Source organism: Thermoanaerobaculia bacterium, from assembly GCA_035260525.1.
GTDB lineage: Bacteria > Acidobacteriota > Thermoanaerobaculia > UBA5066 > DATFVB01 > DATFVB01.
This window is the reverse complement of record DATFVB010000073.1, coordinates 1-57,671: the sequence shown is the minus strand read 5'-3', so window position 1 is coordinate 57,671 and position 57,671 is coordinate 1. Positions and strand designations below refer to the sequence as shown.

The following is a 57,671-nucleotide window of genomic DNA, read 5'->3' as shown; positions in this document are numbered from 1 at the left end:
CTTCGACGCGCTCGTCGTCCTCGAACAGGATCGCGCCTGGGCGTTCCCGCTCGCGGCGATCGCGCGCGTCGCGCGGGAGAGCGCCGGCGACGCCGCGATCCCGCTCTCGCGCGTTGTCGCCGGGACGGAACCCGCCGCCGGACCCGGTCGCGTGACCGTCTTCCTGTCCGATCGCAGCGCGATCTCGGTCGCCCGCGTCCTCCGCCAGGAGATGCTCGTCGTCCGGCCGGTCGTGACCGGCGACGCGGCGCCGTTCCTGATCGGCGCGTCGCAGGGACGCGGCGATGACGCGATCCTGGTTCTCGACCCGAAACGGATCGTCCGGGCGGCCGGCGGGCCGCGCCCCGCGACGGCGGGCGGGGGCGCCGCGTGACCGCCGCCGCGGAGGCGATCCTGCGCTATTTCCGGCAACCGCCCCGGCGGACCCCGGACGACCTCGGCATCGTCTTCGGTTCGGAGGGGGCCGAGTACTTCGCGCCGGCCGCCGATCTCCTCGAGATCACCCCCGCGCTGCCGGTGTCGCCGCTCCCCGGCTCGCCGCACGGCGTGGCCTTCTGGCGCGGAAAGGCCTACGAGGTTCGAGGAAACGCCGCGGGCGCCGTCAATTTCATTCTCGTCGGCGGAGGCCCGGCGCCGTTCTTCGCCGTGTCCGAGACTCGACCCCGCGCCGTCTCCCGAACGGAAGCGCCGGGGCCCGCCGATTACCGGGAGGCGCATGGCCGACGATGAGCTGATCGCGGCCCTGCGCCGCGATTCCCGGGACGAGAGCTCGGACGTCCGGCAGAAAGTCGCGCGAATCCTCATGGAGCGGTCGGATCCGGACGCGATCGACCTGCTCGTCGAGCTCGCGGGGGACCCCGACTGGCGCGTCCGCAAGGCGGCGATCGAAGGGCTCGAGGCGAACCCGACGGAGGGCGTCGTCCAGGCCCTGATCCCGGCCCTTCACGATCAGGGCAACGCCGGAATGCGAAACGCGGCGGCGGAGGCGCTTCGCGCCTTCGGCATCCGCGCGCTGCCGTACCTCCTGTTCGAGCTCGGCCGGGTCGCGGACGCCGACGGGCGCATCGCGCTCGCGACGATCCTCGGCGACATCCCGGCCGAGGAAAGCGCGGCCGCGCTCGTCTCCCTCGTTTCGTCCGAGGACGTCAACGTGGCCTCGGCCGCCATCGTGGCGCTCGGAAAGATGAAGCGGCCCGAGGCGGTCCCGACGCTGATGCGCGTGCTCGCCGGCGACAATGCCTGGCTCCATTACCACGCGATCGAGACGCTCGGCCGCCTTCGCGCGGTCGAGGCGCTGCCGGCGATCGTCGCCTGCGACCAGAATCCCGCTCTGAAGAAGGCGGTGCTCGAGGCGGCGGGCGCGATCGGAGGGTTCGGGTCGATCGATCTGCTGGCGGGACGGCTCGCGAGCTCCTCGATCCCCGATTTCCCGCTCCTGCGCGCGCTCGTCGCCCTCGACGAGGCGCCCCGGCCGGCGATTCTCGCGCGCCGGGAGCGCGACTATCTCCGGCGGAAGTTCCGCGAGAACGCCCCTGCCGGCGCGGCGGCCGCCTTCGCGCTCGCCCTGAAGAAGACCGAGCGGCGCGACCGCAAGGCCGATCTCCTGCGGGCGCTCGGCTGGATTGCCGACCCGGAGTCGCTCCCGATCCTGGTCGCGGAGCTCTCGCGCGACTCGGCGGAGGCGGCCGAGCGCGCTCTCGAGGATTTCGGGGAGGCGGCGGGCCCCGCGCTCGTCGCGCTCCTCTCTCCCGCGGGAGACGAGCAGAAGGTCGAGCTCGCGATTCGCCTTCTCGGCCGGCATCCGTCGCGCGCGATGCTCTTTTCGGTGCTCGCCGTGCTCGAGCACGATTCTCCGCCCGTGAGGCGGGACGCGGTCGAGCTCCTCGGAAAGATCGGCGACTCGCGCGCGATCGACTACCTCGTCGCGCACCTCGGCGACGGGGACGCGGGCGTCGACGCGGCCGCGGCCGAGGCGCTCGCGTCGATGGCGAAGAACGACGCGGCCGCCCGCGAGCCGCTCCGGAAGCGCCTCGTCCGCGCGCTCGCGTCGCGCGACGGGCTCACCCGCGCGAATGCCCTGGCGCTGCTGGCCGGGCTCGGGGGAGAGGACTTTCGGGCGCAGCTCCTCTCGGCGAGCCGGGACGAGGACGCGGTCGTGCGGGGCCGCGCGGTCGCGATCGCGGGGAAGGAGAGCGACCCGTCGATGGCGGCCGTCTTCGAGCACGCGCTCGCCGACGAGAGCGCGCACGTGCGGCAGGTTGCCGTGCAGGCCCTCTGCGTGTCGGGGAGGGCCGCGTCGCACCGGGAGGCGATCTTCGCGTCGCTCGACGACGACGATCTCTGGGTAAGGGCCGCCGCCTGCCGCTGTCTCGCCTCGCTCGGCGGCGACGAAGCGTCGCGGCGGCTCCGGAATATCGCGGCGCGCGGCGAGCCGCCGGAAAGAATCGCGGCGCTCGAGGCCATCGGCGCGATCGGGGGACCCGCCGCGTGGGAGGCGATCGCGGCGTCGCTCGACGACGCCGATCCGGAGGTCCGGCAGGCCGCGCTCTCGGCGGCGGCCGATTCCCGCGAGTTCGAGGCGGAGAAGGCGATCGAGCGGCGCGTCTCGGACCCCGACTGGCGTCTCCGGGCCACCGCCCTCGAGGCGATGGGCCGGCGGGCGCGCTACGACCGCCGGCCGATCCTCCGACGGTCCCTCCTCGAGGACCCGGACGACCTCGTCGCGCGCTCCGCGCTCACGGCTCTCGAGGCGATCGCGGTGGAGTCGGACGTCGGCACCGTCGTCGAGGCGCTCTCGCGCGAGGCGATCGCCGAGGACCTGGCGGCGACGCTCCTGCGGTTCCGGCGGAGGTTTCCGGGCGCGGTCGAGCGCGCGTGGAGGGAGGCCGACCCGCGCCGCGCCGCCGTCCTGTCGGAGGTGCTCCGGGCCGACGCGGCGCCGTGACCGACAACGGCGGCGCGCCGTTTCCGAACGACCTGTTCCGGATCTTCGCCGACATGATCCGGGCCCGGAGCGGGATCGACTTCACCGAGTCGAACCGGTTCCTGCTCGAGTCGCGCGTCCGCCACCGCATCGAGGAGCTCCGGCTCGAAAGTCCCCGCGCGTACTTCTATCGGTTGCGCTACGGTCCCGGCGAGGAGCTCGAGTTCGACGCGCTGCTCGACCGGATCACGAATCCGGAGACCTACTTCTTCCGCGAAAACGAGCAGCTCGCCGCCTTCTCCGAAGACCTGCTCCCGGAATGGGATCGCGAGGCGGACCCCGGCCCGCTCCGGATCTGGAGCGCCGGGTGCGCGTCCGGAGAGGAGCCTTACACGATCGCGATGCTTCTCGAGGAGAAGGGATTCTTCGACCGACACTCGGTGGAAATCTTCGGGAGCGATCTGTCGTCGGCGAGTCTCGCGCGGGCGCGCGTCGCCGTCTTCCGCGAGAACGCGTTCCGCCAGACTTCCGACGAACGCCGGGCCCGCTTCTTCGAATCCGAGGGGGCCGGCCGGTTCCGGCTGAGGGAAGAGGTCCGCCGGCGCGTCGCGTTCGGACGCGTCAACCTCGTCGAGGCGTCGAGGCTCGCCGCGCTCCCGCGCTTTCACGTGATCTTCTGCCGAAACGTGCTGATCTACCTCGAGGACCGGGCCCAGCGCTCCGTCGTCGCGTCGCTGTACGACCGGCTGCTCCCCGGAGGACACCTCTTCCTCGGCCGCGTCGAGTCACTCGTCGCGTTCTCGACCGCCTTCCGGCTGCGCCAGCTGCCGCACGACCTGGCGTACCGGAAATGATCCGCGTCCTCGTCGTCGACGACAGCGCGTTTTCGCGCGTGACGATTTCCCGGATGGTCCAGAAGGACCCGGAGCTCAAGGTCGTGGCGACCGCGGTGAACGGGGAGGAGGCGATCCGGCTCGCGGTGGCGCACCGGCCGGACGTGATCACGCTCGACCTCGAGATGCCGGGGCTCGACGGGTTCTCGGTGCTGCGATGGCTCGCGGCGAACCTGCGGATCCCGGCGATCGTCGTGTCGTCGCGGCAGGGGCGCGACGACGTCTTCCGGGCGCTCGACCTCGGCGCCCTGGATTTCGTCCTGAAGCCGCAGGCGCACGCGTCGCTCGAGTACGAGCGGCTCGAGTCGACCCTCGTCGAGAAGGTCCGCGCCGCCGCGGCCGCGCGATACCCCGGAGAGTCCGCGGTCCCGGCCGTTGTGCCGCCGCCCGGCGCGGCGCCCCGGTCGGCCCGGCCCGGCGCGATCGTCGTCATCGGCGCGTCGACCGGAGGGCCGGCGGCGCTCTCCTCGCTCCTGCCCGCGCTGCCGGTGCTCGGCTGTCCGATCGTCGTCGCGCAGCACATGCCCGCGGGCTTCACCGGGCTCTTCGCCGAACGGCTCTCGCGGGTCGCGGGGTTTCCGGTCCTCGAGGCCCGCGACGGCCAGCTCCTGCAGCCGGGGCGCGCCTACGTGGCGCCGGGGGGCGCGCACCTCGACGTCGTCGGCGGGGCCCCCGCGTATCGCGCGCGGGTGGCGGAGCGCGCCGGCAACGACCTGTATTCGCCCTCCGTGGACCGGCTGTTCCGCAGCGCGGCGGCGGCGGCGGGTCCGCGGGCGATCGCGATCGTCCTCACCGGCATGGGAAGCGACGGACGCGACGGCGTCCTCGAGATTCGCCGCGTCGGGGGGAAGGCGATCGCCGAATCCGAAGAATCGGCGGTCGTGTTCGGGATGCCGCGCGAGGCGGCGCTGTCCGGCGCGGTCGACGAAGTCCGCCCTCTCGTCGAGATCCCGGAGGCGATCGTGCGGCTCCTGAACGCCGACGGCGGCCCGCCCTGACGCGCGGACGCGATCGGCGCGACGCATCGCCGCGCCCGCGACGCCTTGAATCGGCGCGTCTCCTCGCGTAGATTGGCTCGCTCATGTCCGACACGCGAGAGATCGAGGTCAAATGGCGCCGGCGTTGGGAGGACGAGCGAATCGCTTTCGTCGACACCGCCGATCCGTCGGTCTCGGGCGTCTACCTGCTCGTCATGCTTCCCTATCCGTCGGGCGACCGCCTCCACGTCGGGCACGCGCGGACCTACTTCCTGACGGACGCGCTGCACCGCTTCTGGCGACAGCGCGGACAGACGGTCTTCTGCCCCATGGGATGGGACGCCTTCGGCCTGCCCGCGGAGAACTACGCGATCCAGGTCGGCATTCCGCCGCGGCAGTCGACGCTCGCCAACATCGCCGCGATGAAGGAGCAGTTCCGGTCGTGGGGGGTTCTCTACGACTGGAGCAAGGAGATCGCGACGTGCGAACCGGAGTACTACCGCTGGAACCAGTGGTTCTTCCTCCGGATGTGGGAACGGGGTCTCGCCGTCCGCAAGAAGGCTCCCGTGAACTGGTGTCCTTCCTGCGAGACGGTGCTCGCCAACGAGCAGGCCGAAGGAGGGATCTGCGACCGCTGCAAGAGCCCCGTCGTCCAGCGCGAGCTCGAGCAGTGGTTCTTCAAGATCACCGACGAGGCCGAGTCGCTCCTCGCCGGGATCGACGCCCTCGAGGGGAAGTGGCCCGAGAAGGTCCTGACGATGCAGCGGAACTGGATCGGACGCAGCGTCGGCGCGGAGGTGAACTTTTTCGTCCCCGCGCTCGGGGAGACGCTCACCGTGTTCACGACGCGCCCCGACACGCTGTACGGCGCGACGTTCCTCGCGCTCGCCCCGGAGCATCCTCTCGTCTCGCGGCTCGCGGCGTCGAGCGGCGACCCGGGGCGCATCGAGGAGTTCGCCGCGAAAGTCCGCCGGGAGTCCCGGATCACCCGGGAAGCCGAGGGGGCGGAGAAGGAAGGCCTCCCGACGGGGTCGTTCGCGGTCAATCCCGTCAACGGCGAGAACCTTCCCATCTGGCTCGCGAACTTCGTCCTCCCCGACTACGGGACCGGCGCGATCATGGCGGTCCCGGCCCACGACCAGCGCGACTTCGAGTTCGCGCGCAAGTTCGGCCTTCCGATCCGCCCCGTCTATCGCACCGACGGGGGGGAGCTCGATCCCGCGGCGATGACGGCCGCGTCTCCCGACGCGGGCTTCCTCTACCGGTCGGGGGAGTGGGACGGCACCCCGAACGGCCCCGGGGCCGTCGGCAAGGCGATCGCGACCCTCGAGAGGAACGGGTGGGGACGCGGCCGGGTGACCTACCGGATCCGCGACTGGCTGATCTCCCGGCAGCGCTACTGGGGGACGCCGATCCCGATGATCCGCTGCGAGAAGGACGGCTGGGTGCCCGTGCCCGACGCAGATCTCCCCGTCGTCCTTCCGCCCGACGCCCCGTTCACGGGGAAGGGAGGCAACCCGCTGGAGAAGGTCGAGGCCTTCGTGCGGACGTCCTGCCCGCGATGCGGCGGTCCCGCCCGCCGCGAGACCGACACGATGGACACGTTCGTCGACTCGTCCTGGTACTACGCGCGGTATCTCGACCCGCACGACGCGCGCGCGCCGTTCGACCCCGCGATCGCGCGCCGCTGGACGCCGGTCACGCAGTACGTCGGCGGGATCGAGCACGCGATCCTTCACCTCCTCTACGCGCGCTTCTTCGCGCGGGTGATGAGAAAGCTCGGCCTCGTCGACGTGGACGAGCCCTTCGCGGCCCTCTTCAACCAGGGGATGATCACGCGAATCAGCCCGACGGGACGGATCGAGAAGATGTCGAAATCGCGCGGGAACGCGGTCTCCCTCGACCCGCTGATCGCCGCCCGGGGCGCGGACGTCGTCCGGACGTACGTGCTTTTCCTCGGGCCGGCGGAGTTCGAGGCGGAGTGGAGCGACCAGGGAATCGCGGGCGCGGAACGATTCCTCGCGCGGCTCCGGGCGACGGTCGACAAGCTGACGGAGCAGGCGGCGCCTCCCGCCGCCGGAGGGGAGGATCGGGCGGATTCTCCCGCGGTCCGCGCGCGGCACGCGGCCGTCCGGAAGGTGACGGAGGACTTCGAGGCCTTCTCGTTCCACACCGCCGTCGCCCACCTGATGGAATACGTGCGGGAAGTGGCGGATCTCGTCGCCGACGAGGCGGCGCCGGCCGCGGAGAAGTACGCGGCGGCGCGAACCCTCGTCGCCCTCGCGCATCCCGTGGCACCGCACTTGACCGAGGAGCTGAACGAGCGGCTCGGAGGCCGCCAGACCCTGCTCCGGAGCGGCTGGCCCGCGTTCGATCCCGCCCTCGCCCGGGAAGTCCTGGCCGAGTTCGCGGTGCAGGTCAACGGCCGCCTCCGCGGCCAGGTCACGCTGCCGCGCGGCGCCGCGGAGGCCGACGTCCTGAGAGCGGCGGAGGGGACGGAGTCGATCGCGAAGTGGATGGCGGGGAAGGAAAGGGTGAAGGTCATCTTCGTGCCCGACCGACTCGTCAACGTCGTCGTCCGGTGAGGACGAGCTTGGATCGTCCGTTGAGGCGCGCGGTCGCCGCGTTGATGCTGGCGCTCGCGGCCGGGACCGGCGGGTGCGGCTACGCGCTCGTCGGGCGAGGCAGCCTTCTTCCCGACACGATCAAACGGATCGCGTTTCCGACGTTCAAGAACTCGACGCCGCGGGTCGGCCTCGAGCAGAGGCTCTCGTCGGCCGTCGTCCGTGAGCTGGCCGCGCGCGGGCGCTTCTCGGTCTCGCCGAAAGAGGGGGACGGAGACGCCGAGCTCTCCGGCGAGATCGTCGGCTTCGCGCTCTATCCGGTCGCGGCGGACTCGCTCGGACGCGCGACCCGGTACCAGATCCAGATCACCGCGAAGGTCGCGTTCACCGAGATTCCGTCGGGAAAGGTCCTCTGGAAGAACGACGCCTACACGTTCCGCGAGAACTACGACGCGGCCGGCGGCGGTGTGGGCGCCTCGAACTACTCCGACCTCGAAAACGTCGCGATCGACGCCGAGGCGGACCGGTTCGCGCAGTCGCTCGTGACGAGCATGCTCGAGGGGTTCTGACAGGGAAAGTCGAAAGTCGAAAGTCCAAAAGTCGAAAACGGCGGTCTGAAAAGCCGAGGTCCGCGGCCCCCGCCGCTCGCCTCCTGACCTTTGACTTTCGACTTTGTGGCTTTCGACTAATCCTCCGGTAGATCCGCCAGCCAGGTCTCCGCGGAGACGTCGGCGGGCATGCGCCAGTCGCCGCGCGGCGAGAGCGCGACCGTGCCGACCTTCGGCCCGTCCGGCATCGCATTGCGCTTGTACTGGTTCGCGAAGAAACGGGTGAGGAAGGTGCGGAGCGTCTTGACGCGGACGTCCTCCGGGTAGACGCCGTCGAACGCGCGCGCGGCGAGGAAGAGGAGCTTCCGAGGGGGGTCGCCGCCGCGGAGGAAGTGATAGAGGAAGAAATCGTGCAGCTCGAACGGGCCGAGGATCTCCTCCGTTTTCTGGTGGATCGCGCCGTCCCGCATCGGCAGGAGCTCGGGGGAGACGGGCGTCCCGAGAATGTCCTCGAGTACGGCCGCGAGCGCGGGAGGGCCGCCGCGCGCGAACCAGGCCACGACCTGCCGCACGAGCGTCTTCGGGACGGAGGCGTTGACGTCGTACATCGAGATGTGGTCGCCGCCGTAGGTCGACCAGCCGAGCGCGATCTCCGAGAGGTCCGCCGTCCCGATGACGACGCCCCCTTCGGCGTTGGCGAGGTCCATCAGAATCTGCGTGCGCTCGCGCGACTGCGCGTTCTCGAAGGTCCGGTCGGGCGCGCCCGAGTGGGCGATGTCCTTCAAGTGCTGCGCGAGCGCCGCGTCGATCGAAATCTCGCGCAGCTCCGCGCCGAGGGACCCGGCGAGCTTCCGGGCGTTCTCCCGGGTGCGAGCCGAAGTTCCGGGGCCGGGCATCGAAACCGCGAGAAGCGCACGCGGCGCGACCTCCATCTTCATGAGCGTCCGCGCGCAGACGAGGCCGGCGAGCGCCGAGTCGAGGCCGCCCGAGAGGCCGATGACCGGCCGGAGCTTTGCCAGATGTCGCAGGCGGCGCTGGAGTCCCCCGGTCTGGATCTGGACGACTTCCTCGCAGCGGGCGTCGAGCGTCGCCGGGTCGGCCGGAACGAAGGGCGCCGGCTCGATGCGCCGGGTGAACTTCCGGGCGGCGGCCGCCTTCTCCGAGACCGTCACGGTCCGGAATCGCGCCGCGCTCGCCGCGGCGGCGTCGGCGAAGCTGCCGGTCCGGTCGCGGTCGGCGGTGAGCCGGTCGAGATCGACGTCCGCGACGGTCAGCGTCGGGCCCTCCTGGAAGCGCCGGTCCTCGGCGAGGATCGCGCCGTTCTCGGCGATCAGCGTGTGGCCGCCGAAGACGAGGTCCGACGACGACTCGCCCGGTCCGCACGAGACGTAGATCAGCCCCGCGAGGCACCGCGCCGACTGCGCCGCGACGAGGTGCGTGCGCCGGTAGTCGCTCTTTCCGATCGTCTCGTCGGAGGCCGAGAGGTTCATCAGGAGCTGCGCCCCCGCGAGGGCCTGGGCCGACGAGGGCGGGGTCGGCACCCAGAGGTCCTCGCAGATCTCGACCCCGAAGAGGAGCTCCCGTTCCCATCCTGCCCGGAAGAGGAGGTCCCGGCCGAAGGGAACCGGTTCCCGGCCGACGACGCAGTCGCCGCCGTCGGTGGCCGCGCCGGAGACGAACCAGCGCTTCTCGTAGAACTCCTTGTAGTTCGGGAGGAAGGTCTTCGGAACGATGCCGGCGAGCCTCCCCCCGGAAAAGACGAGCGCGGCATTGAAAAGCATCCCCCGGAACCGCCAGGGGGCACCGACGACGGCGACGACCGACCGCGGAAGCGCGCCAGCCAGATCCTGCGCGGCCTTCCGGACGTCCTCCTCCAGCCGTTTCTGGAGGAAGAGATCGCCGCACGTGTAGCCCGAGATCGCGAGCTCCGGGAAGACGACGACGCGTGCGCCGTCGTCGGCGGCCTTCTCCGCGAGCGCGGCGATCCGGTTCGCGTTGACGTCGGGGCGCGTCGGCGTGCACACGGGGACCGCGGCGGCCACCCGGACGAACCCGAAATCGGCGGGGTTCTCCATGCGCTTGGATTATTTCACCTTTACAATCGCTCGAAATGAGACGCGAATCGCACGTGGACGCCCGCGGGCGGGCTCGAATGGTCGATGTCGGTGAAAAGCCGGCCACGCGGCGGGCGGCCGTCGCTCGGGGGGAGGTGCGTCTCTCATCGGCGGCGTTCGAGGCCCTCGCCGCCGGCTCGCTGGCGAAGGGTGACGCGCTCGCGGTCGCCCGGATTGCCGGCATCCAGGCGGCCAAGCGCACCTCCGAGATCGTGCCCCTGTGCCACCCGGTGCCCCTCGACGGGGTCTCGGTCGACCTCGTCCTCGACGCCCCGTCGCGGAGCGTCTTCGTCTCCGCGCGCGCGACGACCGACGCGAAGACCGGCGTCGAAATGGAGGCGCTGACCGCCGTCGCGGCCGCGTGCCTCGCGCTCTACGACATGGTGAAAGGGATCGACCGGGGGTGCCGGATCGCGGAGATCATGCTCGTCGAGAAGAGCGGCGGACGCTCGGGACGCTTCGTCGCGCCGCCGCGCCGGGGACCCCGGAGACGTCCGCGCGAATGATCCGGGTCGCGATCCTCACCGTCTCCGACGCGGTCGCGGCGGGGGAGCGGGAGGACGGCGGGGGGCCCGCGCTCGCCGCCGCCTGCCGAGAGGCGCTGCCGGACGTCCGCGTCGAGGAGAGCGCGGTGGTGGCCGACGACCGGACGGCGATCGCGGAGCGAATCCGGAGATGGAGCCGCGCGGGGCTCGACCTCGTCCTCGCGACCGGCGGAACGGGAGTGTCGCCCCGGGACCGGACCCCCGAGGCCTTCCGGGACGCCGTCGATTTCGAGATTCCCGGCCTCGCGGAGAAGATGCGCGCGGAGACGGGAGCGGCGTTCCCCGCGGCCTACCTCTCCCGCGAGGTCGCCGGCGTCGCCGGCGCCACGGTCTGCCTCGCGCTTCCCGGCTCGCCGCGCGGGGCGGTCGAATGCTTTCGGTCCGTCGCCGCGCTCCTGCCCCACGCGATCGCGCTCGTCCGCGGCGAGCGCCCCCCGCATCCCGCCCCGGATCAGCCGGGCGGGGCTTCGTAGACCGTCTTCGCGCGCAGCAGGGCGTGGAACGCGTCGGACGGGACCGGCTCGCTGAAGAGATACCCCTGCATCACGTGGCAATCGCGCCGCCGCAGGAACGCGACCTGGTCGTCGGTCTCGACGCCTTCCGCGATCACGTCGAGCTTCAGCTCGTGGGCCATCACGATCGCGGCGCGGACGATCGCCGCGTCGTTGGCGTCGGAGCAGACGTCGTGCACGAACGCCTGGTCGATCTTGATCGTGTCGATCGGGAACTTCTTCAGATACGAGAGGGAGGAGTAGCCGGTCCCGAAGTCGTCGATCGTGATCCGGACGCCGAGGTCCTTCAACGCGCGCAGCGCGACGACGCTCGCGGCGACGTCCTTCATCGCGATGCTCTCGGTGATCTCGAGCTCGAGCATCCCGGCGGCGAGCCCGGTCTCCCGCAGGACGCGGTCGACCTGCGCGGCGAGCTCCTTCTGGTGGAATTGCCGGGCGGAGAGGTTCACCGACAGGCGCAGCTCCGGGCGGCCGGCCGCGTGCCATACGCGCATTTGCTCGCACGCCGCACGAAGGATCCGGGCGCCGAGCGGGACGATGAGACCCGTCTCCTCCGCGATCGGGATGAATTCCGACGGTCTCAGCAGACCGCGGAGCGGATGCTCCCACCGCGCGAGCGCCTCGGCGCCCACGAGCGCGCCCGTGCGGGTGTCGACGAGGGGCTGGAAATAGACGCCGACCTGGTCCTGGTCGAGCGCCTTGCGGAGGTCCGTCTCGAGCGCGAGGCGCCGGATCGCGTCGTGCGTGTGCTGCGAGGTGTGGAACTGGAAGTTGTCGCGTCCTTCCTGCTTGGCGCGGTACATCGCGATGTCGGCGTTCTTGACGAGCGATTCCCGGTCCTCGCCGTGCCGCGGGAAGAGGCTGATCCCGATCGACGCCGTGATGAAGAGCTCCCGTTCGCCGAGGACGAATGGCTTGCGGAAGAGGGCGAGCACGTTCTGGGCGACGCGCGCGGCGTCCTCGTCCTGCACGATCCGCGACAGCAGGATGATGAACTCGTCCCCGCCGAGCCGCGCGAGGGTGTCCCCGCCGCGGATCATCTGCGAGAGCCGGAGCGCCACCTTCTGCAGGAGGAGGTCGCCGACCTTGTGGCCGAGACTGTCGTTGACCACCTTGAAGCGGTCGAGGTCGAGGAAGAGGATCGCGAGAGGGAACCCCTCGCGGCGGGCCTGCGAGAGCGCGATCTCGAGCCGGTCCGCGAACCGGGCTCGGTTGGGGAGGTCGGTGAGCGGGTCGTGGTAGGCGAGCCGCTCGATCTCCTGTTTCGCGCGCTTGCTCTCGGTGATGTCGCGGCAGACCGACAGGATCGCGCCCTCTCCCCGGTACTCGACCACGGACGAGCTCACGAGGAGGTCGATCGGCGTGCCGTCGCGGTGAAAGTGAACGGTCTCGAGGTTCTCCGACGCGCCTTCGCGCAGGATCCGGCGGATCTGCTCCTCGCTCCGGGGAACGTCGCGGGTGAAGTTCTTCAGGCTCATGCCGACGATCTGGTCCCGCGGCAGGCCGTACGTCTCGCAGGCCTTCCGGTTCGCCTCCAGGATCATCTGCGACTCGGGACGGAGGATGAGGATGGCGTCGTTGGCGCTCTCGAAGAGATCCTGGTATTCGCGCGCCGACCGGCGGAGGGAGTCCTCCGCGCGCTTGCGCTCCGTGATGTCGGTGATCGCGCCCAGCGTCCCGACGACGCTCCCCCCGGCGTTCCGGAACGGGATCGCGTTGACCTCGGCGAAGAAGACCGTGCCGTCCTGGCGCCGCATCTCGACCTCGTAGCGTTCGGAATGGCCGCGCAGCCGCCGCCGGTTCCGCGCGTCGATCGCCGGCCAGTCCTTCGGCGCGAGGAAGAGCTCGCTCGCCGGGCGGCCGACCATCTCCGGGACGGCGTACCCCGTCATCGCCGCCATCCGCTCGTTCGAGAAGAGGATGCGGTCGGCGCCGTCCGTGATCAGGAGGCCTTCGTTCAACGTCTCCACGACGGCCCGGTGGCGCTCCTCGCTATCGCGGAGCGCGGATTCGGCCCGGTGGCGCTCGCTGACGTCGCGGAAGCTCCAGACCCGGCCGATCGCCCGGCCGTGGAGGCGCTGGGGGATCGAGTAGCGCTCGAAGACGCGCCCATCGCGGAAATGGAGGACGTCGAAGCTCTCGGCTTCGGGCTGTGAGTACAGGTCCCGCACCTTCCGCAGGAAGGCATCGGGATCGGAGAGCTGCTCGAGGACGACCGACAGCGCCGCGTCGTCGTCGCCGGTCGCGAGCACCGCCTCCGGGATCCGCCACATCCGGACGAACCGTCGATTCGCGCTGACGATCTTTCCCGCGGCGTCGACGACGAGGAGCCCGTCCGCCGTGGACTCGAGCGTGGCGGACACGAGCGAGAGCGCCTCGCGGAGCTTCTGTTCGTCCCTCTTGCGCGCGGTGATGTCGCGGACCACCGCGATCAGCTTGAGGCTCGCTTCCGCGCCGAAGGGCTTGAAGACGATCTCCATCTCGACCCGTTCTCCGGACTTGCTCACGATCGCGGTCTCGAACGTGTACTTGGAGGAGAAGGCAGCCCGCCGGTGGCGGAGCTGCCGGCGCAGGCCCCGGCGCTCCTCCGCCGGCACGAGCTCGAGAAGGGAGGGGAGCTCGAGGAGCTCATCGGCCGTGTACCCGGTCAGCCGGCAGAACGCCTCGTTGGCGGATACCAGCTTCTCTCCGTCGGCGACGAAGAAGCCCTGACCGAGATCGCTCTGCGCCTGGAGCAGGGCTTCCAGCTCGGAGACGATCTCTTGCGTCGAGGGCCGCTCCGGCGCCGGCGCCCGGCTCGGGTCGGTCATTTCCTCGATTGTACCCGATGCTATCCTCGCCGCATGTACGCGATCGCGATCATTCGCTACCGGCGCGCGCTCGACGAGGTGCTCGCGGTCCTGGACGAGCATCGCGCGTACCTCGGCGTGCTCCACGCGCGCGGGACCGTGCTCGCGTCGGGTCCGTTCGACCCGCGGAGCGGCGCCGCTCTGCTGCTGCGAGTCTCCGACGCGACGCCCCGGGAGGATCTCGACGCGATTCGCGACGGCGACCCGTTCGTCCGGAAAGGGATCGCGCAGTACGAGCTGCAGGTCTGGCTTCCGACGTTCGGGAAGGAGTCGCTCGACTCCCTCGCGCCCGCCGCGCCCCGCTGACGGGGCGGGTCACTGCGGCGGGACCGTTCAGAGTGCCCGCCGGGATATTAGTCCCGCCGATAAAACACCAGCAGCCACTGCGACAGGCCGTAGGCGGCGAGCCCGGCGGCGATGGCCGCGAGGAGGCCGGGACCCAACGGCAGGCGCTCGACGCGGCGAAGCGCGCCGCCGGCGTCGACGACCTTGCGGGGATCCCCTTCGAGCCCCGCCCGGAGGAGGAACCAGCCGATCAGGCCGAGAAGGGCGCCGTGCGCCGCGATCCCGGCCCGCGAGACCGTCTCCGCCCACTCGTGCTGCCGCCGCCCCATCGATCGCCGGCGGAATCGCTCCTTCAGCCGGCCCGTCGCTCCCTGCGCGATCTCGAAGAGAGCGAGGACCCCCGCGGCGGCGCCCGCCGCGACGAGCGCGCGCGGGCCCCAGCTCCGCCCGAGGAGCCAGGCCACGCTCCTGCGGACGACCGCTCCGTCCGCGGAGCGCCGGACGTGATGCTCGACGCGGAGCGCCGTGGCGCCGAGAAGGAGGGCGGCGGCGCCGCGGGCCGCGGACGCGATGCGGCTCGCCGGCGACCGCCGGGTGAAGGCCTCGACGAAGCGCAGCAAAGCGTCCGCGAAGAGCCCGCCCGCGGCGAGCGCGACGAGAAGCGGCCCATGCCGCTCCCCGAGAACCCACCGGAGGGCGTCGTCCGGACCGGCGGCGCGGCCGGCGCCCGTCGCGAGCGCCGCGCGCAGGGCGAGGTACCCCATCGCGAGATAGACGAGTCCGCGCGCGAAGTGGCCGAGGCGTCCGAGGAAGCGGAGGCGCCGGACGATCCGATCAGCCAAGTCGGGCTTCCAGCCACGCGACGACCGCCGACTCCGCCCAGGAGCGAAGGGCCCAGGGCGGGCCTTCGGGGAAGCCGAGGTGGCTCCCGGAGGCGGTGACGCGGAAGTCGACCGCGGGCGACGCCGCCGCGCGGGCGCGCTCGACGGCCTCCTCCGGCAGGAAGGGGTCGTTTCGGGCCGTGACGCAGAGCGTCGGGACGTCGATTCGGGGCAGGAAACCGATGGAGCTCGATCGCGCGTAGTAGTCCGCCGCGCCCGTGAAGCCGTGGAGCGGGGCGGTCGCCGCGTCGTCGAAGTCGAAAAACGTCCGGGCGCGCTCGAGTTTTTCGCGGTCGATGCGCTCGGCCGCCGGCGGGAACCGGCGCAGGACCGAGAACGCCTTCGGCTTGAGCGTCCGAAGGAACACCGACGTGTAGACCGGGCCGGCGCCGCGCTCGAGGTGTCGCGCGCACGCGAGGAGGTCGTACGGCGTCGAGATCGCCGCCGCGGCGCGGATCTTCCCGGCGCCCCGGTTCTCCCCGAGCCACTTCAGGAGGACATTGCCGCCCATCGACGCGCCCGCGGCGAGGATCGGCGACCGCGCGCGCCGCCCGAGGAGATCGAGGACGAAGCCGAGGTCGCCGGTCTCGCCGGAGTGATAGAGCCGGGCCGTCCGGTTCTCGACGCGGCGAAAGAGCCGGCCCGGATCGCGCGCGCACGAGCGGAAGTTGAGCACCGTGACGTTCCATCGGCGCGCCGCCGCGAGCGCGGCGAGTCCCTGGACGTAAGTCGAATACGAGCTCCCCTCGAGACCGTGGAGCAGGAGGAGGCGGGGGCGATCTTCCGGGCCGGATTCCGCATGATCGAGGAGGATCTCGTCTCCGTCGGGGGTGGGGAGGAATTCGCGCCGATACGCGACGCGCCGGCGGCTCCGGAGGAGGGCGCCGCCCGCGAGCTGGAGGTGCGCGTTGCGCAGCCAGCGCGGCGGCCCGAAATTCGCGTCGGTCATCGGCGCGATCTTACCGGCGAGGCCGGTCCGAGCGCCGCGCGGCGGCGTGATTAAATCGCTCCATGCACGACAACGCGACGCGACGTCTTCTTCTGGCGGGAACCGCATTTCTCTTCTTCCTCCCCGCGGCGCGGGCAGCGGAAAAGCTCGAGCCTCTGCCGCCAATCGCCGAGCGCGCGGCCGGGCTCGCCCGCCACGACGGGTTCCTCCCGTATTACTGGGACGCGCGGCGCGGCGCGCTCCTCCTCGAGATCGGCCGCTGGAACGAGGACTTCCTGTACGGGTCCGGGCTCGCGTCGGGCGCGGGGCTCCTCGAACCCACGCTCGACCGCGGGGAGATCGGGTCGCTCGGGCTCTGTCACTTCGAGCGGATCGGCCCGCGCGCGCTCCTCGTCCAGAAGCAGACGGAGAACCGGAGCGGGAGCGCCGACCCGGAGCAGGCGCGCGTGGTGGCGGAGTCGTTTCCGACCTCGGTCGTGGCCTCGTTCGCGATCGTCGCCGAGACGGGCGGCACGGTCCTCGCCGACGCCACCGAGTTCCTGATCCGCGACCCGGGAATCGCGGCGCGGCTCAAGGAGGCGAAGCAGGGAGAATGGCGCGCGGATCCGTCGCGCTCGTCCCTCAACTTCGAACGGACGGGCGCGTTCCCGAAGAACACGGAGATCGAGGCCCAGATCACCGTAGCCTCCGACGATCCGCCGGCGGCGGTCGCGTCCGTGCTGCCCGACGGGCGCACGATGACGCTCCGCGTGCACCACACGTTCCTGGCGCTCCCCGCGCCCGGATACGCGCCGCGGCCGCTCGACCCGCGGATCGGGTTCATCCCGCTCTTCTACCGGGACCAGACGGCGACGTTCACGGAGCCGATCGAGCGGTATCTCGCGTGCCGCTGGCGCGTCGACGCGTCGCACCCGATCGTGTATTACCTCGACCGGGGGATTCCGGAGCCCGAGCGAAGCGCGATGAAGGAGGCGGCGCTCTGGTGGAACCACGCGTTCGCCGAGGCGGGGCTTCCCGGGGCGTTCGTGCTGAAGGACCTCCCCGAAGGAGCGACCTTCCTCGACGCCCGCTATTCCGGCATCGAATGGGTGAACCGGGTCGACCGCAGCTGGTCGTTCGGCGAGATCCAGGTCGATCCCCGCACGGGAGAGATCCTCCACGGCGTCGCCCGCATCGACTCCCACCGCCGCCGCACCACCTCCCGGATGTGGCGGAATTTCCTCCCGCCGACGCGCTCGCCGTCGCCGCTCGCCTGCGACGCCGGCGACGCGCCGGATCTCTCCTGGCTCGCCGCCGAAGGTCCGGGCGATCCGGGGATCGCCGAAGAGAATCTCGTCCTGGAGCGGCTCCGCTATCTGGTGGCGCACGAGGTCGGCCACACGCTCGGGCTGATGCACGACTGGGCGGCGACCACCTTCGGGTGGGGGTCGGTCATGGACTACCTCGCGGCCAACGTCCAGCTCAAGGACGGGCGCCTCGACTTTTCGGACGCCTACCCGAACGACATCGGCTCGTACGACCGCCTGATGATCCGGTGGGGTTACTCCGCGGACGCGAGCCCGCGGGAGCTCGACGCGATCGTGCGGGAGGGATACGCGCGCGGCGACGTCTATCCGCTCGAGAGCGATCCCCGCTGGGCCGAGTACGACTGGGGGGCGGATCCGGTGCGATGGCTCGACACGACGCTCCGGGTGCGCCGCGTGATCCTCGACCGCTTCGGACCGGGGCAGCTCTCGCCCGGTGAGCCGGTCTACGACCTGCAGAGGCGCTTCTCGCTCGCCTACCTGTACCACCGTTTCGCCATCCAGACGGCGCAGCAGTTCGTGGGAGGCCAGTACCAGACCAACGCGGTCGCCGGCGACGGCCAGAAGCCCGTGGCCTGGGTCGCCGCCGCGCGGCAGAAGGAAGCGATCGAACGGCTCCTCGAGGCGCTCCGCCCCGAGAACCTCGACATCCCCGACCGGATCACCGCCGCTCTGGTCGCGGCGCCGCAGGGCGAGAACCCCACGCGGGAGCGGTTTCCGTCGGAAGCGGGCGAGACGTTCAGCCCGCTGACGGCCGCGCGCAGCCTCTCGGACCTCGTCGTCGCGCCGCTCCTCGACCCGAGGCGGGCGGCGCGCCTCACGCTCGACCCCGAATCCGGAGCGCCGTCCCTCGAAGAGCTCCTCCGCGCTCTCGTCGCCGCGACGTGGGACGCGCCGCCGGACCGGACGGCGCGTTTGGCGGCCCTGCGGCGCGTGTCGCAGCGGGTCGTCCTCGATCGGATGATGGATCTCGCGGCGGACGAGACGGCGGCGCCGGAAGTCCGGGGACGGACGCTTCTCGCGCTGACGGACCTGCGAGCCCGGATGAACGCGATGAAGGCGGCCGACGCCGCCGGCCGGGCGCACCTCTTTCTCGCGCGGCGGGACCTTTCGGAGTTTCTCGAGAAGCCGGAGGTCCGCCGAAATCGCCGTCCCGCGCCCGCGGCGCCGCCCGGGCGCCCGATCGGAGTTTCCCCGGTCCCCCGCGGGGGAGCGTGAACGAACGCCGTGGTCCGGCGTGGATCACGCGCGAGGCGATCGAAGCGCTCTCGCGGGAGGCGAAGGAATCGCCGCGGCGCCGCCGGAACCGCAACCTCCACGCGATGGAGGACCCCGTTCACCGGCTGTTGAACGCGATGGAGCCCGGGACCTACGTCCGCCCGCACCGGCACCTCCATCCGCCGAAGAGCGAAACCGCGATCGTCGTCGGCGGGCGCATCGGGATCCTCTTCTTCGACGACGCGGGGACGGTCGTCGGCCGCCGGGCGCTCGACGCCGCCGGGGAGACGCTCGGGGCCGATTTCCCTCCCGAGGCGTGGCACACGCTCGTCGCGCTCTCTCCCGGCAGCGTCTTCTTCGAGACGAAGGCCGGCCCGTACGCGCCGCCGGTCGCGGAAGACCTCGCGTCGTGGGCGCCCGCCGAGGGGGCATCCGAGTGCGCGCTCCTCGAGCGAAAATGGCGCGACCTTTTCGCGGGAGCCTGAGGGGGCGGAATCAGGCCGGAAGCGCCCGCAGGGCGGCGGCGCGCTTGATCACGAGGATCGAGATGTCGTCCTCAGGAGCTTCGCGGCCGCAGAAGCGGGCGACTTCCGAAGCGAGGGACTCGACGACGTCCGACGCGGCGCGCCCCGCGTGATCGCGCACGATCGCGGCGATCCGCGCGTCGCCGAACTCCTCTCCGGCGGCGCTCCTGGCCTCCGCCAGTCCGTCCGAGCAGAACACGAGGAGCTCTCCGGGGGCGACCGCTCCCGGAATGGGAAGCCAGTCGAGGCCGGTCTTGATCCCGAGCGGATACGCGCCCCGCCCGACCTCCCGCCGAACCGTCCCGTCGTCTCCGACGAGCAGGACCGGCGGATGCCCGGCAACGGTCGCCGAGAACGACCCGTCGGGCGAGAGCAGCAGGTAGACGCAGGAGAAGAACGACCGCGGGCCGCCGGTGCGGCAAAGCACCCGGTTCAACGTGCCGACGATCGCCGCGGGCGACGGGTCCGATTCGAGCTGCGTCTGGAATGCGGCGTGAGCCACCGCCATCACGAGGCCCGCCGTCATCCCGTGGCCGGAGGCGTCTCCGAAGAGGACCGCGAGCCGTCCGTCGGGGAGCGGGGTGAAGTCGTAGAGGTCGCCGCCGACCATGTTCGCGATCCGGTTGTACGCGGAGAGCTCGAATCCCGGGACCTTCGGGACGGCCTTCGGGAGGAGGTCGCGCTGGAGCTCGCGCGCGAGCACGAGCTCGTCGCGAAACTGCAGCTTGTCGATCAGCTCCATCGCGAGGAGGAAGGTCATCAGCAGGAACGCCGCGAGGAGGAAATCGACGGTGTTGGAGGCGAGCCGCCAGTATTCCGCCTCGGCCCGGTGCCCCGAGGCCATCTGGAGGCCCGTGACGAGCGCGCCGACCAGGAACAGGCCGGCGACGGCGAAGACGAGGCGCCGAGGCGGAGCGAGCCGCTTGACGAGACCGAACGCGACCGCGTTGACGATGCGGAAGAACCGCCGGACGCCGTTGCGGGTCCGCTCGATCTCCTCGCGGTGCTCGGAGACGAGCTGCCGGCGCGCCCCTTTCCACTCGCGCGAGTAGAGTCCGACGACCTCGTCGCGGCGGAGCGAACGCGCCGTTTCGCGCGCCATGGCCATCCACTCCCGCAGGATCGGCATGTCCGAGGATACGAAAAAGTCGGCCCTGAGTTCATGTCGCCGGAACGACGCCCGCGGGACCCGGCTCCCGTGGGGCGCCGAAGTGGTCGAGGGCGGGAGCCCGAGCCGCGAGAGTCGACGCGCGGAGAGCGTTCCGTGAAGGGTATCCAGCGCGCGACGCCGGTCGCGGCCGCGGAGCGGCCGGCGCGTCAGCGCCGAGCGCGCCGATCGCCGCGCACGCCAGTGCGCGAGCCATCGAGCGGAACGCCCGCGCGGCGGGAGCAATCGCGATCCGAGCTCCGCGAGCGTCGCGATTGCGACGGGGGGGGGATATCATCCCGCGCGTGTTCTGCTTCGGCATCGAGGCGCTCGAGGAGGACCCCGCCGCCGTCGAAGGGGCGCGCGCGGCGCTCCTCTCGCACCCCGCGGGAGTCACCGCGACGGGCGAGGCCTCATGGCAGGTCCTTCGCCGGATCCCCGGGACCCGGCTCGTCCGCCTCTTCGGACCGGAGCACGGGATCGACGGAAGCGCCCAGGACATGGCGGCCGTCGCCGACGCCGTGCACCCCGGCACCGGGCTGGCGGTCCGCTCTCTCTACGGCTCGACGTTCGAGACGCTCTCGCCGAAGCCTTCGGACCTCGAAGGGATCGACGTTCTCGTGTGCGACCTGCAGGACGTCGGCTCGCGCTACTACACGTTCGTCTGGACGATCTGCCTCGCGATCGACGCCGCGGCGCGCGCGGGAGTCCGCGTGGTCGTGTGCGACCGGCCCAACCCGATCGGGGAACGCGTGGAGGGGGAGCCGCAGTCGCCCGACCATACTTCGTTCGTCGGGTGGCGGCGCGTGCCGGTCCGGCACGGACGGACCGTCGGCGAGCTCGCCCGGCAGTACCAGGCCGAGGCCCGGCCGGAAGCGGACCTGACCGTCGTCCCGATGCGCGCGTGGGGAAGGCGCCGGGCATGGCCGGCCGGCGTGCCGTGGGTATCGCCTTCGCCCAACATGCCTTCGCTTTCGACCGCGCTCGTGTACCCGGGCGGGTGCCTGTTCGAGGCGACGAACCTCTCGGAGGGACGCGGCACGACGCGCCCGTTCGAGCAGGTCGGAGCGCCGTATCTCGACGCAGGGCGGCTCGCCGGCGCGATGTCGGAGCTCGGCCTTCCCGGCGTGCGGTTCCGGGCCGTCCACTTCCGGCCGCAATTCCACAAGCACGCCGGCGAGACCTGCCACGGCGTCTTCCAGGACGTGACCGACCCGGACGTCTACCGCCCGTACGAGACGGGCCTCCGCATCGTCGAGCAAGCCGCCCGCCAGGCGCCGCGCGAGTTCCGCTGGCGGGCCGACCCGTACGAGTTCGAGGACCGGCCCGCGATCGACCTCCTGACGGGATCGTCCGAGTTCCGGGAACGGCTCGAGGCGCGCGAGGACCTCGCTCCGTTCTACGCGAGGCAGCAGGACGTCGCGCCGTTCTCCCCGGAGAGCCGGCTCTACTCGGATTCGTGGCCCGTCGCGGTCGGGATCTCGGGGGCACACGATTCCGGGAAGACGACCGTTCTCGAGAAGCTCCTGCCGCTGCTCCGCGCGCGCGGGATGTGCGTGGGGACCATCAAGCACACCCCCCACGAGGTCTACGACGACCTGCCCGGAAAGGATTCGGCGAGGCATGTCGCGGCGGGCGGAGATCCCGCGGCGTTCGTCCGCCCGTCCGCTTCGACGATCCGTCGGCGCGAGTCGATCGACCTGCGGCGGATCCTCGACCGGGACTTCGGGGAGTGCGATCTCGTGCTGGTCGAAGGCTACAAGTCGCTCCCGATGCTCCGGATCGAGGTCGGCCGCGCCGGGGAGCGGACGGTCGAGTTCGCCGGACGGGACTTCTCGCGCGAACTGGGCGCGCTCGCCGGGGAGCTGATGAAGGCCGCCCGGTTCGCCTCTTGAAGCCTCGCGCGGTCGTCTTCGACCTCGACGGGACCCTGATCGACGGCTACGACGCGATCCACGACGCGCTCGGCTATGCGATGACCGGTCTCGGCCTTCCCGTCCCCGGCCGCGCGAGCGTTCGAGCGATGGTCGGCCACGGGCTCGAGAGCCTTCTCGAGCAGGCGGCCGGCACGGAGCTCGCGGCCGAGGGCGTCCGCCTCTTCCGCGCGCGCTACCCGGAGGTCGCCGTCAGCGGCTCGCGCCTCCTTCCCGGCGTCGAGGCGGCGCTCATGCGGCTCGAGGCGGCCGGGTTCGCGCTCGCGCTCGCGTCGAACAAGCCGCCGCGGTTCTCCCGGATGATTCTCGAGGCGAAGGGAATCGCGTCGTGTTTCGCCGCGATCGCCGGACCCGACGACGCGCACCCGCCCAAGCCCGATCCGGCGATGCTCCGCTCGCTCCTCTCCGCCATGGGCGCCGGGGCGGCCGAGACCGTCTGCGTCGGCGACATGGAGGTGGACGTCGCTTTCGCGCGGGCGGGAGGTTGCCGGGCGATCGTGCTTCCGACGGGATCCCGCTCCGAGGAGTACCTGCGGGAGGCGGGGGCCGACGCGATGATCGCCTCCCTCGACGAGCTCCCGGGAGCGCTCGAGCGCTTCGTTTGACAGGACCGGCGGCAGAAGGAAGAATCGATTCCATGAGCGACAAACCGCCGTTTGCCGGGACGATCAGGTTCTTCCTCCCCGGTCCCGTGTGGGTCCGCCCCGAGGTGCTCGCGGCGCTCTCCAAACCGATGATCGGACACCGCGGGAAGTCGTATGCCGATCTCCAGGAGCGGATCGAGCGCCGCATGCCGATGGTGTTCGACACGACGAACTTCGTGCTGCTCGCGACGTCGTCGGCGACGGGCCTCATGGAGGCCGGCCTGCAGAACGCGGCCCCGTCGCGCGTGCTCTCGGTCACCGTCGGCGCGTTCTCGGAGCGCTGGAACAAGATCGCGACCGACAACGGCTTCGAAGCGGACCGGCTCGCGTTCGCGTGGGGCGAGGCGGCCGACCCCGACCGCCTCCGGAAGGCGCTCGCCGAAAAGAAGTACGACGCGGTGACGGTCGTCCACAACGAGACGTCGACGGGAGTGATCTCCCCGCTCGCGGAGATCGCGCGCGTCGTACGCGAGAACTCGGACGCGTTTCTCCTCGTCGACGCGGTCACGTCGCTCGCGGGCGCTCCGGTCCGGACCGACGAGTGGGGGCTCGACCTCGTCCTCGCGGGCTCGCAGAAGGCGCTCGCGCTCCCGCCGGGCCTCGCCGTCGGCGCGGTGTCGAAGCGGCTCCTCGAGCGGTCGCGCTCGGCCGGCGTCCGCTCGCACTACTTCCGATTCTCGGAATACGAGGAGTTCTCGAAGAAGCACCACACGCCGACGACGCCGTCGATCCCGCACCTGTACGCCCTCGACGTCCAGCTCGACTTCCTCGAGCGCGAGACGATGGCCGCGCGGTTCGAGCGCCACCGGGCTCTCCGCGAAATGGTCGCCCGCTGGGCGCAGAAGAGCGGTTGCGCGTTCTTCGCCGCGCGCGAATCCGACCGTTCGCCCACGGTCTCCTGCCTGCGGCCGCCCGCCGGGGTTTCCGCGGAGAAGCTCAAGAACAACCTCTCGGCGGCCGGGTGGACGATCGGCGGCGGCTACGGGAAGCTCAAGAGCGAGACGTTCCGGATCGCCCACATGGGCGACATCGACGCGGATTCGCTCGAAAACCTCCTGGCGGCGATCGACGCCGCGATGCCGGACAGCCGCGGTTGAGCCGGATCGTCGTCGCGGAGAAGATCTCTCCGGGCGGGATCGATCGGCTCCGCGGCGACGGCCACGAGATCGTCGACGCGGTGGGCTGGCCGCGCGTGAAGCTCCTCGCCGCGCTCGGCGAGGCGGACGTCCTGCTCGTCCGGAGCGGAACGAAAGTGGACGCCGAGCTTCTCGCCGCCGCGCCCCGGCTCTCGATCGTCGGCCGCGCGGGCGTGGGAGTCGACAACGTCGACATGCCGGCGGCGACGAAACGGGGCGTCCTCGTCATCAATTCCCCGACCGGCAACGTCGTCTCCGCCGTCGAGCACACGTTCGCCCTGCTGCTGGCGCTGCTGCGGCGCATCGTCCCCGCGGCGGCGTCTCTCGCGGCGGGGAAGTGGGAGCGCTCGAAGTTCGTCGGGATGGAGCTCGAGGGAAAGGTCGTCGGGATCGTCGGCGTCGGGCAGGTCGGGTCGCGGGTCGCGAGCCGCGCGCAGGCGTTCGGCGCGTCGGTCGTCGGTTACGACCCCTTCCTTCCTCCCGAGAAGGCGCGCGAGATCGGCGTCGACCTCGTCGAGCTCGAGACGCTGCTGGCGCGCGCCGACGTCGTGACGCTGCACGCGACGGCGACGGAGTCGGCGAAGAAGATGATCGACGCCCGCGCGCTCGCGGCGATGAAGCCCGGAGCCTTCCTCGTCAACGTGGCGCGGGGGAGCCTCGTCGACCTCGACGCTCTCGACGCCGCGCTCGCCGCGGGGCGGCTCGGCGGCGCGGCCCTCGACGTGTTCGACCCGGAGCCGCCGGACGTCGCGCATCCGATTTTCCAGCGGCCCAACGTCCTGGCGACGCCGCATCTCGGCGCCTCGACGCAGGAGGCGCAGGAGCGCGTCGCCGCGCAGACCGTCGACGCCGTGCGCGACGCCCTCGCCGGGGCGGCCTACGTCCCCGCCGTCAACCTTCCGTTCCGGAAGCTCTCCGATCCCGCGGGCGCGGCGGCCTGGATGGACCTCGCCGAACGCGCCACGCGGTTCCTTCGGGGCATCGCCGACGGCCTCGTTCGGGGCATCGCGGTGGACGCGTGGAACCTTCCGGCCGAGTTCCTCCGACCGGCGGCGCTCGCGGCGGTCAAGGGCGCCCTCTCCGGGTCGTCGCCCGAGACGGTGAATCTCGTCAACGCTCTTTCGGCCGCGCGGGACCGGGGGATATCGATCGCGGAGACGTCCCACGAGGAGAAGGGGGACTACGCCGCGCTGCTCCGCGTGACCCTGGACGTCGGCGGGCGCGTCCGGTCCGTCGAAGGGACGATCTTCGGCCGCGGCGACGCGCGGCTCGTCTCGGTGGACGGCCGGCCGGTCGAGTTCCGCCCGCGCGGCGTCGCGCTGTACGTCGAGAACGACGACGTTCCGGGCGTCGTGGGGCTCGTCGGAACGATCCTCGGGAAAGCGGGGATCAACATCGGCGAGCTCGCGCTGTCCCGCGGCGAACCCGCCGGGGGCGCGGTGTCGGTGCTGTCGGTCGACACGGTCCCGCCCCCCGACGCGGTCGTCGCGCTCGAGCGCGCCGGGCCGATCCGCGCGGTCCGCGTCGTCGAGTGGTGAGGACGCGGGTCGCCGTCGTTTTCGGCGGCGCCTCGGCCGAGCGAGAGGTGTCGATCGTGTCGGCGCGGACGATCGTGGCCGGATTCCCGCCCGATCGGTACGAGACCGTGCCGATCGCGATCGACCCCTCGGGAAACTTCCGCGACGACGCGGACTCGCGGGCGATCCTCCGCGGCGGCTTCGGCGCCGCTCCGGGCGCCTCGGTGCGGCTCCCCGCCGGACGGTTCGACGGGATCGACCTCGCGTTCCCGATCGTCCACGGGGAAACCGGCGAGGACGGGACCCTCCAGGGGTTCTTCGAGACGCTCGGGATTCCGTACGCGGGGTCCGACGTCGCCGGATCGGCGCTCGGGATGAACAAGGCCGCGTTCAAGGCGAGGATGCGCGACGCCGGGCTTCCGGTCGCCCGCTCGATCGCCGTCGAGCGGAGCGAATGGTCGGGGAGCGCGTCATCGGTCGCGGAGGCCGCGGCGCGGCGCCTCCCGCTTCCCGTCTTCGTCAAGCCGTCCGCCGGAGGGTCCTCGCTCGGCGTGACGAAAGTGAAGGAGTGGGAAGGGCTCGGAAGCGCGGTCGAGGAGGCGTTCGCCTACGACCGCACGGTCCTGCTGGAGGAGGGGATCGACGCGCGCGAGGTCGAGTGCGGCGTGCTCGGCAACGACGAACCGGGCGCTTCGGGATGCGGCGAGATCGTACCCGGCCGGGAGTTTTACGACTACGACGACAAGTACCTGAGCGACGGCGCCCGGCTTCTCATTCCGGCGCCCCTTCCGCCCCGCGTGGCGGAGGAGGTGCGCTCCCTCGCCGTGCGCGCCTTCATGATCGCCGGGTGTTCCGGCTTCGCCCGCGCCGACTTCTTCGTGGAGAAATCGACCGGCCGCGTCCTGGTGAACGAGCTCAATACGCTGCCCGGATTCACGTCCATCTCGATGTACCCGAAGCTCTGGGAGCGCGCCGGCGTGCCCCTGGGAGAGCTGCTCGACCGGATCGCGCAGCTGGGTTTCGAGCGTCAGGACGCGCGCGTGCGCGCCGCGGCCGCGCGGCCCGCTCCTCCGAAACTCGGTTGAGGCGCGGGCTTTCGCGGCGGAGCGACGACGGGTCACTCTCCCGGGCGGCGTTGACACCCGCGGTTCCCCCCTCTTAGAATTCTCGGATCCTGTAGGACCACAACCGGAAACAAGACAATGAGCGAACGCGCCGACAACATTCCCAAGCTGAGCCGTCTCGGCCGGTTCGAGATCCTGAGCGAGCTCGGCAAGGGAGCCATGGGCGTCGTCTACCTCGCCAAGGACCCCTCGATCGGGCGGCTGGTCGCGATCAAGACGATCCGAGCGTCCGCGGGAGACGAGGACGATTCCGAGTCGCGGGAATTCCGGGAGCGGTTCATGCGCGAGGCGCAGACCGCCGGGATCCTATCGCATCCGAACATCGTCACGATCTACGACGTCGGTGAGGACAAGGACAGCGGCGTCTCGTTCATCGCGATGGAGTACATCGAGGGGAAGACGATCAAGGCGCTCCTCGTCGACCGGGCCGGCTTCGCGCCCGACCAGATCGCCGACATCATCGGGCAGGTCGCCGAGGCGCTCGACTACGCGCACCGCAAGGGGATCATCCACCGCGACGTCAAGCCGGCGAACATCATGATCACGACGGACGGGAAGGTGAAGATCACCGACTTCGGCATCGCGAAGGTGGCGTCTTCGAACCTGACGACGACCGGCCAGTTCCTCGGCACGCCGAACTACATGTCGCCGGAGCAGGTCACCGGCGCGCCCGTCGACGGGCGCAGCGACATCTTCTCCCTCGGCGTCGTGCTCTACGAGATGCTCTCCCGCAAGAAGCCGTTCTCCGGGGAGAACCTGACGACCATTTCCTACAAGATCGTCCACGAGAACTACGCGCCGATCGCCGACCCGTCGAAGAACATCCCCGGGGAGTTCGACGCGATCCTCTCGAAGGCGCTCGCCAAGGACCCCTGGAACCGCTTCCAGAGAGGGAAAGACCTCGCGCTCGCGCTCTACCAGGCCAAGGCGCGGTTCGAGGAACAGGCGATCTTCCAGGACCTCGGCACGATGGTCTCTTCCGCCGAGAATCTCCCGACGCTCAAGCTCGAGAACCTCGAGGACGTCGCCCGGCAGGGCGCGGCCGAGGCGTCGGGCGGCGCGAGGCCGGGCGTGGATCACGACGAGACTCACCCTTCCTCGCCGCACGTCCCGATCGAGACGAATCCGCTCGGAGAGGCTCCGGCAGCCGCGGCCGCTCCGCCCGAGGGTGTCCCCGCGGAAGCTGCGGCCCTCTCGGCGCCCGCTCCCGCGGCTCCGCCGGCCGGCCCGTCGGTCTGGCACGCCGCCGTCAACCCGAAATACTGGTGGGGAATCGTCGGTCTCGCCGTGATCGCCGTCGCCGCCGTCGTGATCGGGCTGAAGCTCCGGATCCCGAAGGCCGAGCCGGCGAAGGCGGCCGACGAGATCAACCGCGTTCAACTCGCGCTCGAGCAGCAGTTCGCCTCGGGCCGGGACCTGTACCAGAAGGGTCGCTATGCCGACAGCCTCGCGATCTTTCGCGCGATCCTCCAGAAGGATCCCTCGATGAAGGCCGCGCGCCAGTACAGCCAGATGGCGGAGGAGGGCCTGCGCAACGAGGAGTCGAAGAAGGCCGATCAGGCCAAGGCCGCTCTCGTCGCGGCCCACATCCAGAACGGCCGGACGGCGCTCGAGCAGAAGAACTTCGACGCCGCCCTCTCCGAAGCGGAGGCCGCGTTGAACATCGACGCGCAGAACCCGGAGGCGGTGAAGTTGTCGGAAGACGCGCGGCGTTCGATCGCGAACGTCAAGCGCGCGGAGCTCAAGAAAGCGGAGAAGAAGAAGGCCCAGACCCTCGCGCGCGCCGGCCAGCCGCAGTCCCGGGGCGCCGCGGGCGGCGCGCCGGCGGCCGGAGCGGCCGCCCGGCCCGCGCCGGCGGCGGCCGGGCCCGCGACGATGCGCCTGACGTTCGCGAGCCCGATCCCGAAGGGATACCTGATGGTGGCCGTGAACGACTTGATCGTTTATCGGAAGAACTTCGACTTCGGAAAGAAGGACGGGGGGACCGTCTCGGACACGATCCATGTCGCGGCGGGCGCGGTGAGCGTGAAGGTGTGGCTGACGACGCCCGATCCGACGATCAAAGGGTATCAGCCCCTGACGGCGACGTTCGCGGGCGGCGACAGCCGTTCGCTCACATTGACGCTCCAGGGGAAGAAGTTCTCGGCGAAAATTTCCTGACATCCCGAATTTTCAAGGAGGAAATCGCATGCGTAAACTGGGTGTGATCACGCTTCTCGTCGCGGCGCTCGCCGCCCCGGCCGCGCTCCAGGCGAAATCGAAGGACAGCCCCGGACCCGACAAGGAGTTCCTCGGCGTCGACACGCACAAGGGGAAGTACCTCGACCAGGAGTACGTGGCCGACGGCGTCAACCTCTCGGGCAAGACGATCCACGTGTATCCGTTCGAGCTCAAGGGAGAGCGCCCGGACAAGGAGAAAGGCGATCTCTCGTGGAAGGAGCTCCCCGACTTCATCCAGTCGTCGATCGTCGACAACTCGGCCGATCGCTCCGGCGGCGCGATCAAGCTCTCGAAGACCTCCGGTTCCTACTCGCTGCGCGGGCAGGTCACCGAGTTCCGCCCGCCGTCGGCCGCCGCCTCCTGGGGCGGCTGGATCGGCCAGGCGGCCGGCTCGGGGACGATCGTGTTCGACTTCAAGATCGAGGATCCCTCCGGCAAGGTCGTGGTGGCCGCCCACCACAAGCTGCTCGCGCAGGCGAGCGACTCGCTCCGGCGGCGGATGGAGAACGTCGCGGGGGACGAGATCGGCCATTTCCTCGCATCACTCTCGAAATAAAGCGCTTGCCGCCTCGGAAGGGCCCGCCTCGGCGGGCCCTTCGCGTTGCACGGCCGGGCCGCCGATGGTAGCCTTTGACCGGGCGGACGAGTCCGCGGGAGGAGAAGAATCTCGGAAAGCTCGCAAACCGTGACGATTCCCGAGAGCGGCGTCTCCTCTCTCTTCGGGCGGCTCGACGAAAACCTTCGCGCGATCGAGGACGCGTTCGGTGTGCGTCTGAAGGCGCGCGGCACCGAGATCTCCGTCGCCGGGGAGGGGCCCGCCGTCCCGGTGGTGCAGCGCATGCTGGCCGAGCTCTCGGAGCTGCTCCAGCAAGGGCACGCGCTGCAGAAGTCCGACGTCCTGACCGCGATCGCCGTGGTGAAGGAGGACCCCGACGCCTCGCTCGTCGACTTCTTCTCGCACGACTACCTCGGACCCACGCTCCGCGCCGTCGTCTCGCCGCGCAACGTCAAGCAGCGGCAGTACCTCAAGACCGTGGCGGAGCGCGACGTCGTTTTCGCCATCGGCCCGGCCGGCACCGGGAAGACCTATCTCGCCGTCGCGATGGCGGCGGCGGCGCTGCTCGAGCGCAAGATCAAGCGGATCGTCCTCTGCCGTCCGGCCGTCGAAGCGGGGGAGCGTCTCGGGTTCCTGCCGGGCGACATGGTCGAGAAGGTGAACCCGTATCTCCGTCCTCTCTACGACGCGCTGTACGACATCCTCGGGTACGAGAAGACCGGGAAGATGCTCGAGCGCGGCGTCATCGAGGTCGCGCCGATCGCGTTCATGCGCGGCCGGACCCTGAACGACGCGTTCATCATCCTCGACGAGGCCCAGAACACGACCTCCGAGCAGATGAAGATGTTCCTCACGCGCATCGGCTTCTTCTCGAAGGCGGTCATCACGGGGGACGTCACGCAGGTCGACCTGCCGCAGGGGAAGGCCTCCGGGCTCCGCGAAGCGCGCCGGATCCTCTCGGACGTTCCCGAGATCGGTTTCGTCACGTTCGACGAGCGCGACGTCGTCCGGCACCCGATCGTCCAGAGGATCGTCGCCGCCTACGACGCGGAGGACCGCGGCCGAGAGGTCCCGCCGTCCGGCCCGGGGCGCTGACGTGGACCGCCCTCCTCCCGCGGGCTTCTTCGCCCGCCTGATCCGCCGCACCGAACGTTCCTCCGCCGAGCCGCGGAGCTGGCGGGACCACGTCGGGCTCTGGATGGCGCTCTACGTCCTCGTCACGACCGCCGCGTTCTCGCCCGGGATCTCGTTCCGGACGGCGAAGCTGCGGGCGGGCGCGATCGCCGACCGCGATTTCGTCGCTCCCCGCGATTTCATCCTCCCGGATCCCGAGGCGACGGACCGGAAGCGCACCGAGGCGGCCGCCGGGGTGCTGCCCGTCTACGATCGCGACGTCCAGTCGGCCGCGCACCTGGAAGAGGCGATTCGCCGAATCTTCGAGAGCGCGCGGGGGATCGAGCGGGACTTTCCGCCCGGGAAGACGCCGGCCGCCGCGCTCCGTGACGCGTTCCCCGTTCCGGTCGGCGACGGTGCGCTGCGCGCGATGGCGAACGTCCACTTTTCGCCCGATCTCGAATCGCGCCTGATCTCGGCCGAGACGCGCCTCTATCGCGCCGGGGTCGTGGACAACAAGGAGCTCCTCCTCCAGCACCGCGACCGCGGCGTTCTCGTGCGCGACTCGACCGGAGGAGGGGAGCGCCCGACCGTGGACCTCTTTTCGACGGTCGAGTACGGCAACGACTTGAAGTCGGCGATCGCCTCCGATCTCGGCGGCGTCCGGCTGTCGCCGGCCGAAGCGCGCGAGGTGGCGGGGTTCCTCGCGTCGATGATGCGCCCGAATCTCACGTACAACGCCGCGGAATCGATCCATCGCCGCCAGCTCGCGATGAGCCAGGTGGAGAGCGTCCTGATCAAGGTGCCGCGCGGCGAGGTGCTCGTCCGGCGCGGCGACCTCATCAGCCCCCGCTCGGCGCGGATCCTCGCGGCGGTCAACCCGTCGGTTTCCCGGCCGGAATCGTGGTCGAAGCTCGTGGGCGTCCTTCTTCTCCAGCTCCTCGCCGTGTTCGTGTTCTGGATCGACAGCCAGACGCGCCTGGCCGCCTCGCGGCGCCAGTCGCCGCCGCTGCTGGCGCTGCTCGCCGTCGGGATCGTCTTCGCGCTCATCGTCCGGGGGACGTTCGCGGTCACCCAATCGCTGGCTTCGAACTTCTCCTCCGACGCGCTCTCGTCGGACTCCTTCGCGATTCCTTTCGCGGCGGGGCCGATTCTCGCCGTTCTCGTGGTCGGCGCCGGGCCGGGGCCCGCGGTGCTCTTCGCCGCCGTGCAGGCGGCCTCGATCGGCGTGCTGATGGGGATGAACTTCCCCTTCGCGCTCTACGCCCTCGCCGGCTCGCTCGCGGGGATCTACGGGATGAAGCGGCTCGGGTCGCGGAGCGTCCTCTTCGCCCTGGGCGGGATCGTGGCCGCGGCCAACGTCGCGGCCGTCGGGATCGGCCACGCGCTCGCCGCGGACGCGAACAGCCTCTGGGCGGATTCCGCGGCGGCCGTCGTCGGCGGGCTCTTCGTCGCCGGCCTCGTCGCGTTCCTGCTCCCCGTCTTCGAGAATCTCTTCCACGTCACGACCGACATCCGTCTGCTCGAGCTGTCCAACCAGAACCTTCCGCTCCTCCGGACGCTCGCGTTCGAAGCGCCGGGAACCTACCAGCACTCGCTGACGGTGGGACATCTCGCGGAAGCGGCCTCGGAGGCGATCGGGGAGAACCCGCTGCTGGCCCGGGTCTGCGCGTACTACCACGACATCGGGAAAACGCGGATGCCCGATTATTTCATCGAGAACCAGCCGCGCGGCTTCAACCGGCACGACAGGCTCGAGCCTTCGATGAGCGCGCTGATCATCGCGTCGCACGTGAAGGAAGGAGCCGAGCTCGCCCGCAAGTCTCGCCTGCCGGGCCCGATCCTCTCCGGCATCCGGGAGCACCACGGGACGAAGCTGATCCGGTACTTCTACCAGAAAGCCCTGTCGAAGGTGGAGCCGGGCTCGCCGTCGGTCCTCGAGTCGGATTACCGCTATCCCGGGCCGAAGCCCTCGAACCGCGTGAACGGGATCCTGATGATCGCCGACGCCGTGGAGGCGGCGTCGCGCACGATCGCGGAGCCGACCCCGGCCAAGATTGCGGCGATGGTCCGGGCGATCTCGAACGACTGCCTGCGCGACGGGCAGTTCGACGAGTGCGACCTGACGATTCGCGACCTGTCCGCGATCAACGACGCGCTGGTCCGGACGGTCACGACGATGTTCCACCACCGCATCGACTACCCGGGCTTCGACTTCAACCGGGAGGCGGGGGAGGTGGGGCGGCCGCGGCGCTCGACCGGGGGCGTCCGCCTGAACGCGAAATGACCGTGGATTTCCGGGCGACCGTCCGGGCGCCGGGATGTCCGTCCGCGGCGGCGCGGCGTTTCCTCAACCGCGCGCTCGCGCTCGCCGGCGGGACGGCCGAGGAGATCTCCGTCGTGATCTGCGGCGACGGCCGGATGCGCGGGCTGAACCGCCGCTACCGCGGAAAGGACCGGACGACGGACGTGCTCTCGTTTCCGTCGGGAACGGCGGACGGGTTCCTGGGCGACCTGGTCGTCTCCGCCCCCGAGGCGCGGCGCCAGGCTCGTGCATCCGGGGTGCCTCTTCGCGCGGCGATCGAGAGGCTCCTCCTCCACGGACTCCTGCATCTGCTCGGATACGACCACGAGACGGACCACGGCGAGATGAACGCCCTGGAGGCGAAGCTGCGGCGGCGGCTGTCGATCCCGGCATGATCGCGCTCGCGCTCGCCGCCCTCTGCTTCCTGCTGTTCCTCACGCTGGAGCTCTTCGCCCAGTCGCTCGAGCGGCTCTCGCCGATCAAGCTCCGCAGCCTCGTCGAGGAGGAGCCGAAGAAGCTGCGGATGCTGTCGGGCAAGGGGCAGGCCGCGGCGATGAAGGTCTCCCTGCGCGTCGTCATCCAGATCCTGCTCCTCGCCGGGTTCTGGGCCCTCATCCGCGGGCTGGCCGCGCTCGCCGTTCCGGCCCCGTACATCTGGGGCGCGGCGGTCTTCTTCGTCGGCTGGCTCGCGGCCGAAGCTCTCCTTCTCCGGATCGTGGCGGCGGCCTCCGCCGAGACGCTGCTGACGCGCCTCGACCCGATCCTCTCGGCGCTCTCGTGGCTGATCGCGCCGATCGCCTGGCCGATTCGCGTCCTCTTTCGCCGTCGTGCCGCGGACGGCGAGGGCCCGGCTTCCGAGGAGGACATCCAGGCGTACATCGACGTGGGCCGCGAGGAGGGAATCCTCGAGCGCGACGAGGAGAAGCTCCTGATGTCGATCGTGGACTTCGGGGACACGATGGTGAAGGAAGTCATGACGCCGCGCACCGACATCGCGGCGGTCGACGAAGCGTCGCCGCTCGACCGCGTCGCGGACCTCTTCATCGACACGAAGTACTCGCGTCTGCCGATCTACCGCGGGACCGTCGACCAGATCGTCGGGATCGCGCACGTGAAGGACGTCTTCGAGGCGGTCCGGCGCGGCGGCCGCACCCGACTGGCGGAGGTCGCGCGCCCGGTGGCGTTCGTCCCGGAGACGAAGAAGACGGCCGAGCTCCTCCGGGAATTCCAGCGCCGCCGCCTCGCGATGGCGATCGTCGTGGACGAGTACGGAAGCGTCTCCGGCCTCGTGACGATCGAGGACCTCCTCGAGGAGATCGTCGGGGAGATCTCCGACGAGCACGAGGACGAGCGCGACTCCGTCCTGAAGCTCGCCGACGGGGCGTACTCGATCTCGGGCCGGGCGCACGTGGACGTCCTGGAGGAGGTCTTCGGCCACGGCCCGAAGGAGGAGGAGTACGACACGCTCGGCGGCTACCTGACGGCTCGCCTCGGAAGAGTCCCGCGGGTCGGCGAGACGCGGGAGGAGGACGGCCTGCGGTTCACCGTGGAGGAAGGGGATCGCCGCCGGGTGCTCCGCGTCCGGGTCGAGGCGGTCGCGCCGACTGCGGAAGGAGAGGAAGAGAGCGCCGGTCCGCCGGCGTCCCCCGCGGGCGAACCCGGCGAGACGGCGCGAAGCGGGCGCCGGTGAGCGGGGAGGCCGCCCCGTTCCGCTCCGGGACGGTCGCGGTCGTCGGCCGTCCGAACGCGGGCAAGTCGACGCTCGTCAACCGCCTCGTCGGAGAGAAGGTCGCGATCGTCTCGGACAAACCGCAGACGACGCGGCGGCGCTGGATCGGCGTCGTCCACCGCCCCGGCTTCCAGGCGGTGCTCGTCGACACGCCCGGGATCCACCGGCCCGAGCACCGCATGAACGCGGCGATGGTCCGCGACGCCGTCGACGCGCTCGAGGGGTGCGACGCCGTGCTGTGGGTCGTCGACGCCTCGGCGCGCCGCGGACCCGGGGACCGGCGGATCGCCGACATGCTCCGCGCGCGGGGCGTTCCGGCGGTCCTCGCCCTCAACAAGGTGGACCGGCTCGCCAAGCCCGCCCTCCTTCCGCAGCTCCAGGAGCTCTCCGGCCTGGGGGATTTCGCCGCGCTCGTGCCCGTCTCCGCGATCACGGGCGACGGAGTCGAGGCGCTCCTCGACGAGCTCGGCCGGCTCCTGCCCGAGGGGCCGCCGCTCTTTCCCGCGGGCGAGACGGCGCCCGGAGGGCTCGCCGAGAAGATCGCCGAGCAGATTCGCGAGCCCGCGCTCGAGCTCACGCGCGAAGAGGTGCCCTTCTCGCTCGCGGTCGTCGTCGACGAGCTCCGCCGGGACGAGGAAAAGGACCTGACCGTCGTCGAAGCGACGCTCTACGTCGAGCGCGAGGGACAGAAGGGGATTCTCGTCGGAAAGGGGGGCGCCATGATCCGCGAGATCGGCTCGCGCGCCCGGGCGCTCTGCGAGGAGCGCTTCGGGGGGAAGTTCTTCCTCGACCTCCGGGTCCGCACCCGCGAGGACTGGCGCGAGGACGACGGGTTTCTCTCACGCATCGTCAACCCGGAGGTCTGAGGGAGCAGACGCGGCGATGCATCGAGCCGGCCGGGCGCGTGCCCGGCGCGGGAGCTGGCTCGGGGACCGGGGGCGCGTGACGGCCGCGCGGCTCGCGGAACGAGCGGCTCGACCGCGCCCGCCGTCACCCCGCAACGCCCTCGCTCCCGCTCCCGCATCGCGGAGCTTTCGCCTCGGTGGCTCGCGCACTCGCGTGCGTGGCGATCGACGCGCGCGGCGGAGTGCGCGCCGGCCGCTTCGCGGCTGAGCCTTCGGCTCCGCGCTGGATACCCTTCGGCGAAAGCTCTCCGCGATGCGAAGGCCCGAATTCCTGCCGAGGGCATCGGTCATCCTGAGCGAAGCGAAGGATCTGCCGTCGGCGGCGTCGTTCCCCTTCCGCTTCGCGACTCGTCGACTCGCGACCCGCTGAGTTGAGTCTCCTCCCGGCGGTCGCGGCGCGAGACCCGGAACCCGCCCCTTCGACGTTAGGAGTAGTACCCCGATATGGTCCTGGCGATGGGATTCTTCGTCGCCGAGTTAAGCGGCGCGGAGCACTTCAACTCGGCGACTGCCACTTCCAACGGCGGCCTTCTAGCTGTAATAACCCGAAATGGTGCGCGCGGTGAGATTCCTGGGCGCCGAGTTAAGCGGCGCGGAGCGTCCGCTTCAACTCGGCGACTGCCGCTTCCAACGGCGGCCTTCTAGCTGTAATAACCCGAAATGGTGCGCGCGGTGAGATTCTTCGGCGTGACCTTCACGTCCACCTTTCGCCACTTGTTGTCGGGGTTCGGATTGGTGGAGTAGTAGGTCAGGAGATACTGGGTCCGCAGCTCGTTGTTGATCTGCTGGTAGACGCTCTTGAGACTCTTCGTGCTGTCGACGTAGAACGTCGTCCCGCCGGAAGCCTCGGCGAGGCGGTTGAGCTTCGATTTGACCTCGAGCTCGGCCTTCGAGACGTTCAAACCGATCCCGTAGACCGCCACGCCCGCCTTTTTCACGTAGTCGAGGAGGGTGTCGAAGTCGTACTTCGAGGTCGTGTCTTTCCCGTCGGTGAGGACGACGAGGGCTTTCTTCCCCTTCACGCCCGAGAACTGGTAGAGCGCGTACACGATCGCGTCGTAGAGCGCGGTCGATCCCTCCGCGCGGAGGCCGGCGAAGGAGCGGTCCAGCCGCTCCCGGTTTCCCGTGAGGCGGCAGAGCGTGTAGGGCGAATCGTCGAACGACATCGTGAAGCCGCGATCCTTCTCGCCGATCGTCTGATCGATGAACTCGAGGGCGGCTTTCTCGGCGTCCGGAAGGTTCTCGATCATCGAGGCCGAGGTGTCGATCGCGACGCCGACGGTCAGCGGCAGGTTCGTCACGTGCTCGAACTGAGCGACGGTCTGGGGTTTCCCGTCCTCGAAGATCTGGAAGTTCGCCTGGGTCAGGCCGTCCACCGGACGGTTCCCCTGGGTGACCGTCGTGTAGAGCTCGACGGCGTCGACGTTGACCTCGCTGATGTACGGCGGCGCGTTGACGTAGCGGACGTCCTCCGCCACGAGGCCGTCGTCGAGCGTGCCGACGACGCGCACGTAACCGAGCGATCCGCTCTTCCGGAACGGGACCACCTGCTGCCACGGCGGCTGGTAGAGGGTCGCGACCTTCGTCTCGTTCGAATAGAACTCCATCTTCGCGATCGAGCGTCCCTCGGGCGCGGTCGCGTCGGCGACGACCGCCGTCGGCCCGGAAGCGTTGGTGCCTCGCCGCGGAGAGAGAATCTTCACGCGGAAGGACTCGCTTCCCTCGTTGACGTGGAGCTCGTCCTCGCCGACGGAACGTCCGCCCGCGTCGTAGGCGACGACGCGGATCTCGTGCCGCCGCGGGAGCGGCCCGAGGTTGAGGTCGGCCTGAAACGGCCCCTTCGTGCGGGTCAGCATCTTCGTGCCGTCGAGGTAGAAGTCGACGGCCACGATCCCTTCGGCGGCTTTCGTCTCGAACCGCTGGAGACCCGTGAGGATTTCGCGGACGGGAGGGAGGATGGAGATCGACGACGGGCGGAAGTCGGCCGGGGGTGCCTCGCTCTTGCGGGCGGCCGCGGCCGCGGCGAGGACCGGCGGCGGCGCCTGAGGCTGCTCGGGGACCCGGAGGGCTTCGGCGAAGCGTCCTTCCGCCTTCCGGTTCGCATCGGCGGCCTTCACCCGGATCTCGTAGTCGCCCGGATACAGATAGCGGCGCAGCGTCAGCGGCAGCTGGTCGCCCGAGACCTCGTCGACCGGGATGTCGAACCGGTACTTGAAATTGTCGAGCATCCGGTCGTTCTGCACGATCTCGCCCACGACGTCGACGTCGTAGAATTTCTGGTCGCCCAGGTCTCTCAGGGCGAGGTCCTTCCGCGGAAGGAGGAGCGACACGTCGCATGCGATCTTGCTGTCGCGCTCTTCGGGAAAGATCACGCTCTTCTCGATCGGGAGGGGCGCGGCGGCGGCGGAGACCTGCGTCGTGAGCCCGAGGAAGCGGTCGATCCCCTCCGTCTCGACGGGCGGCCGGGCGAACATCTTCTCCGCCTCGGCCATGCCCGATATGCCGGGGCCGAGGATGGTCGTCGTATACGAGATCGCCTCCTGCAGATTCTGCGCGTCGAAGCAGCTCTGTTCCGCCTCGCGCATGTCCACGGCGATCGAGTTCAGCCCGAGCTTCTGTATGCCGTCGATCGGCAGCCAGAGCTTCCAGTCGCCCATCCCGTACGCCTTGTAGAAGACCAGGTAGACCTTGTTCTTCAGCGCCTCGAGCCGCTCGTAGTACCAGATCTGGATCGGAACGAAGACCTCCGGGCAGTTGACCGGAATCAGGGCATCGGGAGGCCCGTTCAGGATGTAGACCTTCGCGGCATCGGATCCCAGGTTCTTGAAGTGCTCCTTGGCGTACTCGACCCGCGCGCGGAACACTTCGCGAAAATTCGTCCGGATGCCGTCCTTGTCGACCGACCGCCGCCGCCAGAACTCCTCGATGAACTTGTCCCGCTCCACGTCGTCGCCGACCTGGAGGAAGACGTCCCGCTCCCGTTCGGTGATGATGAGGCTCACATCGTCGAGCCATTCCCGATACCGCTCGGGGAGCTTCGACTCGAGCTGTTTCCGGTCGGCCCGGGAGAGCTTCCGCGAGGCGGGGGCGGGGGGCTCCGCCCGGGCGGCCGGGACGGCAGTGGGCGCCGGAGAGCCGACGAACCGCGAGCGCCATCGGCTCCAGTCTCCTTCCGGGGGCGGAGGGAACACGGCGAGCTTCTCGACGCGGAGCGCCTCGCCGAGGTCGCCGCGGTCTTCCATCGAAATCAGGACCGGCCACAGGACGTTGCATTCATCCTTGCAGGTCACCATCGTCGCCTGCGGCCCGCAGCGTGCGCCGTAGAGGCTCTCGAGCTCACGCCTCCCGGACGCCGCGTCCGGAGTCTGGTGGCTGATGGTCGGGCTCAGCAGGACGTCCGGTCCCAGGATCGGGGACCAGAGCTTCAGCGGGCCGCTCTCGAAGTCGCGGTAGAAGACGAGTTTTTCCGGAGTGCCCATCCTCGTGGCGGGCTCCATCGTCCAGATCTCGATCGGTCGGAAGTCGTTCGGGCAATCCAGGGTGTAGACGTCGGCGGGCGCTCCCAGCGCGAGGACGATTCGCCCGGCGTCGGTTTTCCAGCCGCCGTATTTCTCGTTTGCGGCCTCGAGGCGCTCCGTGTACAGATTCTTGAATCCGGGGCCGAACGGCGGACGCAACCCGTCCCGTTCGCGGATGGCCCAGAACTCGTCGCGGAAGGACGTCCGTTCGGCGGGACTCGCCAGACCGAGATAGAGCTTCTTCTCGTCGGCCGTGAGGAGCGGCGCGACGATCTCCGTCGCCCATTCGCGCTCCTCCTTCGACATCGGAGCGGGCGTCACCGACTCGTTGCGCGGCGGCTCCTCGGCGGCGCGGACCGCCCGCGTTGCGCCGGCGGCAACGCCGACCGCGAGGGTGAGAAGAGCGATCCTCCGCCGGTTCATGCGCTTCACTTTGCCATCGATCCTAACCTCCGGGAAGCTCGGGCCATTCCGACTTTCTCCTCTCTTCAGGATCCCCGGATCGGCCGATGCGGAGCCGGCCTAGAATCGGCGCGATGATCTACGCCGACTACAACGCGACGACCCCGGTCGATTCCCGGGTGAAGGCCGCGATGGAGCCCTTCCTGGATGAAATCTGGGGAAATCCGTCGTCGGTGCACTCGGCGGGCCGCCGCGCGAGACGGGCGGTCGAGGAAGCGCGCGAGCAGGTCGCCCTCCTCCTCGGGGCTTCCGAGCCGGAAGAGGTCGTGTTCACGTCGGGGGGCACCGAAGCCGACGCGATCGCCCTCTACTCGGCCCGGGCGTCGGCCCGCCGCGTCGTCGCCGTGTCCTCCGTCGAGCACCCGGCCGTCTCGGAGCCCGCCCGCGCTCTCGAGCGGGAGGGTTTCGAGCGCCGGGTCCTGCCGGTCCTTCCGTCCGGTGAGATCGACCTCGGCGCCGCAGAACGGTGGATCGACGACCGCGTCGCGCTCGTCTCGGTCATGGCGGCCAACAACGAGTACGGTGGAATCTTCCCGGTCGCGATCCTCGCCGGCCGGGCGCGGAATGCCGGCGCGCTCTTCCACACGGACGCGGTCGCGGCGGCCGGTAAGATCGACGTCGGCGCCGCGAGCGGCGCCGACCTGATCTCGGTCTCGGCTCACAAGATCGGCGGGCCGAAAGGAACCGGAGCGCTGTGGGTGCGTCGGGGCGTGGAGCTGCCGGCGCTCTTTCCCGGCGGCGGCCAGGAGCGCCGGCGCCGGGGCGGCACGGAGAACGTCGCCGGGATCGCGGGTTTCGGGGAAGCCGCGCGGCTGTGCCGCGAGGAGTCGGCCCACGAGCGGGAGAGAGTCGCCGGCCTCCGCGACGCATTCGAGGAGGCTCTGGGGCGCGAATGGCCTGCCGTGCGCATCTGGGGAAAGGCGGCGCTCCGGGTCGGGAACACTTCCGCGGCGGCATTTCCGGGCCGCTCCGGCGAAGGGATCGCGATCGCCCTCGATCTCGACGGAATCGCCGTTTCGGTCGGATCGGCCTGCTCGTCCGGTTCGGTCGCCCCGTCGGCGGCGATTCTCGCGCTCGGCGCCTCGTCGGAGGAAGCGAGGAGCACGGTCCGGTTTTCGTTCGGCCCGGGCAACGATCTCGCTCAGGTCGAGGCCGTCGTTTCCGCGCTCCGACGGATCCTCCGCACGGATCGATCTTGATCGCCGGCGCCGGCCGGTGGCAAAATGGCGCCATCCATGAATTCACCGGAGGTCTCGGGGGACGGGGGAGCGCGTTGATCGTCTCCTGTCCGGCGTGTGCGGCAAAGTACCGCTACGAGGAAGCGCGCTTCGGGGGGAAGCCGGCGAAGAAGATCCGCTGCACGAAATGCGAGACGATCTTCGAAATCGCGAACCCGGCGGCGCCGGACCCGCCCCCGTCTCCGGCGCCGGCGGCGGCCTCCGGCTTCCGCGCCGATGCGCCGATCAACCCGCCGCCGCTCGTCGGCACCGAGACGACCTTCACGCGGCGTCCGGAGGCGTTCGACCACCGGAAACACGCGGGAGAGTCGACCCGCGCACACGCGAAGGCGGCGCCGCACCCGGCGGCTCTCCGGCTCCCCGCCGGCAAGAAACTGTCTCTCGCCGTGATCTCGGGCCCCGACGCGGGAAAGACGTTTGCGATCGAGAAACCCCGCGTCGTCGTCGGACGCGCGGGGTCCGACATCGTCCTCTCGGACGCGGAGATCTCCCGCTCGCACGCGGCGATCGAGGTCGAGGACGACTCGGTGACGGTTTTCGACCTGGAGTCCACGAACGGCACCTACTTCGGGGGGGAGCGCGTCGAATCTGCACCGCTCGACCAGTACGGAGAGTTCGAGGTGGGCGGGAGCACGTTGATGCTCATCGTCACGGAGTCCGCCTAGGAGCTGCCGGCCGATCGATGCATCGAGCCGGACGGGCGCGTGCCGTCCGCGAGACCCTGCGACATACGCCGCCGGTATGCCTCGGGATCTCTCGACCGGCCCACATCCCGTCGGGCTCGCGCCTCGCCCGGCCTCGTCGGTATTCGGAACGACAGGTCTCGTTCTCGTTTTCCCGCCCGCGCAGGTCGTCGGGGCGCGGTCAGACGCGGGCGAGACGGGATGCGGGCCCGGCCACCGTGTCCCGAGGCGTACGGGGCGTACGTCGACGGCGCGGTGGCCGGGCCCGCGCCCGTATTCGCTCGATGTATGGCCGCGCTACCATAGGCAAATGCGGATTGCGGTGGCGATGTCCGGCGGCGTCGATTCCTCCGTCGCCGCCCTGCTCCTGAAGGAGGCGGGGCACGAGGTGGTGGGGCTCTCGATGCAGCTCTGGGATCACTCCTCCGAGGCGGGGAGGAGCGGGCGGTGCTGCACGCTGGACGACCTCGGCGACGCGCGCCGGGTCGCATGGAGGCTCGACATTCCGCATTACGTGCTCGACCTCGAGGAGGAGTTCCGGCGCACGGTCGTCGAGCCGTTCGTCCGTTCGTACGCGCGGGGGTCGACGCCGATTCCCTGCTCGCGCTGCAACACCCACGTGAAGTTCGCCGCTCTGGCCCGGCGGGCGTCGGAGTTCGGCTGCGAGGCCGTCGCCACGGGGCACTACGCGAGGACCGGGATCGATTCCTCGGGCCGCCCCGTGCTGCGCAGGGGCGCGGACGCGGCGAAGGACCAGTCGTACTTCCTCTGGGACCTGGGCCGGGAGCCGCTCTCCCGCGCACTCTTTCCGGTCGGGCATCTCACGAAGGACCGGGTCCGCGCCATGGCGCGCCGCGCCGGGCTTCCGACCGCCGAAAAAGCGGAATCGATGGAGATCTGCTTCGTGCCGGCCACGCAGAGCGCCGCGTCCTTCGTCGAGCGGCAGGCGCCGGCGATGGGGATCGCGCTCCCGACGCACGGCCGGTTCGTCGCGGAAGGCGGCGGGGCGATCGGGGAGCACGGCGGCGTCCATCGCTTCACGGTCGGGCAGCGGCGCGGACTCGGCGCCGCGTTCGGGGAGCGCCGGTACGTCACCGCGATCGACGCGGCGACGGGAGACGTGCGCCTCGGGTCGCGGGAGGATTTGCTGGCGCTGGAGGCGGAAGTCGGCGAGGTGCGATGGACGTCGATCGACCCTCCGGAGAGTCCCGTCGAGGCTTCCGTCCGGGTTCGCCATCGGGGACGCGAAGTCGCGGCGACCGTCGTGCCCGCCCGAGAGGATCGCGCGCGAATTCTCTTCCACGAGGAGATCTCGGCGATCGCTCCGGGGCAGGCGGCCGTGTTCTACGACGGGGATGTGGTGCTCGGAGGCGGAACGCTCACTCGTTAACGGGCGCGGACCATACGCGCCGTTATACGGGTCCGGGGTGCCTGCCGGCGGCTCGACGTACGTCTCAGTACGCCTTCGCCTCCGGCAGACACCCCGGACCCGTCTTCCAGACGTCTGGCCGCGCCTCGTCATTGCATCAACTGAACGGCCTTGCAGAGGGGGCGGCACGCGCCCGTCCGGCTCGATGTATCCGCCTTCGCCAAGGCTTCGGCGGGACAGGTCGCCGCGCGGGCCACTAGTTGGTCGGCGCGTCGGCGGGCGGCATCGGAGTCGCCACCTCCGGGATCGGCCCGAACTGCTGTTCGTAGAGCGCGATGTTCTGCGCGAGCGCCTTGAGCAGCTGCTTGGCGTGGACGGGCGTCGTCAGGATCCGCGACAGGATCTTCACGTCGGGGCGGCCGGGGACGATCCGGCCGAAGTCGACGACGAATTCCGTCGGGTTGTGGAGAATGTTGGCGAAGTTCACGTAGTGACCCGCGGAGGTCGGCTCGTCGATCGTCATCTTCAGCTCGACCGGTTTTTGATCGTTCATGCGGAGCTCCCGCCCGAGTCTAGCAGGCTCGTGCGCCTATAATCGGCCGACGCGGGAGGAAAACCGATGGGATTCGCGCTCTTGTTCATGGTCCTCGCCCAGGTCCACACGACCACGCCCCCTTCGCAGCCGACCCTCCCGTCTCCGCAGGAGCGCGCGATGCAGGCGATGCGGGTCACCGATTCGATGGCGTCGGGGGACGCGCACTACCTCCATCGCTCCGACGGGCGGCACGGTGAAATCGCGGATCCGCGCGAGATCGACGCGGCGCTCGACGACTATGCGGCGGCGATCCGGAAGAGCCGAAGCAACGCCGACGCGAAGTGGAAATATCTCCGCGCCACGTATTTCAAGGCGGAATATACCGGCCTCGGCGCTTCCCAGAAAGCGGCGCTGTACGAACGGGCGATGCCGATCGCCGATGACGCGATCGCGGCGCAGCGCGAGCGGGCGGCCGCGAAGGCGGGCGGACGGGCGTCGTCGCTGGAGCCGGCCGACGTCGGCAAGGCGCTCGCCGGAGACGCGACCGCGGGAGAGACGTTCTTCTGGACCGCGGTGACGTGGGGGCAGTGGTCGCTCGTGCACGGGAAGATGTCGGCGGTCCGCCAGGGGGCCGCGGCGAAGATCCGGGATGACGCGCGAACCGTCATCGCGATCGCCCCGAACCTCGAAGAGGCCGGAGGCTACCGCGTGCTCGGACGCCTCCACGCGGTCTCGCCGAAGGTCATCTTCTTCACCGGGTGGATCGACCGGGAGGAGGCGATCAAGAACCTGCGCGAGGCGGTCCGCCTCGCTCCCGACAACCTCGTGAACAAGGTGTTCCTGGCCGAGGCGATCCACGAGTACTCGGAGGACCGCGCCCCCGCGGTCGACCTGCTGAAGGCGGTTCTCGCGGCGACGCCGCATCCGGATCACCTCGTCGAGGACCTGAAGGTGCAGGGCGATGCGCAACGGGATCTCCAGGCCTGGGGCGCCTTGTAGGGGCGGCCGCGGATCATACATCGAGCGGAGAGGTGCGCGGGCCGGGCCGCCGCGCCCTCGACGTACGCCCCGGTACGGCTCGGGACGCGCCGACCCCGCCCGCATCCCGTCTCGCTCGCGTCTGACCGCGCCTCACCGTGTCCGGCCGAGAGGCACCGTTGGACAGTCGTTCGCCCGCTCGTCACCTCTCCCGGCGGGAGAGGGAGGCGTTCAGCTCTTTCAGGAGCTGGCGGGCGGTCTTCCCGAGCAGCGGGTGCCGCCAGCGCGGCGCGATCGCCGCGAGCGGCTCGAGGGCGAATCGGCGCCGGTGGAGCCGCGGGTGGGGGAGCGTGAGCTGCGGGGAGGAAGCCACCTCGCCCCGCACGTCGAGGAGGTCGATGTCGATCGTGCGCGGCCCGTTCCGGAAGGTCGGCGTTCGGCCGCCCCGACGCTCGACGCGCTTGACGGCGGCAAGGAGATCGGCCGCCGGCATCGCCGTCCGGATCTCGGCGACGGCGTTCAGGAAGGGGCGCTGCGCGGAGTAGCCTTCGGGCTCGGTCTCGAAGAAAGGGGAAACGCGGACCACCGAAGCGATCGCTCCGATCTCGCGCAGGGCGAGCCGCAGGTGGGCGAATCGGTTCCCGAGATTGCTTCCGAGGCCGAGGAAGGTCGCCCGCTCAGAAGTCTTCTTCTTCCTCGCGTTCGTGGGTCTCGAGGGGAGGCTCTTCGTCTTCGAACTCTTCCTCCGGATACCCGGCGTGGTCGATCGACTCTTCCTCTTCCTCGTGGCCATGGTCTTCGAAATCGCTCACCTCGTCGGGCGCGACGACGATCGGCGCCATCCGCCGCGGCCGCGGCGCCGCCGAGGCCGATTCGTCCGCGCCGCGCGCATCGCGCTGGTTGGCGCCGCACTTCGGGCACACGGCTTCGGGTTTGCCGAGGTCGTAGAACTTCGCCCGGCAATTGAAGCATTCGAATTTTTTTCCGAGATTTGGCATCCCACCCCCGAAGCGGGCCGAACGTATCACCCGACCCCGGGGCCGTCAAGGACGCGGATCCTTTGGAAAAAATTCCGCGTGCTACGCTCCGCGCGAGTGGAAAATCGCGCGACTTTCTTCGCGATCGACGCCTCGGACGCGGGCTCCTCGGCGCGGCTCGGGCGGCTCTCTCTCTCCCATGCGACCGTCGAGACGCCCGCGTTCATGCCGGTCGGGACCCTCGGCGCCGTCAAGGGCGTCCCCTTCGACCTCCTCGAGAGCTGGGACTGCCGGATCATCCTCGCGAACACGTACCACCTGATGCTTCGGCCGGGCCTCGACGGCATTCGCCGGGCGGGCGGGCTGCATCGGTTCACCGGCTGGCCGCGGGCGTTCCTGACCGACTCGGGAGGCTTCCAGGTGATGTCGCTCGCGACCCAGCGGGACGTGACCGAAGAGGGCGTGCGGTTCCGCTCGCATCTCGACGGCGCGGCTGCCATGCTCACGCCGGAGCTCGCGATGGAGCTCCAGGCCGCTTTCGGGACCGACGTGGCGATGTGTCTCGACGTGTGCCCCGCGCTCCCGGCCCCCCGCGGGGAGGTGGAAGACGCCGTGGCCCTCACGGCGCGCTGGGCCGAGCGCTGCCGGCGCGCGTGGACGGGACCCGGACGGCTCTTCGGGATCGTCCAGGGAGGGACGCACGAGGACCTCCGGCGAAGGTCCGCCGAGGAGATCGCCGCGCTCGATTTCGCGGGCTACGCGATCGGCGGCGTCGCGGTCGGCGAAGAGAAGCGGGAAATCGAGCGGATCACGCGCTCGACCGCCGCGCGCCTTCCGGCCGGCCGCCCGCGGTACCTCATGGGCGTCGGCACGCCGGCGGACATCCTCGGCGCCGTCCGGGCGGGGATCGATCTCTTCGACTGCGTCCTGCCCACGAGGAACGGACGCATGGGGCACGCCTACACGTCGGCGGGGAGCGTGGCGATCAAGAACGCGCGCTTCCGGGAGGACGGGCGCCCGCTCGACCCGTCGTGCGCCTGCCCGGTCTGCCGGCGGCACAGCCGGTCCTACCTGCGCCATCTCTTCGTCCTGAGCGACATCACGGCGCCGGTGCTCATCTCGATGCACAACGTCCACTTCTACCTTTCCTGGATGCGCCGGATCCGCGACGCGATCGGCGCCGGGCGGCTGCCGGAGCTCGCGCCGCCGCCCGAAGGAAAGGTCGAAGAGTGAGATGATCTCGCGGCCGGATCCGAGGAGGGCGCCATGAGCGGAAGCGATCGGGGCGCGGAGATCGCGCTCGTCACCGGGGGAGGGACGGGCCTCGGCCGCGCGACCGCGCTCGCCCTTTCCGACGCCGGATTTCCGGTCGCGGTCGTCTCGCGGTCGGCCGAGCACGTCGAAGGAGCCGCCGCCGAGATCCGGTCGCGCGGGGGACGCGCCCTCGCGGTGACGGGAGACGTTCGGGACCCGGCGGCGGTCGAAAGCGCGGTCGAGCGGGTCGAGCGCGAGCTCGGCCCGATCGGCGTCCTCGTCAACAACGCGGCGGGCAATTTCCTGATCCCGTCGGAAGAGCTCACGCCGAACGGCTTCCGCGCGGTCGTGGAGATCGTGCTCCACGGCACGTGGTTCTGCTCCTCGTCGGTCGGCCGGCGAATGCTCGCCCGCGGCCGGGGGACGATGGTCAACGTGGTCGCGACCTACGCCGAAACCGGAATGCCGGGCGTCGTGCACTCGGCGGCCGCCAAGGCCGGCGTCCTCGCGATCACGCGCACGCTCGCCGCCGAGTGGGGGTCCCGCGGCATTCGCGTCAACGCGGTCGCTCCCGGGATCATGGCGACCGAGGGGGCGGCGAAGAACCTCCAGTTCGCCGACGCTTCGACGCAGGAGAGGCTCGTGCGGACGATCCCGGCCCGGCGGCTCGCGCGGCTCGAGGAGGTCGCCGGCGCGATCGTCTGGCTCTGCGGCCCCTCGGCCGATTACGTCACGGGAGCGTGTCTCACGATCGACGGCGGCATCTCGCTGCCGGGCGGGTTCTTCAAGCGCGGGTGACCGGAAGACGTGCCGGCTTCGCCGGTCACTCGGGGATCTCCTCCCAGACGGCCTGCGTCACGAGCCGCCGCTCGCCGTCGCGGGCGAGCCGGATCTCGAACCGGTAGCGCGCCGACGAGGGAAGGAGCGCCTCGAGGCCGCCGATCTTCCGCGCCGAGCCGTGGAACGAGGCCTCGAAGCGCGCGAGGTCGAAATCGGGGAATCGCTCGATCGCGAGGCCGCTGACGGACACGTCGACCGACGCGTACGCCGCGAAAAGGCGGCGGAGCTCGGCGTCGAGGTCGTTGCGGCCCATGCCGCCCGAGCCCTGGAAGCCGGACGCGAGAGCGGCGGCGATCTTGCCCGCGTCGCGGTGGTTCGCGTCCCGGACGAGCGATCGAACGGTCTCCGCCGCGGGATCGGCCGGCCCGCGGCAGGCGGGCGGCGCCAACGCCGCGGCCGCCGCGCAGGCGAGCGCGGCTAGGCGGCGGCGCGCCGCGAGAACGGCCATTGTTTCCGCGCGAAGGCCCGCACGAGGAAGAACCCGAGCCCGGCCGCCATCACGAGCGCTCCCGCCGGCTTGAAGCCCTTCTCGGGCGACACGACGATGTAGCCCCAGAGGACCATCGCGACGGCGGCCGGAAGGGGATAGAGCCACATCCGGAACGGCCGCGGCCGCCGAGGCTCCCGGACGCGGAGGATCACCGCGGCGACGACCTGGGTGAAGAACGGGATGATCGCCCGGATCGTGATGATCGAACGAATGACGGTCGGCAGCGGCAGGAGGCAGAAGATCGTACCGGTGGCTCCCAGCCAGACCACCGCCACCCACGGGAACGCTCCCGTCGGATGGAGGCGTCCGAACACGGCGAAGAAGTTGCGGTCTTTCCCCGCGGCCCAGAGGATCCGGGAGTAGCCGAGGATCAGCGAGAAGACGGACGCGAGTCCGGTCCAGAGGATCAGGAGCGTCACGGCCCGCGCCGCCTTCGGGCCCAGGAGGACGGCGAGGTAGTCGGAGAAGACGTGCTCGGAAGTCATCGCCGTCCGCATCGGAAGGACCGAGACGAGGCAGGCGTTCATCACGACGTAGAGGACCGCGATCGCGAGGATCGAGATCACGATCACGCGGGGAATCGTTCGCGTCGGGTCGTGGATCTCGTCTCCGAGATAGCAGATGTTGTAGTAGCCCAGATAGTCGTACACGGCGAAGACGAGGGCGGTGAGAAGGCCGGCGTACGCCGTGCCGCCGTCGAGCCTCGGCGCCCGCCAGAACGCGAACGCCGAGAGCTTCAGATGCGGAAGTCCCGCCGCGATGATGATCCCCACGGTCGCGAGCACCCCCGCCCAGAGGAGGATCGAGAGCTTTCCGAGGGTTCCGATGCGGCGGAGCAGGAGCAGAGTCAGCGCCGCGCAGGCGACGGCGGCGATCGCCGACGTCGGCCAGGAGATCGACGGGAAGAGATAGACGAGGTACTTTGCGAATCCGATCGCTCCGGAGGCCATCGACAGCGGCGCCGAGATCAGGATCTGGAACAGGAAGAGGAACGAGAGCAGACGCCCCCAGCGGTCGCGCCCGTAAGCCTCCCGGAGGAAGACGTAGGTCCCGCCGGAGGCGGGGAGCTCGGCGGCGAGCTCGGCCGTCACGAGTCCGTCGGAGATCGCGAGCAGCGCGCCGAGGAGCCACGCGAGCATCGCGCGGCCGCCTCCCATGGCCGACAGGATCAGCGGGATCGTGATGAACGGGCCGATCCCGACCATGTCGATCATGTTGAGAGCGACCCCCCGCCAGAGGCCGATCTCGCGGCGGAGCTCGGTCAACGCGTCGTCGCCGGCGAGATCAGGTTGACGAAGATGCGGATCGCGCCGGGCACTCCCTCCGGGAGCTCGCGGAACCACGATTCCGCGGTGAAGACGTACGTGCCTTTGCCGAGCGTGGTCGTCAGCAGCCCGCCGCGCAGCGGCGGCTCGCCCGGATCGTGCATCGAGAGGAGCGGCTTCCAGTCGGCGGACCACTCGCCGACGAAATAGAGGCCCCGCTCCTGCACCCAGCCGTCGAAGTCGCGCGGCGTGATCCGGTTGGGCCGGTTCCAGACCGGGTCCTCGGGAGAGAGCATCTCGACCGGCGAGTCCTCGACCGTGACCCTCTCGTTCCGGTCGGGGAACTTCGCCGGATGCGGGAACCAGTTCCCCGCGTCGAACGCGCGCGTGTTGCTGTTGTACTGGACGACGAGGCGGCCGCCGGCTCGAACGTAGTCGAGAAGGCGCGGGTTCGCCCGCCGAAGGTCGTCGCGGACGTCGTAGGCGCGCGGGCCGGTCACGATCGTCGGATACGAAGAGAGGTTTCCTTTCTCGAGGTCCTCGGCGGTGAGGAGGTGGACGCGGATCCCGAGCTGCTGGAGGAATTCGGGGATCGAGTCCTCGGCGCCGCGCACGTAGCCGATCGAGAGCCCGTCCGGGAGCCGCAGGTCGAGCACCTCGACGCGCGTCTCGGCGGCCTTCAGGAAATAGAAAGGCCCGATGTCGGGATGCTCGATGAAGTCGAGCGTCCGGCTCGCGCCGTCGGCCGCCGCCCCCACCCGATAGATCCCGGGCCCGGTGCCCGCGGGCACTTCGAGGGCGAAGCGCACGGCCGCGGAAGTCTCGTCGCCGCCGATCGCGAACGTCCGGGCCGCCGGTCTCGGCCATCCCGCCGGGACGTCGAGCGAAACGCGTCCGCTCTGCGGTCCGGGCGCCTGGGCGGTGACCTCGACGTCGAGCGGGACGCTCCCGCGGCCGACGCGCGCGAGCGGGACGACGGCGAGAGGCGGCGTGTTTCGGATCGAAAGCGCGGGTTCGACGGCGAGCGCGCGGGCGACCTCGCCGCGCAGGGGATCGATCGTCCGGGTCTCGACGACCGTTTCGATCGCGTTCTCCGCTCCGGCGACGGAATAGCGGACGCGCGCGCGGAGCGGGAACGCGGGCAGAGGATCGCCGATTTTCGCGGGGTCGTCGACGGAATAGACGGCGTCCTCGACGGACGCCCGATGCCAGAACGGCGCCGTGAACGAAGCGTCCGCGGCGACCGTCACCCGGAAGAGCGCGCGCGCGGTCTGCCCCGAGGGAAGGTCGGCGGGCGCCGGCGAGACCGCATCGACCTTCCACCCGGCCGGGGCCTCGATCGAAGCGCCGAGGACCTTCAGGTCGGCCGACGAGCGGTTCGAAAGCGATACGGAGATCGGGTAGCTTCCGCCCGGGACGGCGACGCGCGCGGTCTCCACGGCGAACCGGAAGCCCGGGAACGGGGAGCCCGGCTCCTTTTCCGGCTCGACCCGCGCGACGAGCGCCAGCGACAGCGCGTGGTCGAGGGCGCCGCGAAGCTGGTCGCGCTTGATGCCGAGGAGGAAGAGCCCCGGCGATTTCTCCGCCGGCGGGAGCGCCGACCCCTCGAGGTCCCGGACGAGCCGGTCGGCGGCCGCGAGCGCGCGCGAGAGCGGCTCGGCGCATTTCTCCGGTCGCGCCGCGTCGAAGGCGCCGGAGGCCGCGCCGACCTCGCGGGCGAGGGAGGCGAGCCCCGGCCGCAGGAAAGGCACCGATCTCTCGTCGGCGCCGAGGCGGTCCGCGATTCCGGAGAGGCTCGTGTCGATCCCGTCGAAGAACCCGCTCTCGGGAACGCCTTTTCCCTCGTGATAGGGGATCTCGACGCGTCCGGAAACGTCGAGCACGGCCGCGGCGGGCGTTCCGTCGATCCGCTTGTAGTAGACGGGCCGGGAGCCGGGATCCGGCTGGACCTGGCCGACGCCCTGGGTGCGCTGGTGCGACAGTCCCTGCCACGCGAGCTGCGCGTAAGAAAGGCCGAGCAGAGAGTCGTAGGCGCCGACGTCCTCGGAAACGGTCCAGTCCTCGCCGGCGCGGATGATTCCGACGTAGAGCTTCTTCGGCTTCCACGGGAGGAGACCCTCCCGGATCTGCTCCGGGAACTTCGAAGGGTCGCCCGCCTCTTCGAAGGCGCGGCGGGCGAGGATCGACGAGGCCTCGTGGTGCGCATGCCCGTCGCGCCGCGTTCCGGAGAAGCGCGCGACGAGGACATCGGGACGGAAACGGCGGATCACCCGGACGAGATCGCCCACGACCGGTCCGCCGTCCGCGTCGGCGAAACGCCACTTCGCGAGCGCCTCGGCGAGCGTCTTCGAGAATCCGTAGTCGACCGCGCGCGTGAAGAACTGGGAGACGCCGTAATAGCGGTCCGAGGCGAGGAGCTCCTCCGTTCGGGTCACGCCGAGAGCGTCGAAGAGCTCCGGTCCGATCTTGTTCTGCCCACCCTCGCCGCGCGTGAGCGTCACGAGCCCGACGCGAACGCCGCGGCCGCGGGCGAGCATCGTGAGGAGCCCGCCGTCCTCGTCGTCCGGATGCGCGGTCACCTGCAGGAGCGACGCCGTCGTGGACGCCTCGAGGAGCGATCGCCTCAGCGCGGCGGCCCCGTGATCCGCCCGGGGATCGGGAGTCTGCGCGAACGTCGCCGCCGACGCGGCGAGGACGGAGAAGGCGAGAAACCCGGCGGTTCGTTTCACGTAATATTCTCCCGGGCGAGGAAGTTATACGAAAGAGAATCGATAAGGAAATCGGCGGCGGGACGATCGCCGCCGGAGAATCGCCCGCGGCGTCGTCCGCCGCCGGCGCGCCGCTCCCCCCGCCGGGCGGGTGGCGAAAGACCTTTCGCGCCTTCTCGTACCGCGACTACCGGATGCTCTGGTCCGGCTCGTTCACGTCCTCGTGCGGGACGTGGATGCAGGAGGTCGCGCAGAACTGGCTGATCTTCGACATGACCCGTTCGGCGTTCTGGCTGGGCCTCGACGCTTTCCTCGGAGACGCCCCGTTCATCCTCTTCTCGCTGCTGGGCGGCGTCGTCGCCGACCGCTACGACCGGCGCAAGATCCTCCTCGGCTCGCAGGTCGTGCAGCTGACCAACGCCTTCGTCCTGGCAGGGCTCGTCTTCTTCGGCCGCGTCCAGATCTGGCACATCCTCGTCCTCTCGTTCCTGACGGGGGTTGCGCAGTCGTTCGGCGGGCCGGCGTACCAGGCGCTCGTCCCGACCCTCGTCGAGAAGGAGGACGTGCCGAACGCCGTCTCGCTGCAGTCCACCCAGTTCAACCTCGCGCGGGTCGTCGGCCCCCTGCTCGCCGCGGTCGCGTTCGCGAAGTTCGGCGCGGCGGCGTGCTTCGGGTTGAACGGGCTTTCGTTCTTCGTCGTGATCGCGGCGCTGCTGCTGATCCGCACCCGGTTCGTCCGCAAGACCGGGCGGCACCCGCCGGTGCTGCAGAGCCTTCGGGAAAGCCTCTCCTTCATCAGCCGGACCCCGGCGATGAAGGCCCTCATCCTGCTCTCGTTCGCGGGCAGCTTCTTCGCGTTCCCGCTGCTGACCTTCCTTCCCGTCTTCGCCAAGGTGATCTTCGCGCGCGACGTGCGCGCCTACGGCCGGTTCCTGACGTTCTTCGGCGTCGGCGCCGTGCTCGGGGCGATCGCGGCCGCCCGCCTGTCCCACTCCGCGCGCAAGGGCATCCGCGCGGTCGCGGCGCAGGTCGTGTTCGCGGCGATCATCGTGGCGTTCGCGCTCTCCCGGAATTTCACGCTGTCGTGCGCCCTCCTGTTCCTCGGCGGCGCGGCCCTCTCGGTCGTCTTCACGATGCTGATGTCGCTCGTGCAGACGATCGTCGCCGACGAGATGCGAGGTCGCGTCGGCTCGGTCTACATGCTGGCATTCCGGGGGGCGATCCCGCTCGGGAACGTCGTCGCGGGCGCCGTCGCCGCCCGAACGTCGGTCACCACCGTCCTCGCGGTCAACGGCGTCCTCCTGGCGCTCGTCGGCGTGACCGTGCTCGGGCTCCGCAGGGCCGACCTCTCCGCCGCATGAGCGCGTCTGCTAGAATCCGCCGCCGATGAGCGAATCTCCCGACGAGACGGCGAGCCCCGCGCCGGCCCCGGCGACCGAAGACGACCGGCGGCAGCAGGCCGCCGAGATCAACCGCAAGCGCACCGAGGAAGAGTGGCTGCGGAACAAGCAGCGCTGGATCCACGAGAACTTTCCCGAGAAGAGAAAACCGGCCGCCGGCTGAGTCGCCCGGGTCCGGCGGGACCGAGATCCGAGACGCCATTTCGGATTTCGTGCTTCGGGATTCGGATTCGCTTCACATTTCCGTATTCGGATTTCGAGTCGCCCTCATCTCCTCGCCGCGATCCACTTCCGGATCGCAGCGGCCGGCCGGGTGTTCAGGACCTGGTCCGGCTCGACCCATCCCTTGCGGGCGACGCGCACGGCGTGGCGGAAGTAGTCGAGCTCGCGGATCGAGTGCGCGTCCGGGCCGATGGCGAGCGGAATTCCTCGAGCGGCGGCGTCCCGGTGGAAGCGCCAGTCGAGGTCGAGGCGCCGCGGCGATCCGTTGATCTCGATCGCGCATCCGGAGGCCGCCGCGGCGTCGAGGACGCGGGGAAGATCGATCGTGATGCCTTCCCGCCTCAGCAGCAGCCGGCCGGTCAGATGGCCCAGGATCGAAACCCGCCGGTTCTCCGCGGCCCGGACGAGGCGCCGCGTCTGCTCCTCCTCCGGAAGATCGAACCGGGAATGGACCGAGGCGACGACGACGTCGAACGAGGCGAGGAAATCGTCGCCGTAGTCGATCGAACCGTCGGGAAGGATGTCCGCTTCCGTGCCGTGGAAGATCGCGATCCCGGGCCGCCTCTTCCGGAGTCGCTCGATCTCGGCGCGCTGCGCTTCGACGCGCCTCTCGTCCAGTCCGTGCGCGTACCCGGCGATCTTCGAATGGTCCGTGATCGCGACGTATTCGAATCCGGCGGCCGCGGCGGCGTCGACCATCTCCTCGAGCGTGTTCGCGCCGTCGGATTCGGTGGTGTGGACGTGGAAGAGCCCGCGCAGGTCCTCCGGCTCGAGGAGGCGCGGGAGCCGGCCCGCGGCGGCGGCATCGATCTCGCCGCGATCCTCGCGGAGCTCGGGCGGGATGAACGGCAGTCCGGCCGCCGCGTAGAGCTCTTCTTCGGAGAGGGTCGCGCCGGGCCGGGCGCCGCCGCCGGCCGCCCGTTCGAGGACGCGCGCGGCATGGGCGGCATTGCCCGTCTCGCGCAGGAGCGTCGACCCGAACTCGGAGCCTCCGCAGACGCGCACTTCTCCCCGGAGGCCGCCGAGGAAGATCGCCGACGAGCGGTCTCCGCCCCGGGTCGCCCCCCCTTCGGAGGCGGGCAGGGAGGCGAAGAGATCGAGAACCGCGCCGGGCCGCGCCGTCGCGGCGACGATGGTCGCGGCGTCGGTCACCTCGCATCCGCGGCGGACGTCTCCCGCGACCTCGACCTTCTCCGCGAGCCCGGACTCCGCGACGACGGCGCGCAGGCGCGAGGCGAGCTCCGCGGCTTGCGCGTACGGCCGCCGCGCTCCCGCCCGGCGCGCGAACGCAATTCCGGCCAGGATCTTCCTCGTCGACGCCGGCCCGAATCCCGGGAGTGCTTCGATCCGCCCGTCGCGGCACGCCGCCTCGAGTTCGGACAGGGAAGCGACGCCGAGCTTCGCGCGGACGATCTCGATCTTCTTCGGGCCGAGCCCGGGAACGCGGAAGAGGGCGGAAAGGGAAGCCGGGAACCGCTGCCGCAGGTCGTCGAGATACGGGAGGGTCCCCGTCGTGACGAGCGTCGCGATTTTCTCGAAGATCGCCGGCCCGATGCCGGGGACGTTCCGCAGCGTCCCGTCCGCGACCGCCTCCGCGAGGTCGCCTTTCCAGGTCTCGAGCGACCGCGCGGCTCGCGTGTAGGCCCGCGACTTGAACTCGTTCTCGCCCGCGAGCCGGAGAATCTGCCCGATCTCGTCGAGCCGCGACGCGACCTCTCCGGGGCTCAGGACGCCGCCCCGGGAGGATGCTTCAGCCCCGATCCGGTCGCGATCACCGCGGTCGCATCGGCCTCGGGCAGCGCGTCGAACGCCGCGAACGCGAGGGCGGACGTCGGCTCGATGGGAAAACCGTCGTTCCACGCCTCCCGCCATGCCGCCGCGATCGAGCTCTCCGGGACCGCGATCGCAAGGCCCCCGCTCTCCTCGATCGCGGCGCGGATCGCGCCGGCGAGCGGCGGGTCCAGGACGGCGCAGCCGTCGGCCATCGTCCGGCCGTCGCCCGGGGCCGAAGGACGCGCGATCGGCGCGCATCGTTCGGACTGGACGGCGACGAGCCGCGGCAGGCGCCCGATCGTCCGTTCCGCGCGGAGCCGCCGGAGGCCCTCCCAGAGCCCGAGGAGGAGGGAGCCGTTTCCGAGGGGGAGGACGACGCGGTCGGGAAGGGAGGCCTTCCGCGCCCAGGCCGCCGCGAGTGTCGCGACCCCTTCGCGGAAGACGGGGTTCCGAACATGGCTCGCGTCGTATGCGTCGAGGTCGGCCGCGCACGCGCGCACGGCCTCCGCCCGGCTGTCGAACTTCTCGATGCGCGCGCCGGTCGAGGCGATGAGCGCTTCTTTCGCGGGCGAGATCCCCGCCGCGACGCGGACGACCGCCTCGAGGCCGGCGCGGCGCGCGGCCGCCGCGACGGCGAGGCCGGCGTTGCCCGACGAGTCGAGCGAGACCCGGCGCGCTCCCGCGGCGCAGGCGTGAGCGACGACGGCCTCGGCCCCCCGGTCCTTGAACGAGCCCGTCGGCAGCGCGAACTCGGCGACGACCGTGGTGGCGGGGAGGCGGGGGTGGGGAAGGAGGATCGCCTCGTAGCGGGGGAAGTCGGTCACGAGACGTGGGCGGCGGCGATCTCCGCGTGGTCGAACGCGAACTCGAGCTTCGCGAGCTCGTGCGGGGCGAACCAGCGGGCCTCGGCGGCGTCGTCGGCGCCCTTCGCGTCCCCGCCGACCGCGCGGCAGCGGTAGACGACGGATACGGTGTGGCCGCGAGGGTCGCGGTCGGGGCGCGAGTAGACGCCGGCGAGCCCCTCGATCTCGATCTCGACGCCCGTCTCCTCGCGCGTCTCCCGAATGCAGGCGGTCTCGGTCGTTTCCCCGGTCTCGACGAATCCGCCCGGGAGCGCCCATCGCCCCTCGAAGGGCGGCCGCCCGCGGCGGACGAGGAGGATGCGGCCGTCCTCGTCGCGGGTCAGCGAATCCACGGTCAGACGCGGTCCGTCGTTCATCGCGCGAAAAATTCTCTCACGGATTCCTCGGGGTCCCGGGAGACGAGCTCCTCCGGGTCCTCGTCGTACCAGTCGCGCGGGAGATAGCGGCGGTAGGGATCCTCCGTGAAACGCCGGCACAGCAGCGCGACGACGCCCCGGTCGGTCTCCGAACGGATCAGACGCCCGGCGGCCTGGATCACGCGGGTCATCCCCGGCTGGATGTACGCGAACTCGAACCCCGATTCCTCCTGGTCGTCGAAGTAGCGCCTCAGGAGCTCGCGCTCGAAGGAGACCTGCGGGAGAGAAGGGGAGACGATGAAGACGCCGGAGAGCTTCTCCCCGGGATAGTCGACCCCCTCCGCGTACATGCCGCCGGCGACGGCGAGGAAGAGGACGCCCTCCCGCGTCGGGGTCTCGAGCACCCGCAGGATCTCCTTCTTCTCGAAGTCGGTCAGCTTCTCCCGCTGCTCGATGACCCGCGCGCGCGTCGCCGGGAGGCGGGCGGAGACCTCCCGGAGGAAGCGGTACGAGGGGAAGAGCGCGAGGTCGTTGCCGGCGTGGGCGTCGGCCATGCGCGCGAGGATCCCGGCGATCTTCTCGTAGTTGCGCTCGCGCGAGGCGAACGTCGTCCGGACCGAAGGGACGAGCATCACGCGGCGGTTCTCGCGCGGAAACGGCGGCGGAAGGGCGATCGCGTCCGTGCGGTCGGCGGCGAGCCCGGTCAGGCGCCGGATCACCTCGAAGGGCTGGAGCGTCGCCGAGAGGAGGACGACGGAGGACGCGGCGTTCAACGTCGGCGCGAGAGCGCGGGCGGGATCGAGGCAGACGAGGGCGGCCTTCCAGCCGGCCGCGGTGCGCTCGACGACCCGCGCGAAATCGTGCTTGCCGGCCGCAAATCGGAGCACGAGGCCGAACCGCACGACGGCGAAATGGAGCGTAAGGACCGGGTCGTCCTCCGAGACCTCCGAGGAATCGCGCTTCCATTCGAAATACGCGACCATCGCCTCGTCCCAGCGCGCCAGGAAGTCGTCGTAGTCGTCGACGGCGAAGTGGGCCTCCCCGACGGTTTCTTCCTCCGGGAGGTCGGCTCCCCAGCGGACGAGGAGGGTTCGCAGCTCCGCCAGGCCGTCGGCGAGGCCGCGCCAGACGTCCCCGGGGGAGAGCGCGGCGAGGTTCTCCAGGGCGGCGACGTCGGCTTCGCGCAGCTCGGGCGACCAGATCTGCCGCGCGCGGTCGGGCAGGTTGTGCGCCTCGTCGACGACGAGAACGCACTCCGGGAGCTCCTCGAGCGAGAACGCGGCGAGCGCCGTCACCGGCTCGAAGACGTAGTTGTAGTCGCCGA

Annotated in this window: 48 protein-coding genes (1 of these 48 running past the window's edge); 32 read left to right on the top strand and 16 right to left on the bottom strand. The window is 70.7% G+C overall.

What is annotated here, in order from left to right:
• The 7 genes from VKH46_03650 to VKH46_03620 all read left to right on the top strand — a co-directional run.
• On the top strand, positions 1 to 373 hold the end of the coding sequence (locus VKH46_03650; GenBank protein HKB69911.1) for an ATP-binding protein. The gene continues 1,514 nt to the left of window position 1, outside the view; only the last 373 of its 1,887 coding nucleotides appear in the window; its start codon lies off the left edge, out of view; the stop codon is at positions 371 to 373.
• On the top strand, positions 370 to 729 hold the full coding sequence (locus VKH46_03645; GenBank protein HKB69910.1) for a hypothetical protein: 360 nt from the start codon (positions 370 to 372) through the stop codon (positions 727 to 729). The genes VKH46_03650 and VKH46_03645 overlap by 4 nt, the downstream gene beginning before the upstream one ends.
• Positions 716 to 2,944, top strand: a complete 2,229-nt coding sequence (locus VKH46_03640; protein HKB69909.1) for a HEAT repeat domain-containing protein — start codon at positions 716 to 718, stop codon at positions 2,942 to 2,944. The genes VKH46_03645 and VKH46_03640 overlap by 14 nt, the downstream gene beginning before the upstream one ends.
• Positions 2,941 to 3,777: a protein-glutamate O-methyltransferase CheR gene (locus tag VKH46_03635; GenBank protein HKB69908.1), complete on the top strand. Its 837-nt coding sequence runs from the start codon at positions 2,941 to 2,943 to the stop codon at positions 3,775 to 3,777. Before VKH46_03640 ends, VKH46_03635 begins: the two co-directional genes overlap by 4 nt.
• Positions 3,774 to 4,814, top strand: coding sequence for a chemotaxis-specific protein-glutamate methyltransferase CheB (cheB, locus tag VKH46_03630; GenBank protein ID HKB69907.1), 1,041 nt, complete (start codon positions 3,774 to 3,776; stop codon positions 4,812 to 4,814). The genes VKH46_03635 and cheB overlap by 4 nt, the downstream gene beginning before the upstream one ends.
• An 83-nt stretch (positions 4,815 to 4,897) precedes the next feature.
• A complete protein-coding gene (gene leuS / locus VKH46_03625; protein ID HKB69906.1) occupies positions 4,898 to 7,378 on the top strand; it encodes a leucine--tRNA ligase in 2,481 nt (826 codons plus the stop codon).
• A 20-nt stretch (positions 7,379 to 7,398) separates the two neighbouring features.
• Positions 7,399 to 7,926 (top strand): LptE family protein, encoded by a 528-nt coding sequence (locus VKH46_03620; protein ID HKB69905.1) that lies wholly within the window; start codon positions 7,399 to 7,401, stop codon positions 7,924 to 7,926.
• Positions 7,927 to 8,042: 116 nt separating this feature from the next.
• Here VKH46_03620 and VKH46_03615 read toward each other — a convergent pair whose 3' ends face one another.
• On the bottom strand, positions 8,043 to 9,980 hold the full coding sequence (locus VKH46_03615; protein ID HKB69904.1) for an NAD(+) synthase: 1,938 nt from the start codon (positions 9,978 to 9,980) through the stop codon (positions 8,043 to 8,045).
• Between the two features lie 35 nt (positions 9,981 to 10,015).
• On the opposite strand from VKH46_03615, the gene moaC reads away from it, so the two are divergent.
• Together moaC and VKH46_03605 are read left to right on the top strand one after the other, a co-directional pair.
• Complete coding sequence (gene moaC / locus VKH46_03610) at positions 10,016 to 10,525, top strand: cyclic pyranopterin monophosphate synthase MoaC (protein HKB69903.1); 510 nt, start codon at positions 10,016 to 10,018, stop codon at positions 10,523 to 10,525.
• Positions 10,522 to 11,037: a MogA/MoaB family molybdenum cofactor biosynthesis protein gene (locus VKH46_03605; GenBank protein HKB69902.1), complete on the top strand. Its 516-nt coding sequence runs from the start codon at positions 10,522 to 10,524 to the stop codon at positions 11,035 to 11,037. The genes moaC and VKH46_03605 overlap by 4 nt, the downstream gene beginning before the upstream one ends.
• Here the strand turns inward: VKH46_03605 and VKH46_03600 are convergent.
• Positions 11,016 to 13,886, bottom strand: a complete 2,871-nt coding sequence (locus VKH46_03600; protein ID HKB69901.1) for an EAL domain-containing protein — start codon at positions 13,884 to 13,886, stop codon at positions 11,016 to 11,018. The two genes, VKH46_03605 and VKH46_03600, sit on opposite strands and share 22 nt — an antisense overlap.
• 33 nt (positions 13,887 to 13,919) lie before the next feature.
• Here VKH46_03600 and VKH46_03595 point away from each other — a divergent pair, with 33 nt between their 5' ends.
• Positions 13,920 to 14,231, top strand: a complete 312-nt coding sequence (locus VKH46_03595) for a YciI family protein (protein HKB69900.1) — start codon at positions 13,920 to 13,922, stop codon at positions 14,229 to 14,231.
• Between the two features lie 47 nt (positions 14,232 to 14,278).
• On the opposite strand, the gene VKH46_03590 is transcribed toward VKH46_03595, so the two are convergent.
• On the bottom strand, positions 14,279 to 15,052 hold the full coding sequence (locus VKH46_03590; GenBank protein ID HKB69899.1) for a DUF1206 domain-containing protein: 774 nt from the start codon (positions 15,050 to 15,052) through the stop codon (positions 14,279 to 14,281).
• Entirely contained in the window at positions 15,045 to 16,040 is a 996-nt protein-coding gene (locus tag VKH46_03585; GenBank protein ID HKB69898.1) for an alpha/beta fold hydrolase, read from the bottom strand. The genes VKH46_03590 and VKH46_03585 overlap by 8 nt, the downstream gene beginning before the upstream one ends.
• 62 nt (positions 16,041 to 16,102) lie before the next feature.
• Between VKH46_03585 and VKH46_03580 the strand changes: the two genes are divergently transcribed.
• Both VKH46_03580 and VKH46_03575 read left to right on the top strand, forming a co-directional pair.
• Positions 16,103 to 18,562: a zinc-dependent metalloprotease gene (locus tag VKH46_03580; protein HKB69897.1), complete on the top strand. Its 2,460-nt coding sequence runs from the start codon at positions 16,103 to 16,105 to the stop codon at positions 18,560 to 18,562.
• Positions 18,559 to 19,047 (top strand): WbuC family cupin fold metalloprotein, encoded by a 489-nt coding sequence (locus VKH46_03575; protein HKB69896.1) that lies wholly within the window; start codon positions 18,559 to 18,561, stop codon positions 19,045 to 19,047. Before VKH46_03580 ends, VKH46_03575 begins: the two co-directional genes overlap by 4 nt.
• 10 nt (positions 19,048 to 19,057) lie before the next feature.
• On the opposite strand, the gene VKH46_03570 is transcribed toward VKH46_03575, so the two are convergent.
• Complete coding sequence (locus VKH46_03570; GenBank protein ID HKB69895.1) at positions 19,058 to 20,215, bottom strand: PP2C family protein-serine/threonine phosphatase; 1,158 nt, start codon at positions 20,213 to 20,215, stop codon at positions 19,058 to 19,060.
• Positions 20,216 to 20,538: 323 nt separating this feature from the next.
• On the opposite strand from VKH46_03570, the gene mobB reads away from it, so the two are divergent.
• The 12 genes from mobB (at position 20,539) to era (ending at position 35,377) form a co-directional block, all read left to right on the top strand.
• Positions 20,539 to 22,128: a molybdopterin-guanine dinucleotide biosynthesis protein B gene (gene mobB, locus VKH46_03565; protein HKB69894.1), complete on the top strand. Its 1,590-nt coding sequence runs from the start codon at positions 20,539 to 20,541 to the stop codon at positions 22,126 to 22,128.
• Positions 22,125 to 22,772, top strand: coding sequence for an HAD family hydrolase (locus VKH46_03560; GenBank protein ID HKB69893.1), 648 nt, complete (start codon positions 22,125 to 22,127; stop codon positions 22,770 to 22,772). The genes mobB and VKH46_03560 overlap by 4 nt, the downstream gene beginning before the upstream one ends.
• 32 nt (positions 22,773 to 22,804) lie before the next feature.
• The gene (locus VKH46_03555; GenBank protein ID HKB69892.1) at positions 22,805 to 23,908 is read left to right on the top strand and encodes an alanine--glyoxylate aminotransferase family protein; all 1,104 of its coding nucleotides are present in this window, start codon (positions 22,805 to 22,807) and stop codon (positions 23,906 to 23,908) included.
• Complete coding sequence (serA, locus tag VKH46_03550; protein HKB69891.1) at positions 23,905 to 25,485, top strand: phosphoglycerate dehydrogenase; 1,581 nt, start codon at positions 23,905 to 23,907, stop codon at positions 25,483 to 25,485. Before VKH46_03555 ends, serA begins: the two co-directional genes overlap by 4 nt.
• Positions 25,482 to 26,549, top strand: a complete 1,068-nt coding sequence (locus VKH46_03545; protein ID HKB69890.1) for a D-alanine--D-alanine ligase family protein — start codon at positions 25,482 to 25,484, stop codon at positions 26,547 to 26,549. The genes serA and VKH46_03545 overlap by 4 nt, the downstream gene beginning before the upstream one ends.
• A gap of 117 nt (positions 26,550 to 26,666) precedes the next feature.
• Positions 26,667 to 28,748, top strand: a complete 2,082-nt coding sequence (locus VKH46_03540; protein HKB69889.1) for a protein kinase — start codon at positions 26,667 to 26,669, stop codon at positions 28,746 to 28,748.
• A 28-nt stretch (positions 28,749 to 28,776) separates the two neighbouring features.
• Positions 28,777 to 29,364 (top strand): hypothetical protein, encoded by a 588-nt coding sequence (locus VKH46_03535; GenBank protein ID HKB69888.1) that lies wholly within the window; start codon positions 28,777 to 28,779, stop codon positions 29,362 to 29,364.
• A gap of 129 nt (positions 29,365 to 29,493) precedes the next feature.
• Positions 29,494 to 30,459, top strand: coding sequence for a PhoH family protein (locus VKH46_03530; protein ID HKB69887.1), 966 nt, complete (start codon positions 29,494 to 29,496; stop codon positions 30,457 to 30,459).
• A gap of 1 nt (position 30,460) precedes the next feature.
• Positions 30,461 to 32,764: an HDIG domain-containing protein gene (locus VKH46_03525; GenBank protein ID HKB69886.1), complete on the top strand. Its 2,304-nt coding sequence runs from the start codon at positions 30,461 to 30,463 to the stop codon at positions 32,762 to 32,764.
• On the top strand, positions 32,761 to 33,177 hold the full coding sequence (ybeY, locus tag VKH46_03520) for an rRNA maturation RNase YbeY (protein HKB69885.1): 417 nt from the start codon (positions 32,761 to 32,763) through the stop codon (positions 33,175 to 33,177). The genes VKH46_03525 and ybeY overlap by 4 nt, the downstream gene beginning before the upstream one ends.
• A complete protein-coding gene (locus VKH46_03515) occupies positions 33,174 to 34,472 on the top strand; it encodes a hemolysin family protein (GenBank protein HKB69884.1) in 1,299 nt (432 codons plus the stop codon). Before ybeY ends, VKH46_03515 begins: the two co-directional genes overlap by 4 nt.
• On the top strand, positions 34,469 to 35,377 hold the full coding sequence (gene era / locus VKH46_03510; protein HKB69883.1) for a GTPase Era: 909 nt from the start codon (positions 34,469 to 34,471) through the stop codon (positions 35,375 to 35,377). The genes VKH46_03515 and era overlap by 4 nt, the downstream gene beginning before the upstream one ends.
• Before the next feature lie 680 nt (positions 35,378 to 36,057).
• Here the strand turns inward: era and VKH46_03505 are convergent.
• The gene (locus tag VKH46_03505; GenBank protein HKB69882.1) at positions 36,058 to 39,357 is read right to left on the bottom strand and encodes a VWA domain-containing protein; all 3,300 of its coding nucleotides are present in this window, start codon (positions 39,355 to 39,357) and stop codon (positions 36,058 to 36,060) included.
• Between the two features lie 113 nt (positions 39,358 to 39,470).
• Here VKH46_03505 and VKH46_03500 point away from each other — a divergent pair, with 113 nt between their 5' ends.
• From VKH46_03500 to mnmA, 3 genes are all read left to right on the top strand, one after another.
• The gene (locus VKH46_03500; protein HKB69881.1) at positions 39,471 to 40,595 is read left to right on the top strand and encodes a cysteine desulfurase family protein; all 1,125 of its coding nucleotides are present in this window, start codon (positions 39,471 to 39,473) and stop codon (positions 40,593 to 40,595) included.
• Positions 40,592 to 41,299 (top strand): FHA domain-containing protein, encoded by a 708-nt coding sequence (locus tag VKH46_03495; GenBank protein ID HKB69880.1) that lies wholly within the window; start codon positions 40,592 to 40,594, stop codon positions 41,297 to 41,299. The genes VKH46_03500 and VKH46_03495 overlap by 4 nt, the downstream gene beginning before the upstream one ends.
• A gap of 328 nt (positions 41,300 to 41,627) precedes the next feature.
• On the top strand, positions 41,628 to 42,707 hold the full coding sequence (gene mnmA / locus VKH46_03490; protein ID HKB69879.1) for a tRNA 2-thiouridine(34) synthase MnmA: 1,080 nt from the start codon (positions 41,628 to 41,630) through the stop codon (positions 42,705 to 42,707).
• A gap of 235 nt (positions 42,708 to 42,942) precedes the next feature.
• Here the strand turns inward: mnmA and VKH46_03485 are convergent, their stop codons facing one another.
• On the bottom strand, positions 42,943 to 43,239 hold the full coding sequence (locus tag VKH46_03485) for a DUF3467 domain-containing protein (protein ID HKB69878.1): 297 nt from the start codon (positions 43,237 to 43,239) through the stop codon (positions 42,943 to 42,945).
• Between the two features lie 66 nt (positions 43,240 to 43,305).
• Between VKH46_03485 and VKH46_03480 the strand changes: the two genes are divergently transcribed.
• Positions 43,306 to 44,220, top strand: a complete 915-nt coding sequence (locus VKH46_03480; GenBank protein ID HKB69877.1) for a hypothetical protein — start codon at positions 43,306 to 43,308, stop codon at positions 44,218 to 44,220.
• A 181-nt stretch (positions 44,221 to 44,401) separates the two neighbouring features.
• On the opposite strand, the gene folK is transcribed toward VKH46_03480, so the two are convergent.
• Complete coding sequence (gene folK / locus VKH46_03475) at positions 44,402 to 44,992, bottom strand: 2-amino-4-hydroxy-6-hydroxymethyldihydropteridine diphosphokinase (GenBank protein ID HKB69876.1); 591 nt, start codon at positions 44,990 to 44,992, stop codon at positions 44,402 to 44,404.
• On the bottom strand, positions 44,877 to 45,197 hold the full coding sequence (locus VKH46_03470) for an FYDLN acid domain-containing protein (protein ID HKB69875.1): 321 nt from the start codon (positions 45,195 to 45,197) through the stop codon (positions 44,877 to 44,879). The genes folK and VKH46_03470 overlap by 116 nt, the downstream gene beginning before the upstream one ends.
• A gap of 96 nt (positions 45,198 to 45,293) precedes the next feature.
• Between VKH46_03470 and tgt the strand changes: the two genes are divergently transcribed.
• Both tgt and VKH46_03460 read left to right on the top strand, forming a co-directional pair.
• Complete coding sequence (gene tgt, locus VKH46_03465; GenBank protein ID HKB69874.1) at positions 45,294 to 46,409, top strand: tRNA guanosine(34) transglycosylase Tgt; 1,116 nt, start codon at positions 45,294 to 45,296, stop codon at positions 46,407 to 46,409.
• 33 nt (positions 46,410 to 46,442) lie between these two features.
• Entirely contained in the window at positions 46,443 to 47,228 is a 786-nt protein-coding gene (locus VKH46_03460) for an SDR family oxidoreductase (GenBank protein HKB69873.1), read from the top strand.
• A 25-nt stretch (positions 47,229 to 47,253) separates the two neighbouring features.
• Here VKH46_03460 and VKH46_03455 read toward each other — a convergent pair whose 3' ends face one another.
• From VKH46_03455 to VKH46_03445, 3 genes are read right to left on the bottom strand one after another with little or no spacing between them, the layout of a single operon-like run.
• Positions 47,254 to 47,718 carry a hypothetical protein gene (locus tag VKH46_03455; GenBank protein ID HKB69872.1) on the bottom strand — a complete coding sequence of 155 codons (465 nt, stop codon included), beginning with the start codon at positions 47,716 to 47,718 and terminating at the stop codon, positions 47,254 to 47,256.
• Positions 47,688 to 49,025 (bottom strand): APC family permease, encoded by a 1,338-nt coding sequence (locus VKH46_03450; GenBank protein HKB69871.1) that lies wholly within the window; start codon positions 49,023 to 49,025, stop codon positions 47,688 to 47,690. Before VKH46_03450 ends, VKH46_03455 begins: the two co-directional genes overlap by 31 nt.
• Positions 49,022 to 51,754: a PIG-L family deacetylase gene (locus VKH46_03445; GenBank protein HKB69870.1), complete on the bottom strand. Its 2,733-nt coding sequence runs from the start codon at positions 51,752 to 51,754 to the stop codon at positions 49,022 to 49,024. Before VKH46_03445 ends, VKH46_03450 begins: the two co-directional genes overlap by 4 nt.
• Here VKH46_03445 and VKH46_03440 point away from each other — a divergent pair.
• A complete protein-coding gene (locus tag VKH46_03440; protein ID HKB69869.1) occupies positions 51,643 to 53,094 on the top strand; it encodes an MFS transporter in 1,452 nt (483 codons plus the stop codon). The genes VKH46_03445 and VKH46_03440 overlap by 112 nt on opposite strands.
• Before the next feature lie 25 nt (positions 53,095 to 53,119).
• Positions 53,120 to 53,296 (top strand): hypothetical protein, encoded by a 177-nt coding sequence (locus tag VKH46_03435; GenBank protein ID HKB69868.1) that lies wholly within the window; start codon positions 53,120 to 53,122, stop codon positions 53,294 to 53,296.
• A 104-nt stretch (positions 53,297 to 53,400) separates the two neighbouring features.
• On the opposite strand, the gene VKH46_03430 is transcribed toward VKH46_03435, so the two are convergent.
• The 4 genes from VKH46_03430 to VKH46_03415 form a co-directional block, all read right to left on the bottom strand.
• Positions 53,401 to 55,083 carry a PHP domain-containing protein gene (locus VKH46_03430; protein ID HKB69867.1) on the bottom strand — a complete coding sequence of 561 codons (1,683 nt, stop codon included), beginning with the start codon at positions 55,081 to 55,083 and terminating at the stop codon, positions 53,401 to 53,403.
• Positions 55,080 to 55,952 (bottom strand): pyridoxal-phosphate dependent enzyme, encoded by an 873-nt coding sequence (locus VKH46_03425; GenBank protein ID HKB69866.1) that lies wholly within the window; start codon positions 55,950 to 55,952, stop codon positions 55,080 to 55,082. Before VKH46_03425 ends, VKH46_03430 begins: the two co-directional genes overlap by 4 nt.
• Positions 55,949 to 56,347, bottom strand: a complete 399-nt coding sequence (locus tag VKH46_03420) for an NUDIX hydrolase (protein ID HKB69865.1) — start codon at positions 56,345 to 56,347, stop codon at positions 55,949 to 55,951. Before VKH46_03420 ends, VKH46_03425 begins: the two co-directional genes overlap by 4 nt.
• Positions 56,344 to 57,671: ATP-dependent DNA helicase (locus VKH46_03415; protein HKB69864.1), on the bottom strand; the 1,328-nt coding region annotated here is incomplete at its 5' end. The genes VKH46_03420 and VKH46_03415, both read right to left, overlap by 4 nt.

Bases quoted from the DNA above. Each gene is read 5' to 3' on its own strand.
- VKH46_03535 (HKB69888.1), top strand. From the start codon at position 28,777: ATGCGTAAACTGGGTGTGATCACGCTTCTCGTCGCGGCGCTCGCCGCC.
- VKH46_03600 (HKB69901.1), bottom strand. From the start codon at position 13,886: ATGACCGACCCGAGCCGGGCGCCGGCGCCGGAGCGGCCCTCGACGCAA.
- VKH46_03480 (HKB69877.1), top strand. From the start codon at position 43,306: ATGGGATTCGCGCTCTTGTTCATGGTCCTCGCCCAGGTCCACACGACC.
- folK (HKB69876.1), bottom strand. From the start codon at position 44,992: ATGGCCACGAGGAAGAGGAAGAGTCGATCGACCACGCCGGGTATCCGG.
- leuS (HKB69906.1), top strand. From the start codon at position 4,898: ATGTCCGACACGCGAGAGATCGAGGTCAAATGGCGCCGGCGTTGGGAG.
- mnmA (HKB69879.1), top strand. From the start codon at position 41,628: ATGCGGATTGCGGTGGCGATGTCCGGCGGCGTCGATTCCTCCGTCGCC.
- VKH46_03640 (HKB69909.1), top strand. From the start codon at position 716: ATGGCCGACGATGAGCTGATCGCGGCCCTGCGCCGCGATTCCCGGGAC.
- VKH46_03470 (HKB69875.1), bottom strand. From the start codon at position 45,197: ATGCCAAATCTCGGAAAAAAATTCGAATGCTTCAATTGCCGGGCGAAG.
- VKH46_03580 (HKB69897.1), top strand. From the start codon at position 16,103: ATGCACGACAACGCGACGCGACGTCTTCTTCTGGCGGGAACCGCATTT.
- VKH46_03605 (HKB69902.1), top strand. From the start codon at position 10,522: ATGATCCGGGTCGCGATCCTCACCGTCTCCGACGCGGTCGCGGCGGGG.
- VKH46_03420 (HKB69865.1), bottom strand. From the start codon at position 56,347: ATGAACGACGGACCGCGTCTGACCGTGGATTCGCTGACCCGCGACGAG.
- VKH46_03615 (HKB69904.1), bottom strand. From the start codon at position 9,980: ATGGAGAACCCCGCCGATTTCGGGTTCGTCCGGGTGGCCGCCGCGGTC.
- VKH46_03585 (HKB69898.1), bottom strand. From the start codon at position 16,040: ATGACCGACGCGAATTTCGGGCCGCCGCGCTGGCTGCGCAACGCGCAC.
- VKH46_03515 (HKB69884.1), top strand. From the start codon at position 33,174: ATGATCGCGCTCGCGCTCGCCGCCCTCTGCTTCCTGCTGTTCCTCACG.
- VKH46_03570 (HKB69895.1), bottom strand. From the start codon at position 20,215: ATGCCGATCCTGCGGGAGTGGATGGCCATGGCGCGCGAAACGGCGCGT.
- VKH46_03500 (HKB69881.1), top strand. From the start codon at position 39,471: ATGATCTACGCCGACTACAACGCGACGACCCCGGTCGATTCCCGGGTG.
- VKH46_03455 (HKB69872.1), bottom strand. From the start codon at position 47,718: ATGGCCGTTCTCGCGGCGCGCCGCCGCCTAGCCGCGCTCGCCTGCGCG.
- VKH46_03540 (HKB69889.1), top strand. From the start codon at position 26,667: ATGAGCGAACGCGCCGACAACATTCCCAAGCTGAGCCGTCTCGGCCGG.
- cheB (HKB69907.1), top strand. From the start codon at position 3,774: ATGATCCGCGTCCTCGTCGTCGACGACAGCGCGTTTTCGCGCGTGACG.
- VKH46_03485 (HKB69878.1), bottom strand. From the start codon at position 43,239: ATGAACGATCAAAAACCGGTCGAGCTGAAGATGACGATCGACGAGCCG.
- moaC (HKB69903.1), top strand. From the start codon at position 10,016: ATGAGACGCGAATCGCACGTGGACGCCCGCGGGCGGGCTCGAATGGTC.
- VKH46_03435 (HKB69868.1), top strand. From the start codon at position 53,120: ATGAGCGAATCTCCCGACGAGACGGCGAGCCCCGCGCCGGCCCCGGCG.
- VKH46_03505 (HKB69882.1), bottom strand. From the start codon at position 39,357: ATGAACCGGCGGAGGATCGCTCTTCTCACCCTCGCGGTCGGCGTTGCC.
- VKH46_03595 (HKB69900.1), top strand. From the start codon at position 13,920: ATGTACGCGATCGCGATCATTCGCTACCGGCGCGCGCTCGACGAGGTG.
- VKH46_03555 (HKB69892.1), top strand. From the start codon at position 22,805: ATGAGCGACAAACCGCCGTTTGCCGGGACGATCAGGTTCTTCCTCCCC.
- VKH46_03460 (HKB69873.1), top strand. From the start codon at position 46,443: ATGAGCGGAAGCGATCGGGGCGCGGAGATCGCGCTCGTCACCGGGGGA.
- ybeY (HKB69885.1), top strand. From the start codon at position 32,761: ATGACCGTGGATTTCCGGGCGACCGTCCGGGCGCCGGGATGTCCGTCC.